We start from the raw sequence: 57,296 nt of genomic DNA on the forward strand, positions 1-57,296 counted from the left end.
CTGCCGGTTGAGATGTCCTTGGGCGACCTCAGCCGCCGCCAATGATCGTGTGAGACCACGGACCTGCGGCGAATTCAAGGGATTTGGGCGTCACCCCCAGATCGTCATGGCCGGGCTTGACCCGGCCATCCAGGTCTTGCGGCACACGAAGGCGTGGATGCCCGGGTCAAGCCCGGGCATGACGACCGTTAGCTTTCACACCGCGGCGGTCGGGAAGGTGTAGTCCTTGAACTGGTCGCGCAGCGCGGTCTTCAGGATCTTGCCGGTCGCGGTGTGGGGAATGCCGTCGACGAAGGCGACGTCGTCGGGCATCCACCATTTGGCGATCTTGCCGTCCATGAACTTGAGGATGTCCTCGCGCGTGGCGCTCTCGCCCTGCTTGAGCTGCACGATCAACAGCGGCCGCTCATCCCATTTGGGATGATGGACGCCGATCACGGCGGCTTCCGCGACGGCCGGATGGCCGACCGCGAGGTTTTCCAGATCGATCGAGGAAATCCATTCGCCGCCGGACTTGATCACGTCCTTGGAGCGGTCGGTGATCCGCATATAGCCGTGCTCGTCCATCGTCGAGACGTCGCCGGTGTCGAAAAAGCCCGCATCGTCGAGGATGTTGGCGTCGACCCGGAAATAGGCCTTGGCGATCGCGGGGCCTGAGACCTTGAGACGGCCGAAGGTCTTGCCGTCCCACGGCAGCTCCTTGCCGGCATCGTCGGTGATCTTCATCTCGACGCCGAACGGCGGGTAGCCCTGGGTCTGCAGGATGTCGAGCCGCTCCTCGCCGCTGCGATCGTTGAACGGCGGCTTCAGCGTGGCCAGCGTGCCGAGCGGGCTCATCTCGGTCATGCCCCAAGCGTGGCGCACCTGGCTGCCCATGTCGAGGAAGGCCTTGATCATCGAGCGCGGCATCGCCGAACCGCCGCAGATCACCATCTGCAGATCCGGCAGCTTGAAATTGTTGGCCGCCATGTATTGCAGCAGCATTAGCCACACCGTCGGCACGCCAGCGGTGTGGGTGACCTTCTCGGTCGACAGAAGCTCGTAGACCGAGGCGCCGTCGAGCTTCGGGCCGGGCATCACGAGCTTGGTGCCCATCGAGGGTGCGGAGAAGGCGATGCCCCAGCTGTTGGCATGGAACAAGGGGACCACCGGAAGCATTGTGTCCGAGGCGGAGGTGCCGAGCGCGTCCTTCGAGTTGGCCATCAGCGCGTGCAACACGTTGGACCGGTGCGAATAAAGCACACCTTTGGGATCGCCCGTCGTGCCGGAGGTGTAGCACATCGCCGCGGCGGTGTTCTCGTCGAAGGTCTTCCACTCGAACTTGCCGTCGGACGCCGCGATCCAGTCCTCATAGGCGACCGCGTTCTTCAGCGCGGTCTGCGGCATGTGCGCCTTGTCGGTCAGCACCACGTAGCGCTCGACGCTCGGCAGCTGGCCGGCGATCTTCTCCAGCACCGGAACGAAGGTGAGGTCGGTGATGACGATGCGGTCCTGGGCGTGGTTGACGATCCAGGCGATCTGTTCCGGAAACAGCCGCGGATTGACCGTGTGGCAGATCGCGCCGATCCCCATGACGCCGTACCAGACCTCGAGGTGACGCCAGGTGTTCCAGGCGATGGTGGCGACGCGGTCGCCGAGCTTGATGCCGTCGCGCTCCAGGCTCTGCGAAACTTTCAGCGAGCGGGCATGGATTTCGGCGTAAGTGGTGCGATGGATCGGGCCTTCGACCGACCGCGTCACGACTTCCTGTGTGCCGTGATATTTGGCGGCGTGCTCAATAATCTTGTGGCACAGCAACGGCCAATCCTGCATCAAGCCAAGCATACGCAAATCCCTCCTCGATCCTCACGCATGATCCACCGGCATCTTGGGCGGCCGGCAGTAAAATCATGGAATTGACATGAACTGTAGCGCGGAGAAAGCAAGCCGAAAATGGCCTGATGGTGCGTTTCGTCGCGCCCGCGCGGCAATGGTTACCGCCGCCGTCGCGTTGCATTGCCTTGGCATGCAAGCAGGATCCGCCGAAGCCGCCCGCCGCGCCCCAGGCTTTCCGTGGGACGATCTGTTCGGCATCAGGCCGCAGCGGCCGCACAAGACGGCCCGCCGCGCAGCAGTGCCGCTGCCGAAGCCGCGCCCGGCTGACGCGCCGGCGGCCGCCGAGCCGCCCGCAGCTGTGACGCAGCCTCCGGCGGCGCCTGCCGAGGCCGCCAGGCCTAGCGAGACGGCGAAGCCGGCCGAGGTTGCAAAACCGGCCGAGCCCGCCGCGCCGCAGCTGTCGGCCTGCCGGCAGGCCCTCACCGAGGAGATCGCGATCGCGCCGAGCATTCCCGACATCCACGGCGCCGGGGGCTGCGGCGGCGAGGATCTGGTGCGGCTGGAGGCGATCGTGCTGCCCGACAGGCGCAAGGTCGCGGTCAAGCCGGCGGCGATCCTTCGCTGCAAGATGGCCGCCGCGGTCGCCGACTGGGTCCGCACCGATATCGCGCCTCTGGCGCAGAGCCTTGGCGGCGGGATCAGCAATCTCGACAATTTCGACTCGTTCGAGTGCCGCGGCCGCAATCGCATCGCCGGTGCCCAGCTCTCGGAGCACGGCCGCGCCAATGCGCTCGACGTGCGCGCGTTCGGTCTAGCCAACGGCAAGTCGATCTCGCTGACCGACCGCAGCGTCGCGCGTGACCTGCGCGAGACCGTGCTGCATTCGGTCTGCGCCCGCTTCTCCACCGTGCTCGGTCCGGGCTCGGACTGGTACCATGAGGACCATGTCCATCTCGACCTGATTGAGCGTCGCAACAATTACCGGATCTGCCAGTGGAATGTGTACGACCCGCTGCCGCAGAGCGCGCCGCTGTTGCCGGCCAAGCGCCCCGACGAGGCGCCGCCGCGCGAGGTCGCCGCCAAATCCGACGCGTCCAAATCCGACGACGGAAAGGCCGATGCCGCGAAATCAGATGACGCGGCCGCCGACAGCGCTATCGAGACCAAGCCGCAGCCAACAAAAAAGCGCCGGCAAAGCCGGCGCCTTTGATCGCGATTGCGACGTGATTGGGATCAGTAGGGGACGTTGCCGCCGCCCTGCAGCGCCATCTGCGGCTTGTAGGGCGAGTCGCCGTGCTTCGGCTCCAGCACCACGACGATGGTGCCGAGCTTGACCCGGCCGTAGAGGTCGATGACGTCCTCATTGGTCATGCGGATGCAGCCCGAGGAGATCGACGAGCCGATGTATTCCGGCTGATTGGTGCCGTGGATGCGGAACAGCGTGTCCTTGCCGCCCGAATAGAGATACATCGCGCGCGAGCCCATCGGATTGTCCGGACCGGGTGCCACGAAGGTCGGAACGCCGAGGCGCGAGATTTCGCCGGGGGTCGGGTGCCAGGCCGGCCATTCGGTCATGCTGCCGACCTTGGCAATGCCGGACCAGGCCATGGCTTCTTCGCCGACGGTGATGCCGTAGCGGATCGCCTTGCCGTCGTTCATCACGTAGTAGAGGTAATGGTTGTCGGAATCGACCACGATGGAGCCGGGGGCTTCCTTGCGGTGATACTCGACGATTGCGCGGCGGAACGGCTCGGCCACCGGGGTCTTGACGTAGGTGGTCTTGGCCAGCAGTTCCTTGTCGTGCGGTTTGAAGTTCGCGGTATTGACCGCCTCATAGGTCGTGGCCTGCATGCAGCCCGACAACATCAGGCCCGCGGCCAGGATTCCAAAGGCAACTTTGAGAGACATGATTACATTCCAATCGAAAATCCGCGTCTCAAAGCGTCAAAATTGCGCCCAAAACGCCACGATTCCATGAAGGGCATTATTGCCGAAGCCTGCCATTATTCCCAGACTTTAGATGCCTTTCCCGCATCGCGGGACGTCGTCTGTGGCTTTTTTGCCGCAAGTGTTCTGGTGCGGGACTGGTTTTTGTGCAAACAGGCAACGGTCATCGAGTCGAAGCCGCGTCGCGTCACATTCACCGCCACTTGGCCGCCACAAAGATGGACGCCCGGTTAATGCCCCGGTCATGAAGCGCCAGCCAGAATCGCGCTAAGTCGGCGGGTCCTGCCAGCCCTGTTTGCCAGCCCTGTTTCTTGGAGTTCCTGATGCTGTCGGCGTTCGTTCCTTCCGATTTCTCCCTCAAGAAGGCCGCCATCACCGACCTGGGGTCGCTGCCCGAGGGCGCGGTCTGGGTCGATCTGGTGAATCCGACCGTTGAGGAGGACCGGGCCGTCGAGAAGCTGGCGGGGATCGCGGTTCCGACCCGGGAAGACATGCAGGAGATCGAGATCTCCAGCCGTCTCTATATCGAGAACAGCGCGCGCTACATGACCGCGACGCTGATGTGCCAATCCGACACCGACATGCCGCGCACCACGGCGGTCACCTTCATCCTGACCGGCCATCGCCTGGTCACCGTGCGCTACGACCTGCCGAAGCCGTTCGCGCTGGTCGAGAACAAGCTGGCGCGCGCCTGTGCCCCCAGCATCACCGGCGAGCAGGTGCTGATGGAACTCTTGGACGCGGTGATCGACCGTTGCGCCGACATTTTGGAGCGCTGCGGGGCCGACATCGACCAGGTCTCCCACGACATCTTCGAGCCGGAGAGCGAGCGCCACGGCCACGCCAAGCAATATTCGCAGATTCTGATCACGATCGGCCGCAAGGGCGACCTGACCTCGAAGGTCCGCGAAAGCCTGGTCTCGATCGGCCGCCTCGTCACCTTCCTCTCCGCGATCGTGGAAGGGGTGAAATGGTCCAAGGACATGCGCGAGCAACTCAAGACCATGCAGCGTGACGTCGCCTCACTGACCGACCACGCGTCCTATCTTTCCAACAAGATCACCTTCGTGCTCGACGCCATGCTCGGCGTGGTCAATCTGGAACAGAACAACATCATCAAGCTGTTCTCGGTGATGGCGGTTGTCCTGATGCCGCCGACGCTGATTGCCTCGATCTACGGCATGAATTTCAAGCTGATGCCGGAACTCGAGTGGACGCACGGCTATCCGTTCGCGCTGGTGCTGATGCTGATTGCGGCGATCGTGCCGTACTGGATCTTCAAGTGGAAGAAGTGGCTGTAGGGCCTGTTTTTCAGGGCACGCGTCGCATTTTGGGATTCGGGCAACTGCCTTATTTCCTCTGCTAAAATTTGAGTGTTGCGCTGAACGTTTGGGCGAAACTTGTCTGCGATAACGCCCGCCTCAAAGCCGGAGGACAGCAATGGTTGAGAAGATCATAACGCCACGGCGTAACGTCATCGACTTTGCGCGCTATCAACAGGACCGCGCAGCAGGCAAGGTGCAGGCGATCTCGCCGAGACTTTGCCGTTACTGTGGCGCGGCGCTGCTTGATGGCGAGGACGAAGACGATTGCTCCAGCGCGTTGAACGACATCGCGCTGCAGCCTGAGAAGAAGTCGCGTCGGTTTTACGCCGACTAGAGGCCGAAGCCTCGGAGGCAGAAGCCTCGTTTGCCTTGTTACGCCTGCAAGTGAAGCAATCCCAAAGTGACGGCCGCGGCGGCGGCCGGGATCGCCTCGAAACTTCCTTCGCCGAAATAACGGCTCATCCCAGGCTCAGACGTGCTGACCACCGTTAATGTGGATCTCCGCACCGTTCACGTAAGAGCTGGTCTCCGTACAGAGAACGTAAATGATCTTGGCGACCTCGTCCGGCGTGCCGAGGCGATGCATCGGGATTTGCTGATCGACGATCTTCTCGGTGCCCGGCGACAGGATCGAGGTGTCGATCTCGCCTGGTGCGATCGAATTGACGCGGACGCCGACGCGGCCGAAGTCGGATGCCATTTCCCGCGTCAATGATGCCAGCGCGGCTTTCGAGGTCGCATAGGCAACGCCGGCGAACGGATGCACGCGGGAGCCTGCGATCGAGGTGACATTCACCACCGCGCCCCTGGCGTGCTTGAGCTCGTCGATCAGTCCGCGGGCCAACATGATCGGCGCGAAGAAGTTGACGCGAAACACGTGCAGCCATGTCTCGATATCGGTGTCCATGGTCCCGAGCCGCGCGCCGCCCGCCCCCTTCGGCGAGATCGCGGCGTTGTTGACCAGCGCGTGCAACTCGTCGTTCACCAACCGTTTGCGGATCTCGGAGATGGCGCGAACCGTGTCGTCATGATCGCCGAAATCGACCTCGATGTGATCTTCCGGTCCCGCGCCCCAGGGGCAGACTTCCGGAAATGCATGCCGTGAGCAGGTGATCACGCGCCAGCCGGCGGAAGCAAACCGGATCGCGGTGGCGTGGCCGATGCCGCGGCTGGCACCGGTAAGGAGCAGGGTACGGCGCGGCGCGTTGGAAGGAGGGGACATGGTGTCTTTCAGGCTGTCGTATCAAGGATAGAGCCGCACCTTCGACCAGGCGCTGCCGGCGCCGTCGCGGCGGAATTCGATGCGGTCGTGCAGGCGGAACGGGCGGTCGTGCCAGAACTCGAAACGCTGCGGCGTGATCCGCCAGCCGCTCCAGCCCGGCGGACGCGGCACCTCGCCGATCATGTATCTCGCGCCGGTCTTTGCGATCGCCTGCTCGAAGGCGAAGCGGCTCTCCAGGGGCTGCGACTGCTTGCTGGCCCAGGCGCCGATCTGCGCCTGTTTCGGCCGTGTGGCGAAATAGGCGTCGGCCTCGGCATCGGTCACCGGCGTGACCGGCCCCCGGATGCGCACCTGACGGCGCAATGATTTCCAGTGGAATAGTAAAGCGGCCTTAGGATTTGCGGCCAATTCGCGGCCCTTGGCGCTCGCAATGTGGCTGTAGAACACGAAACCGTCGGCGTCGAAGCCCTTCATCAGCACCATCCGCACGTCGGGCAGGCGGTCGGCATCGACGGTCGCGAGCGCCATCGCGTTCGGATCGTTCGGCTCGGACTTGACCGCTTCCGCAAACCATTCGCCGAACAGGGCAAACGGCTCCTCCGCCGCGGTGAAATCACCCGATGTTAACGGTGTCGGGTGTTTGATGGAGGTCGTGTCGGTCATGTCAGGAGTCCCGATTTGCATCCGCCCGTGTCCGAGAGCGCGCTACTGGCCCTATATAGGGCATGGGGGCGCGTTGGCCTATCGGCGATCCATCCCGCGGGCGCGGTGGTGACATTGATTCTGATCGGCGTTGGCGCCAGCGGCTGCAGCCTGTCGCGCAGCGGTGCTTTCGCCAAGATGGACGACAAGGATGTGACGGGTACGATCAACCCAACCCAGGTCAGCGCGACGATGCCGACCGAGGGCGATCTTGCCTTCGCCCGCAATGCCGCTTCCGACGTGCTGACCAAGGGCGACAAGGATTCCAGCCAGTCCTGGGAAAACCCTGAGACGGGTGCGCGCGGCTCGGTGACGCCGCTGGCCCAGGCCTATTCGGGCGAGGACGGCAAGCAGTGCCGGGACTTCCTCGCGAGCTATGTCAATGGAGTCACTGAGAGCTGGCTACAGGGCGCCGCCTGCAAGGGTGGACAAGGACGGTGGGAAATCCATAACCTGAAGCCGTGGAGAAAGTCCTGAGAGTTTCGGCAGAAGCCGGCCGATCATGGACGGGCGCTAGTTGCAAAAATGCCACTGAGCCCCCAAATGAAGGTAAAGTGGGCCCCGATGGGTTCCATCCAGGACTGATTTTTCCCGTGAAGGAGACGTGACGGATGCGCGACCCCTATGAGGTCTTGGGGGTGCAGCGGAGCGCCAGCGCTGCGACGATCAAGAGCGCCTATCGCAAGCTCGCCAAGAAGCATCACCCTGACAACAACAAGAACGACCCGAAGGCGGCCGCCCGCTTTGCGGAGATCAACACGGCCAATGAGATCGTCGGTGACGAGGACAAGCGCAAGCAGTTCGACCGCGGCGAGATCGATGCCGAAGGCAAGCCGCGCTTCCAGGGTTTCCCAGGCGGCGGCGCCGGTGGCCGTACCGGTCCGGGTGGCTTCGAATACAGCTTCCGCGGCGGACCCGGCGGCGGCGTGGGCGGCGGCAGCTTCGAGGACATCCTCAACAGCATGTTCGGCAATGCCGCGCGCGGCGGCGGTGGCGGCGGCCGTGCGGGGCGGTCCAGTCCGTTCGAGTTTGACGGCGGCGGGGTCGGGGTTGACCTCGATCTTTCGGTCGCCATGACGGTGTCGCTGGAGGAGTCGGTCAGGGGCGGCGACAAGCGCGTCCGCCTGCCGACCGGCCGCGAGCTCAACGTCAAGATTCCGCCGGGCGTGACCGCCGGCCAGCAGATCCGGCTGAAGGGGCAGGGCGAGACCGCTCAGGGCCACCCGCCCGGCGATCTGCTGATCACGATCTCGATCGCGCCGCATCCGTTCTTCAGGATCGACGGCAACGATCTCAGGATCGATCTGCCGGTGACGCTCTACGAGGCGGTGCTGGGCGGCAAGGTCCGGGTGCCGACGCTCGGCAGCGCGGTCGAACTGTCGATCCCGAAAAACACCTCCAGCGGCCGCACCTTCCGTCTCAAGGGCAAGGGGCTGTCGAAGGCGGGTGTATCAGGCGACCTCTACGTCACGACCCGGATCATCCTTCCCGACGGGAACGATGCCGAGCTTGAGGCATTGATGCAGACGTGGCGGGATCGAAACCCCTATAATCCGCGCAGCGATCTTGGCTGACCGCCGATAACGCGCCCCAAAGACGGACGAAGACGCGAAACTGCACCTACCCCGGACTCTATCGGGGTAGACGCGGGCGTTGCGAGCGGGTCAAACAATGACCGGCCGCCGGAGGTCCGGGTTCTGTGGCGTGCAGACCGGATGGCGGAAAAGAGGAGTGCGGCCTCGAGAGGGGGACCAGCGCGGTACCAAACCCCAATCGAGGCCGCGTGCGCCGATCGGCGGATCGGGCGCAGATCATCTTCGCGTGAATATCCGGTGCGATAATGAGACGCCGCAATGACGCGAATCGAAATTTTCAATGTCGGAATTGGGACGCCGAGTGAGGCCGGATTCACTTTCCCGCCATGACGCAGTTTGCGCGGAAATTTCTTCCGTAGAATTACGGAAGATCAGCCGCCGCTCTTCTCCATCTGATCGTAGACGGCCTGCGCGACCTGGGTCAGGCGGCTGCGGTCGGTGCCGCCGCTGACGACATAGGCGACGCCGCGATCGGCCCAGAACAGCGCGCCGTCGCTGCCCTGGACGGCATAGCGCATCTGGGTCGCATCGGTCTTCGCCTTGGCGGTGTAGACCGTGAAGCGCTCGCCGGACGTGCTCTCATACATCAGGAACGACGCCGGCCCGCTCGGCCCCGGCAGCAGGCGGCCGCCGACCAGCTTCAGCCCGGTGAGCTCCGGCGCGCGGACGTCCCAGCCGCAGCGCTTGGTCAGCCATTGCTGCAGGTGGTCGCGTTCGCTGCCGGGCACCTCGACCGGGTGACGGACCTCGACCACGTAGAGGCGGTGCGCATCGAGCGCATCGACCGTGAAGCTCTGGAAGGCCGACGGCGTCGCCGCAGCGCCGTGCGCGATCCAGCCGACGCCGCCGCCGGCGATGAAGGCGGCCAGCGTCGCCGCCACCGCGCCATAGACCCAGCGGCGCGGCTGGCGCACCAGCCGCTCGAGCTCGAGCCGCTTCGGCACCGCCTCGTCCAGCACGGTGTCGTAGCGCGCATGCAGCCTCTCGGCCATCGCGCGCCATGACTGTACCCGCGCCGCGTCGTCAGGATGCGTGGCGAGCCACGCCTCGACATCGCCGCGGCGTTCGGCCGGCAGCTCATTGTCGACGTAAGCGTGCAGCTCGTCTTCGGTGACGGGGATGTTCGGGTCGGTCATATCATTCGTCTCTGCCAAATCTTGTGCGAAAATCGTTCATCGTAACGCCTGCTGTTGCGCAGCCTATCATTTCACCCGCCTGAGCGTCGGGCGCTGGCCTTCGATTGATGCCCGGACATGGGCGCGGGCGCGGGCGAGGCGGGACATCACCGTGCCGATCGGCACGCCCTGGATGTCGGCGACCTCCCGGTAGCTCATGCCCTCCAGCATCACGAGAAGCAGCACCGAGCGCTGCTCCTCGACCAGCGTCGACAGCGCGCGCTCGATGTCGCGTCCCTCGGCCTCGGTGCCGCTGGCGTCGGCATTGTTGTCGAGTAGCGGCAGGAAGGCCGGCCGCCGCGCCAGCGAGCGCCGGCGGTTCTTGTTCAAATTGGTCAGGATCGTGTAGAGCCAGCTCCTGACGTCGCCGCCGAGAAACAGCCGCTCCGAGCGCAGCGCCCGCACCAGTGTGTCCTGCACCAGATCGTCGGCGATATCCGAGTCACGCACCAGCGCGCGCGCATAGCGGCGGAGCGCCGGGATCATGGCTTCGACACTTTGACGAAACGCGGTCATGCATCCAGTCTTCGATGGTCGCGGCGCTAGCCGCCTCATCAAACATAACACCCTAACGTCACGGCTATTCCGGTTGCGCCGATCTGCATGCATGGCGCCTCAGCTGCGGCCGATTTGGGCTTGTCGCCAGCCGAAGTGCTGGTGTACCTCCGGACCGGAAATATTCGAAGCGAATGCCGGTGCCAACGATCTACTACATCCGCCACGGCGAGACCGCATGGAATGCCGAAGGCCGGCTTCAGGGCGTGCAGGACATCGGCCTCAACGAGCGCGGCCGTGCCCAGGCGGCGCATGCCGGGCGGATCCTCGCCGATCTGCTGGCACGCGACGGCCGTGACAAGACGACGCTGCCGTTCGTCGCAAGCCCGCTGATCCGGGCGCGCGCGACCATGGAGCTGGTCCGCGCCGAGCTCGGCCTGCCGCCCGGCGACTACGCCCTCGACGCGCGGCTGCGCGAGATCGGCTACGGGACATGGGAAGGCTCGACGCTGGCGCAGGCGCAGGCCGCCGACCCCGCCGTGTATGCCCGCCGCCTGGTCGAGAAGTGGACGGTGTCGCCATCCGGCGGCGAGAGCTATGTCGACGTGCAGGTGCGGATGACCGAGTGGTACCGCTCGGTGACCTCAGACACCGTCGCAGTCGCCCATGGCGGCACGGCGCGGGCGCTGATGGTGGCGCTCGGCTTCGAGACCCCGGCTTCGGCCGCGGACCTCTACATCGAGCAGGGCGCGGTCTACGTGTTCGGCGCAGCGGGCCTGCAGAAGTATAGTTAACCTGGGCGGTCACGCGAGGTTTGACCCCGCTGCCTGCGCGCGTTACGACACGCCATGTCCTTCAATACGTTCGGCCATATGTTCCGCGTCACGACCTTCGGCGAGAGCCATGGGGTTGCGATCGGCTGCGTGGTGGATGGCTGCCCGCCGCAGATCCCTCTCACGGTGGAGGAGATCCAGCACGACCTCGACCGCCGCCGGCCCGGCCAGTCGCGCTTCACCACCCAGCGCCAGGAGCCGGATGCGGTGAAGATCCTGTCCGGCGTGATGGCGCATCCGGAGAGCGGGGTGCAGGTCACGACCGGCACGCCGATCGCGCTGTTGATCGAGAACACCGACCAGCGCTCCAAGGACTATTCCGAGATCAAGGACAAATTCCGCCCCGGCCACGCCGACTTCACCTATGAAGCGAAATACGGCCTGCGCGACTATCGCGGCGGCGGCCGCTCCTCCGCGCGCGAGACCGCGACCCGCGTCGCCGCCGGCGCGATCGCGCGAAAAATCCTGCCCGAGGTCAAGGTGCGCGGCGCGCTGGTGCAGATGGGCCCGCACAAGATCGACCGCGAGAAGTGGGACTGGGACGAGATCGCCAACAACCCGTTCTTCTGTCCCGACAAGGACAAGGCGGCGTTCTTCGAAAGCTATCTCGACGGCATCAGGAAAAGCGGGTCCTCGATCGGCGCCGTCATCGAGGTCGTCGCCGAGGGCGTGCCGGCAGGCCTCGGCGCGCCGATCTATGCCAAGCTCGACAGCGACCTGGCATCCGCGATGATGAGCATCAACGCGGTCAAGGGCGTCGAGATCGGTGCCGGCTTCGGCGCCGCCGAACTCACCGGCGAAGAGAACGCCGACGAGATGCGGACCGGCAACAACGGCACGCGTTTCCTGTCCAACCATGCCGGCGGCGTTCTCGGCGGCATCTCGACCGGCCAGCCGGTGGTGTTGCGCTTTGCGGTCAAGCCGACCTCCTCGATCCTGACCACGCGCCGCACTGTGGACCGCAAGGGCGCCGATACCGACATCCTGACCAAGGGCCGCCACGATCCCTGCGTCGGCATCCGCGCGGTGCCGGTCGGCGAGGCCATGATGGCCTGCGTGCTGGCCGATCATTTTCTGCGCGACCGCGGGCAGACCGGGCGCTGATCCCCTATATAGTGGCGGTCGCCAGATCGCCCGGGGAATTGCCAATGAATGCGTCGGAGCTACGGGACATCATCGAATGGATGATCGGTGGCGCGCGGTCGGCGCCGACCCCGCCGCAGATGATGGCGGAATGCTGCGAGCGCCTGGTGCGGGCCGGCTTGCCGCTGTGGCGGGTCGGCGTCTTCGTGCGCACGCTGCATCCCGAGATCTACGGCCGCCATTTCTTCTGGACGCCTGGCGCGGAGGTCGAAACCGGCACCGTCGATCACAACATTCTGGACTCCCCGGAATTTGCCGTCAGCCCGCTGTCGATCGTCTTCAGGCAGGGACTTGAAGTGCGCGCGCGGCTCGACGACCCCGCGAGCGCACGCTTTCCGATCGTCGTGGACCTGCAGGCGGAGGGCGTCACCGACTATGTCGCGATGCCGCTGGTTTACACCGATGGCTTCGTCAATGCGTCGAGCTGGACCACCAGGCAGCCGGGCGGCTTCACCGAGGAGCAGCTCGATGCGATCCGCTCGATCACCGTGCCGCTGGCGCGCTACATCGAGATTGTGACCCTGCGCCGCACCGCCACGCTGCTGCTCGACACCTATGTCGGCAACCGGGCCGGCGAGCGCATCATGGGCGGCCAGATCCGGCGCGGCCATGCCGATACGATGGATGCGGCGATCTGGCTGTCCGACCTGCGCGGCTTCACCGCGCTGTCGGACCGCTTGCCGTCCGAGACGGTGGTGGAGATCCTCAACCTCTATTTCGATTGCCAGGTCACCGCGATCCGCGACCATGGCGGCGAAGTGCTCAAATTCATGGGCGACGGCCTGCTCGCGGTGTTCCCGGTCGATGAATATCTCGGCGACGAGGTGCAGGTCTGCTCGCGCGTACTGGACGCCGCGCGCGCATCCCGCGCCGGCGTCGAGGCGCTGCAATTCGCCAACGGCGATGTGGTCGAGCGCTTCCGCTTCGGCGTCGCGCTGCATCTCGGCCGCGTGCTCTATGGCAATATCGGCGGCGGCAACCGGCTCGACTTCACCTGCATCGGTCCGGCGGTCAATCTTGCCGCGCGGCTGGAGAAGATCGCCGGCCGCCTCGGCCGCACCGTCGTCGCCTCCGAGCGCTTCGCCGGCATCTGCGACGGCGGTTGGAGCGATCTCGGCGAGTTTCCGATCGCCGGATTTTCCAAGGCCGAGCGGGTCTACGGCCTGTTCGACGAGGCGCCGCGCGCGGCCGCTGGCTAGCGGCGGCGCGGCGTGACTGACACGGACGCGCAGCGCCGCACCGGGATTGCGCTGGTCGTCGCGGCCGCGGCGGCGTGGAGTACCGCGCCGTTCTTCACCCGGCTGCTGCACTTCGATTCCTGGACCATCCTGTTCTGGCGCGGGTTGTTCGGCGGTGGCGCGATCGCGCTGTTCCTGCTCGCCACGCAGGGCTGGCGCGGCGCGCGCGATCTCGTCGTGATGCCCATGAGCGGATGGCTGGTGGCCAGCCTCTCGACCCTGGGCATGGTGACGTTCATTCCGGCGCTGCAACTGACCAGCGTCGCCAATGTCGCGATCATTGTCGCGATGCAGCCGTTTGCGGCGGCCGCGATCGCCTGGCTCTGGCTCGGCGAGCGGGCGCGCCCCGGCACATTGCTGGCAAGCCTCGTCGCGCTCGCGGGCGTGGCCATCACCGTCAGCGGCGCTGAAGGCATCACGGACTACCGGGGGATCGGCCTTGCATGCATCATGGCGCTGGCGATCGCGCTGATGACGGTGATGATCCGCCGGCACAAGGGCACCCCGATGATCGCCGCCGCGGCGCTCTCGAATGTTCTCGGCAGCGTCGTCAGCCTTCCATTCGCGCAGGGCATCGGCGCGGTCACCGGCGCCGATCTCGGCGTGCTTGCGATGTTCGGGGCATGCCAGGTCGGTCTCGGTCTCACTCTGTTTACGATCGGCTCCAGATTCCTGCCGTCCGGCCAGGCCTCGCTGATCGCCACCCTCGAAACCCCGCTGATGCCGTTCTGGGTATGGCTGGCGTTTGCCGAGGTGCCGTCGCCCCGCGCGTTGCTGGGAGGCGCGCTGGTGATGGGAGCCGTCGTCGCCGATATTGTGGCCAGCCAGCGGACGCAGCTCGCGCGGCCGGCGGAACGGTGATTACAGCTACTCTTCCGGCTCGGTGGTGAACAGCAGTGGATAGCCCTTGGCGCGGCCGGCGTCGGTGGCGCGCGTTGCCTTGGTCTCGGCGACGTCCCTCGTGAACACCGCGACCAGGCAGACGCCGCGCTGGTGTGCGGTCAGCATCACCTTGTAGGCCTGGTCGTCGGTCATGCGGAATTCGCCCTTCAGGATGGTGACGACGAATTCGCGCGGCGTGTAGTCGTCGTTGACCAGGATCACCTTGTGCAGGCGTGGCCGCTCGACCTTGGTCTTGGTCCTGGTTTTTGGTTTGACGACGCTATCGGGCATCGCCCGGCACTCCCTCGCGATTGCCCCGTAAGAATACCGTCTTCCGGCGCGCCTTGGAACCGGTCGAATTGCACGGCGTCATTGCGGCAACGGCACGGCGCGCTTTGTCTCATTCGAGACAGGTGATGTCTAACCTGCAAGCGCGTCCAACCTGCAAGTGACCAACCTGCAAGTGACTAACCTGAATGTGAAGGACAAATGATATCAGCGCTTTTCGCCGCCGGATTTGCGTGTCACCATGACGCTCATACGACGGGAGGGCCGCAATGCGCTGGTATGTCTCGATCGGAGCGGTGCTTGTCGCGGGCATGCTGGCCAGCGGCGATGTGGCCGGTGTTGCCGCGCCGGGCCCGGGACCACAGACCGGCCGGCTGGCGGAAAAGGAATCCACACCGAGCGTCGACATCGAACTGATCATCGCGGTCGACGTCTCCTATTCGATGGACATGGACGAGCTCGCGATCCAGCGCGAGGGCTATGCGCAGGCAATCGTCTCCAAGGATTTCCTGCAGGCGCTGAAGGCCGGGCCGAACGGCAAGATTTCGATAACCTATTTCGAATGGGCCGCTTCCAATGATCAGAAGGTCATCATTCCCTGGCGGGTGATCGATGGCCCGGAATCCGCCGATGCGGTCGCCGCCGAGATCATGAAGACGCCGGTGCGCCGCGCCTCGCGCACCTCGATCTCCGGCGCGATCTATTTCGCAATCCCGATGTTCGACGAGAATCCGCATCGCGGCCTGCGCCGCGTGATCGATATTTCCGGCGACGGGCCCAACAACAACGGCGCGCCGATCACGCCTGCGCGCGATGCGGCGCTCGACAAGGGCATCGTCATCAACGGGTTGCCGATCATGGTGAAGGAGCCCTCCTACTCGACGATGGATATCGAGAATCTCGACCTGTACTACGAGGATTGCGTGATCGGCGGGCCGGGCTCTTTCGTGGTGACGATCAAGGACCGCGAGAAGTTCAAGGAGGCGATCCGCACCAAGCTGCTGCTCGAAGTCGCCGGCCGCACCCCCGAGCGCCCGATCGTGCGGACCGCCGAGAAGGAGCCGCGGGTCAGTTGCACGATCGGCGAGAAGATCTGGCAGGACCGCTGGGGGCGGTAGTGATCGCGTAGGATGGGTAGAGCGGAGCGAAACCCATCATTCTCGTTCCGCTGCGATGGGTTTCGCTCCGCTCTATCCATCCTACGGTTTTATCCTGATCAGCGCGCAAACCGCGCCACCAGTTCGACATGCGGCGTATGGCGGAACTGATCGACCGGGGTGACGCCCGCGATCCTGTAGCCGCCATCGATCAGGATTTTCGCGTCGCGCGCAAACGTCGCTGCATTGCAGGACACCGCGACGATCACCGGCACCTTGCTCGCCGCCAGCTGGGTGACCTGCGCCTGCGCGCCCTGTCTCGGCGGATCGAACACCACGGCATCGAAGTCGCGCAACTCCTGCGGCATCAAGGGGCGGCGGAACAGGTCGCGTGCTTCGGCCTTGAGCGGCTTCAGCCCCGGCGTCGATTGCGCGGCCTTCTGCAGCGCTGTGATCGCGCCGGCATCGCTGTCGAAGGCTGTGACCCGAGCCTTCTCCGCGAGGCGCAGCGCGAACGGGCCGACGCCGCAGAACAGATCGGCGATGTGCTTGGCGCGTCCGCAATGCTCGCGAACCAGCGCCGCAAGCGTCTCCTCGCCCTTGACGGTCGCCTGCAGGAACGAGCCCGGCGGCAGCACCACCTTCACCTTGCCGATCGCAACCTCCGGCGAGCCGCGCTGCAGCACCAGCTCGCTATGCCGCGTCAGCCGCGCCAGCCGATGTTTCTCCGCGACGCGCGACAGCGTGGTGATCAGGCTCGTCGGCAGCGCGCCGGAGCCGCGCACGTCGATGTCGAGGCCGTTGAGGGTCGCGGTGACCTGGATGTCGAGCGGTTTGCCGATCGAGATCAGCGGCTCGGCGACCGCCCAGGCGGCCTCAAGCGCGCCGTCGAGCGCCGGATCGAGGATCGGACAGCGGTCGACCGGGATGATGTCATGTGACCCTGCAGCGGCGAAGCCGACCTTCAGCACCTCATGGGTGCCCATGCGCCCGTGCAGCGTGATGCGGCGGCGGCCCGCGCCGTGGGCATCGAGCAGCGGGGCAACCTCGGCCGCAATCTTCGTCTGCGCCAGGGTCTCGACCACGATGTTGCGCTTCCAGGCATGGTATCCCGCGTCGTTCCAGTGCTGGATCGCGCAGCCGCCGCAGACGCCGAAATGCGGACAGAACGGCGCGATGCGCTCCGGGCTTGCCTGCGCCACCCGCAGCAGCCGACGCCGGTCGGGATGCTGACCGGGGACGTCTTCGACCTCGACCGTTTCGCCGCCGAGCGTGTAGGGCACGAAGGTCGACTGCGCCCCGTCGATCGCGACGCCGTCGCCGCGGTGGCCGACATGGTCGATGGTGAGGAGCTCAGCCACGGCGCGCGCCGAGGAAGAATTCGATATTGCCGTCGCCACCGGTGATGGAGGACGGGAACACATGGATGTCGGTGCAGCCGAGCGAGGCGGCGAAGGCTGCGATATCGTCGCAGATTTCCTGGTGCACCATCGCGTTGCGGATGACGCCGCGCTTGGCGTGTTTGCGCGCCGCCTCGAATTGCGGCTTGATCAGCGCCAACAGATGCATCGGCGCGGCCGCCAGTGACAGCGCCACCGGCAGCACCAGCTTCAGCGAGATGAAACTGACATCGATCACGACGATGTCGGGTCGCGCCGGCAGGCGCTTGCCCTCGAAATTCCGGATGTCGGTCGCCTCCATGGAGACGATCTTCGGATGGCCCTGCAGCGAGGGATGCAGCTGGCCGTGGCCGACATCGATGGCGAACACCAGGCTCGCGCCATTGGCGAGCAGCACCTCGGTGAAGCCGCCGGTCGAGGCGCCGACATCGAGGCAGACGTGGCCCTCGATATCGATCGGATAATGCTCGAGCGCGCCGGCGAGCTTGACGCCGCCGCGCGAGACATAGGGATGCGCCGGCTCGGCCGTGAGTGTGGCACCGGGCGCGACGATCTCGGACGCTTTTGCAATCGGCTTGCCGTCGGCGGTCACGAGGCCGGCGTCGATCGCGGCGCGCGCCCGCGCCCGGCTTTCGAACAGGCCGCGTTCGACCAGCAGCACGTCGATGCGCTTGCCGGCGGATGCGTCGTTGTCGTTGTCGCCCGGCTTGGTCACTTGTTTGGTCACTTGGCGCCCTGACGGCGCTGCGTGGCGGCGAGCCGCACGCAGGCCTCGAAGGAGGTGAGGTCGTGCCACAGATCAGCCGACGGCTCGCGCGGCGTCACCAGCGGACTGCCGTGCAGATCGAGCGCGTGCATCATCATCAGATTGTCCGGCAATCCAAACTCTTCCACCGTCAGCCCCTCCGCGTCGATCAGGCGTCCGTCGGATGCCGGCACGACCTGGCTCAGCCGCGCCACGCGATTGGCGTAGGACGTCGGATCGTTCGAATAGGCGAGGCACAGCTTGCCGCGTCCTGCCATGTAGCCGAGTTCGTAGACGGTGCCTGCGTCGGCACTGGGGCCACGAAACGGCGTCAAATTGGCGATGATGGCGTCGGCAGACTCCATCATCGCCTCGTTGCTCTTGAAGATGGTGAGAGAGGCGCCGGCGGCAGCGGGATCGATGCCGTTGTCGAGCGGATACAGCCCGGTCAGCCCGTGATAGGCGCAAACCTCCGCCTTGCGGCGACCGATCTCCACGGCATCCGGCAGGAACACGTCAGGACCTGCCAGATAGATTTTCATGGACTTGCCTAGGATGAGATCGACTTGGAACCCCTCCCATTGGGAGAGGTCGCGCCCACCGGGTCGCGCCAAAGGCGCGCCCGATGACAGGCTCCGGCGCGGGTGAGGGGTTATGTTCTTCCATGGGGCCTCACCCCCTCACCCGGATCGCTTGCGCGATCCGACCTCTCCCCGGTGGGGAGAGGTGGAACGATTACGCGAGCTTGACGGTCTCGGTCTTGTAGTCCTTGCCGAGGGTTTCGAACACCTTGGCAACGATGCTCTTGGCGTCGAGACCCGCGCGGGCATACATCGCCGCCGGCGAGTCGTGGTCGAGGAACACGTCGGGCAAAATCATCGAGCGGAACTTCAGCATGCCGCTGTCGAGCATGGCGTTGTCAGACAGGAACTGCATGACATGCGAGCCGAAGCCGCCGATCGAGCCTTCCTCGATGGTGATCAGGATCTCGTGCTCGCGCGCGAGCTTCATGATCATCTCTTCATCGAGCGGCTTCATGAAGCGCGCGTCCGCGATCGTGGCGGAGAGGCCGTGGGCGGCGAGTTCGTCGGCGGCCTTCTCGCACTCGGCGAGGCGGGTGCCGAACGACAGCAGCGCGACCTTCTTGCCTTCGCGGACGATGCGGCCCTTGCCGATCGGCAGGGGAACGCCGACTTCCGGCATCTCGACGCCGCGGCCTTCGCCGCGCGGATAGCGCAGCGCGCTCGGGCGATCGTTGATCGCAACCTGCGTCGCCACCATGTGAACCATTTCCGCCTCGTCGGCGGCGGCCATGATCACGAAGTTCGGAAGGCAGCCGAGATAGGCGTTGTCGAACGAACCGGCATGGGTCGCGCCGTCGGCGCCGACCAGGCCGGCGCGGTCGATCGCGAAGCGGACCGGCAGGCTTTGGATCGCGACGTCGTGGACCACCTGGTCATAGCCGCGCTGCAGGAAGGTCGAGTAGATCGCGCAGAACGGCTTGTAGCCTTCGGTGGCGAGGCCGGCGGCGAAGGTCACCGCGTGCTGCTCGGCGATGCCGACGTCGAAGGTGCGGTCCGGGAACGCCTTGTTGAAGATGTCGACGCCGGTGCCCGACGGCATCGCCGCGGTGATGGCGACGATCTTGTCGTCCCTCTCGGCTTCCTTGACGAGGCTCTGGCCGAACACGTTCTGGTAGGCAGGCGCATTCGGCTTGGCCTTGGCCTGGGTGCCGGTCGCGACGTCGAACTTGACCACCGCGTGGTACTTGTCGGCGGAGGCCTCGGCCGGGCCGTAGCCCTTGCCCTTCTGGGTCACGACGTGAACCAGGATCGGCCCGGTCTCCATGTCGCGGACGTTCTTCAGCACCGGCAGCAGATGGTCGAGATTGTGGCCGTCGATCGGGCCGACATAGTAGAAGCCGAGCTCCTCGAACAGCGTGCCGCCGTCCATCATGAAGCCGCGGGAATATTCCTCGACGCGATTGGCGCGGTTGGCCAGCACCTTCGGCAGATGCTTGTTGATCTGCTTGGCCGCCTCGCGCAGCGAGCGGTAGGTCTTGCCGGAGTAAAGGCGCGACAGATAGGCGCTCATCGCGCCGACCGGCGGGGCGATCGACATGTCGTTGTCGTTGAGGATCACGATCAGGCGCGAGTTCATCGCGCCAGCGTTGTTCATGGCCTCATAGGCCATGCCCGCCGACATCGCGCCGTCGCCGATCACGGCGATGACGTTGTTCTTGCCGCCGGAGAGATCGCGCGCCACGGCCATGCCGAGGCCGGCCGAAATCGAGGTCGAGGAGTGCGCGGCGCCGAACGGATCGTAGTCGCTCTCGGTGCGCTTGGTGAAGCCGGAGAGGCCGCCGCCGGTGCGCAGCGTGCGGATGCGGTCGCGGCGTCCGGTCAGGATCTTGTGCGGGTAGGCCTGGTGGCCGACGTCCCAGATCAGTCGGTCGCGCGGGGTGTCGAAGGTGTAGTGGATGGCGGTGGTCAGTTCGACCACGCCGAGGCCAGCGCCGAAATGGCCGCCGGTCACCGACACCGCGTCGATGGTTTCCTGGCGGAGCTCGTCGGCGACTTGCCGCACCTGCTCGACCTTCAGCTTGCGCAGGTCATCCGGCGTGTGAATCGTGTCAAGAAGCGGCGTTTTACTAAATGTGGTCACAGCGAATTTCCAATTTTTTGCCTGTCGGAACGAACGGCCCGACGCGAGATGGGTTGGCGCGCTCACCGCGCAGCGAATGCCAGACACTGGGTGCCGCCCCGGCAGGCCGTGCCTGGTTGTCAGCCTAGATTCACTCCGGATTGGACCACGTGATATGCATCACCTTGGTCGCTCTTCACCCGTCCCGGTTCAGTTTTATCGAACCATTTGAGTTGCTTGCCGCCCGAATAATTCGGGCCGCCCGCCACCCTCAAATGCCCATAGAACTGGAAGCATTACACCAAAGCCGCCGCCAAAGCCAACCCGCTAGGGGCGCTGGGTTCCTATGCCTTCTACTGAAAAATCCAGACTTTTCAATGCTAGAGGCTGCAGGCGGGTTCCAATCCGCCCATTTTTGCGGCAGCCGGCCGGCCCGGATCGGACAGATTCGTGACAGCACCGGACCGCCGCAGTCGTCCCGCGGCGGGGTCAATTGCCGGAAATACGGAGCAACAATTGTCCGCTCTCGCGGACATCCTGTCGCAGGATCGCGATGGTCAGGCGCCTTGCGGGCGCTACTGCACGTCGAGCGGCTCGGTGCCGGTCGGCTGGCCCGAGGCGTCGGTGGTAATCTTGTCGACGCGGGCTTCGGCCTGGCGCAGCAACTCCTCGCAGCGCCGCTTCAGCGCCTCGCCGCGCTCATAGATCGCGACCGATTCCTCAAGCGGGACCTTGCCGTCTTCGAGCCGCTTGACGATCGATTCGAGTTCCTCGATCGCGCGCTCAAAGGAGAGTTTCTTGACGTCCGCCTCGGTGTTTTCGGCCATTCTTTGCGTTCCTGATTGCGCCGATCAGATCGCAACCTGATCTTGTTCGTCCGAGCATGACCTGTCGCAGGCCATGCTCGCCCCGGCGCAGAATCAAACGAATTTTTGCGGGCGTATTGTGGCGGGTATTTAGACGCCCATCAATGCGGTGACGTGAGATGCCACCGACTCTTTCAGGCCCTCGAGGTCGTAGCCGCCCTCCAGCACGGAGACCACGCGGCCGCCGGCGCTCTTGTCGGCCACATCCATCAGCTTGCGCGTGACCCAGCCGAAATCCTCGCCGGTCAGGTTGATCGAGGCCAAGGGATCGCGGTGATGTGCGTCGAAGCCCGCCGAGATGACGACGAGTTCGGGGGAAAACTTCTCGAGCTGCGGCAGGATCAGATTCTCGAAGGCCGCGCGGAACTTGGCACCGCCGTCGCCGGGCGCCAGCGGCGCGTTGACGACGGTGTCGTGCTCGCCGCGCTCGCCGGCGGCGCCGGTGCCGGGGAACAGCGGCATCTGGTGCGTCGAGCAATACATCACGGTGGGATCGGCCCAGAAGATGTCCTGCGTGCCGTTGCCGTGATGGACGTCAAAATCGATGATCGCGGCGCGCTTGATGCCGTATTTGCGCTGCGCGTGGCGCGCGGCGATCGCGACATTGTCGAAGAAGCAGAAGCCCATCGGCGTCGATTTCTCGGCGTGATGGCCCGGCGGCCGCACCGCGACGAAGGCGTTCTGGTGGGCGCCGGTCATCACCGCATCGGTGGCGGCCACCGCGCCGCCGACGCCGCGCATCACGGCTTCCCAGGTGCCCGGCGACATCGAGGTGTCGCCGTCGATATAGATCATGCCCGAGGTCGGCGCGATGTGGCGCAGCTCGCCGACATAATGCTCGCCATGACAGAGCAGCACGGTGTCGAGGTCGCCTTCGGGCGCCAGATCGCGCACCAGCGCCTTGAAGCGGTCCTCGCCAAGCACCTCGGCCACCGCGCGCAGCCGGTCGGGGCGTTCGGGATGTCCTGGAGGGGTCAAATGGTCGAGGCAGGCGGTGTGCGTCAGAAGCAGTGTCATGCAAATTCCCGGCGCAATGGTGGCGCGTGCGAGGACGCATGATCCGGAAAAGTGTGCAGCGGTTTTCCGGACAAGATCATGCGCGAACGATCCCTAATTTAGGCGGTTACCGGCTCGCCGGAAAGGGCCTAGCTTCGATCCTGCCGCATCGTTCCACTCACTAGTCTGATGGCGAAGTGTGTCGGTTGCGCCTCAATTGATCCGCTCGATCCGCTTTCCGGCGGTCGGGCCGATCGGGCTGTTGGCCTTGAAATAGGCATAGAGCGCATCGACGTCGTAGATGCCGAATTGCTGCGCCGTTCCTTCCTTGAACACCGTGAAGCCGTCGCCGCCTTCGGCGAGATAATTGTTCACGGTGACGCGATAGCTCGCGGCGGGGTCGATCGGCCTGCCGTCGAGCGACATCCGCGCGGCGATGATGCGCGCGCCGTCGGGCTTGCTCGCATCCCATGCATACGCAAAGCCCTTCGAGACCTGCAGGGCGCGCGGCCGTTTCGGGTCGGCCCATTGCTGCTCCAGCACGTCCTTGAGCTGCTTGCCGGTCAGCGTCATCGTCACGAGCTGGTTGCGGAACGGTTGGCTGGCGAAGATGTCGGCATAGGTGACCGCGCCGTCCTCGCGCCTGGTGATATCGGTGCGCACGCCGCCCGGATTGGTGAAGGCGATCACCGCGCCGCCATTGGGCTCCGAACTGGTCGCGAGCAGTTGCGCGTCGGCGACGATATCGCCGAGCGGGCTCTCGCCGGAATCATTGGGCACGCGCGACAGCGTTTCGGTGACCGAGCCGGCCGCGCGGTTGGCGATCGGCGCGGCCAGCCGGTCGTAGGATTCCAGCAGCGCGCTCTGCTCCGGATCCTTGGCCGTGCCGGCGATCTTCACGATGGTGTTGTCGGCCTTCGCACTGATCACGTCATGGGTCCGCGGATCGAGCTGCAGATCGATCGCGCTGACCAGCGTGCCGTATTTGTCGCCGGAGGTGACGAGACGTCCGTCGATTTCGCAGACATAGGCCTGGTGGGTGTGGCCGGAGATCACGACGTCGACCGCCTTGTCGAATTTCTTCACGATGTCGACGATCGGCCCGGAGATGCCGGGGCATTCATTATAGTCGCCGGTCGGAAAGCCGCCTTCATGGATCAGAACCACGATCGCCTCGACGCCCTTCGCCTTCAGCTCGGGGATCAGCGCATTGACGGTCTCGGCCTCGTCGCGGAAGTCGAGGCTCGCGACGCCGGCCGGCGACACCAGATTCGGGGTGTTCTTCAGCGTCAGCCCGATGAAGCCGACCGGGATGCCGTCCAATTCCTTGATCTCGTAGGGCGGAAACACCGGCTTGCCGGTGGCCTTGTCGATCGTGGAGGCGGCGAGATAGCGGAATTTGGCCCCCAGGAACGGGTGCGGCCCCTGGCACTTGTCGACCGGGTGGCAACCGCCATTCTGCATCCGCAGCAGCTCGTCCTTGCCCTCGTCGAATTCGTGATTGCCGACCGAGGAGATCGCAAGTCCCATCATCGAAAGCGACTCGATGGTCGGCTCGTCATGAAACATCGCCGACAGGAACGGGCTCGCGCCGATCAGGTCGCCGGCCGCAACGAAGATGTTGTTCTTGTGGCCTTCGCGCAGCTGCTTGACGATGGTTGCCATCCGCTCGGAACCGCCGGCGGGCACCATGATCTTCTTGCTGGCATCGGCGGGATCGGTGATGCGGATGCCGCCCGGCGGCGGCCGCAGATAGCCGTGGAAGTCGTTGATCGCGAGGATGCGCAAGTTCACCGGCGCCGCGGTCTGTGCCCGAGTGGGGCTTGCCGCGACCAGACCGAGTGCGCAAAGCGCGACGAGAGGCGCAAGAGGCTTAAGGCGGGGGCGGGGTTGTCTCATGACCTGTCCATGGAGCGCATAATCATGGCGTGCACGATCATGGAACACACGATCATGGCCCGGCGCCACTACAATTTTGCGACGCTTCGTTTCAATCCTTCGTGCGCGCCATGAAGGCCCTGAAGGCGTCGACCGCTTCGCTGGAGCGCATGCGTTCGCTGAACAGATGGTTCTCCTGTTCGATGCGGCGGGTGACGTCCTCCGGCGGCAGCCGGATCAGACGCCGCGAGATCGCCACCGCCTCGGCCGGCAGCGCGCAGATCTCGCGCGCCACCTTGTGCGCCTCGACCTCGGCATGGCCCGGCGCCACCACGGTGTTGACGAAGCCGGCGACGCGGGCGTCGTCGGCCGACATGGTGCGGCCCATCACCAGCATCGCAAACGCGCGCTGGTGGCCCATCGTGCGCGGCATCAGCAGGCTGGAGGCGCCTTCCGGCACCAGGCCGAAATTGGAGAACGGCGTCGAGAACGACGCGGCCTTGCTGGCCAGCACGTAGTCGCAGTGGAACAGCATGGTGGTGCCGATGCCCATCGCGACGCCGTCGACCGCGGCGATGATCGGCTTCACATTGTGAGCCAATGAATACAGGAGCTTGACCAGGTCGGAGGCGGGCGGCGTCTCGCCGGTCGAGGTGCCCTGCGCGAGCAGGTCCTCGATGTCGTTGCCCGCGGTGAACACGCCGGAGCCGCCGGTGATGATCAGGCAGCGGATCTTCGGATTATTCTGCGCCTTGTCGATCGCGTCGCTGATCGCGCGAAACATCTCCTGGGTGATCGCGTTCTTCTTCTCGGGCCTGCGCAGCCGGATCACGCGTGTAGCGGCTTCATCGGTCACTATGACATGCGCGGTCATCAAGCGGTCCCAGGGTCGGCCGGCATCGTCGCCGGCGAGGTCGTGCCGCTATCCTACATGATCCCGTGCAAGCCCCAAGTGTTCGCGGAGGCTTTTCCTCTTCTGCGAGCATGAGGACGGCGCAATGCAGTTAACCGGAATTCACCTTTCCTGAGCAGGGGACGTTGGTCGTAGGGAAGGACCGCGCGATGATGGCACGCAGCGATCGCGCCCGGTTCGGGGATGCGGTCGATCGTCACGGCGCATTGCGCTTTCGTTCGGCGCTCGATGCGATGGAGATACGCGCGCTCGAGATCGTACTAGCCGCGCCCGACGAACGAGCGGATGCCGCGGCCGATCGCGGCGCCATGCTCTAGCAGGGCACCAAGGTGATCGCCGGGGACCGACATTGCGTACAAGCCGTTCTCCGCGGCGAAGCGCTGCATCGGCGCATGCGGGCCGTCGTCCTGCCCGTTCCACAGCAGCACCGGCACGCGCGAGGAGAGCACCGCGTCCTTTGCGCCGTCGACCTGGCCAAGCGCGTCGAAGCAGGCGCGCACGCCGCCTTCCAGATCGGGCGTCACCCATTCGGCGAGCTGCGGGGCGGTGCGGCGGGCAAAGGTGATGAAGGCGCCATAGGTCAGCGGGCCGGCATTGCCGCGCGGCAATCCGGTGAGAAAGTCCCAGCCGCCGATCGCAAGCGACGCCAGCCGCGTCGGGAAGAATCTGGCGACGCCGACCGCGACCCAGCCGCCCATCGAATGTCCCACCACATGGGCGCGCTCGCCGCCGAGATCGTCGATCACGGCAACGATGTCGCCGGCGCGCTGGGCCTGGTTATAGAGCGCCGGATCGGCCGGCTTGTCGCTCAACCCATGCCCGAGCGAATCGACGCAGACGACGCGAAAGCGGTCGGCGAGCGCGTCGACCACGCCGCATTGCTTCCAGCTCGCAGCGTCGAGCAGCAGGCCGTGCTGCAGCACGATCAGCGGCCCCGTTCCCTCGACAGTGTAATGGATGCGCTGGCCCCGATGATTGGCGAATGGCATTGATAGAATTCCCCACGTTTTCACCCACAGGTGAGTGCGGAGATACCGGGATTCAAGACCCTTGTTCCGGATCGGGAACCGACCCGTGCGGCCGGACAGCGGGCGAAACTTCGGCTCAGCCGCCCCACACGGTGGCTTCGCTCCAGCCGAGCTCCTTGAACTCGGCTTCCCGGAGCGGGGCTTCGCCGGCGGCGAAGAATTCGTCGAGCTGCGGCGGCTTGACCGTGGTCTCAGAGAGCATCGCATGGGCCTGGCCGCGATGATGGATCTGGTGCTGGAACAGATGCATCAACAAGCGGTCGCGCCGCTCGGTCTGCACGGAGGTGTCGCGATTGACCTTGACCGCATCGTCAAGCCGCTCGGGCGTCAGCGCATCGCAGTGAGCGATCAGGCGCTGGTCGATCGCGCGCTGCGCAGCTTTCAGCGCGGCGACCGCCGGGTAGGGCACCTCATCGGCCCATGCTTTCGGCCCGAGCCAGCCGCCCTCGAGCGCGTCGACATAGAAGAGATCGATGACATGGATGTGGTTCAGCGTCGCCTGCAGGCTCGGAAAGAACCCGGTGCGCGCGGCGGCAAATTCCGCCTGGCTGAGACCGGCGCAGGCCGTGAGCAGGCGATGATTGGCCCAGGCGTTGTTGTAGGCAAAAGCGCGAAGAGTCTGAACGAGGCTCGCCGGCATATCGGTCCTCACTGGATTGAAGGGATCAGGCGGGCGCTGCGGCCAGCCGGCCGACCCGCGACAGCAGCAGCTTCAGGATCGTGGATTTGTTGGCCTTGTGATAGGCGATCACGAGGTCGAGCGTCGGCGCCTCTCCCTGCACCGGGCGGGTGGTGATGGTGTCGGGCAGATAGCGCGCCGTGTAGGCCGGCAGCAGCATCACCGCATGCGTCGAGGTGATCATCGATATCGCGTGCACGACATTATGCACCTCGTGCTCGGGCCTGAGATCGATGCCGGCGCGGCTGAAATACTCCAGCACGACGCGGCGCACCGCCGGCGCCGATCTGGACGGCAGATAGAAGGTTTCATTGACGATGTCTTCGGGCGCGACGGCGGCCTGCGCGGCCAGGCGATGGTTGCTCGGAAACACGAACACCAGCGGGTCGGTGCGCACCCGCTTGCAGGCGAGATCCTCCGTGTTGTCGTCGGCGCGCATGAAGGCGGCATCGAGCTTGCGCCGCATCAGTGCTTTGGCGAGCACCGGCGAGTAGTCGCTCGACAGGCGGATATCGATGCCGGGAAATTCGTCGCGCAAGACGCGGGTCACCTCGGGCAGCAGATCGATCTCGGCGCCGGACAGGAAACCGAGCGAGAAGCTCGGCTTCGGTGGCTGCGCCGCGCGCAGCGCCGCCTCCTTGGCGGCCTCCGCCTGCAGCAGCGCCATTCTGGCGTGATCCAGAAAGGCCTTGCCGGCCGCGGTCAGCTCGATGCCCTGCGCGCCGCGGTTCAACAGTTGAACGCCGACCTCCTGTTCGAGATCGCGGATCTGCCGGCTCAGCGAAGGTTGCGAGGTGTGGAGTTTTTGCTCGGCGGCGACCGTCAGGCTGCCGGCATCGGCCACGGCAACGAAGTAGCGCAGATGCCGGAGCTCCATCACCGTCTCCCGATCACGGCCTGTCATATCCGGCAGGCATGGGGCCAGCCTACAAAGTCTTTTTCGCGCCGGCCAGCGCTCTCTATAGCAGTACGCATTCTACGCGGGGTCTGCCTGGCAGGCAGAGGATGTTCCTTCTGCCCGGCACGAAGGCCTGCGCGTCGCCCGCCGGAGCCTGCGCATGTGGAGAAGCATCAGAGCGTCGCTGTTGTTGCTGGCGGCGGTGACGGGATGCGGCGGCGCCGCGGCCCAGTCATCAGGCAATCAACCGAAGGCAAGCGCCATGGAACAGGACGTCGCGACAATCAGGCAGGCCCTCGCCGGAAACTGGGAGAGCATCGCGCCCGAGATCCGGCCGAGCAAGAATCCGGACGGCTCGATCAAGCCGTTCTACCTCAAGCGCGCCTTCATTTATCAGTCCTCCGACCGGTTCGAGCTCGTGGTGATCAATTCGGCCGATCCGTATGGCAAGGTGCCGCTGGCGCGGATCAGGATCGTCGGGCACCTGCAATGGCAGGGCGCGCATCCGATCGCGCCGGGCGCGCAGAAGGTCGATTTCGTCGCCGACGAGGTCTATGAGGTGACGCCGCTGGCGCAGGGCTTCGCCGATGTGCTCAACAAGGTCGCTTCTGCCGGCTACGCGCCGTGGGCGGTCGATGCACCGCAGAGCATCTTCGGCAGGTCGTTCCTCCCCTTCGGCCTCAAGGAAGGGACCAACTTCATGGAGTACGACCTGGTCTATCTCAGGGGCGACCTGTTGTTCTGGGGCGCCCGCAATGTCGACGGCCGCGGCTTCGACACCGAGCAGAACCGGCCGACCAATCTGCAGATCCCGCTGCTGCGGAAGTAACCTCCCGGCAAGGAGTGTGGCCATGAGCACATCGACCGAAGACCGCCGCGTCCAGATCGTGCTGGACGCGTTCGATACCCTGTTCAACAAGCGCGACTATCCCGCCGCCGAGCGGTTCTGGTCATAGCACTACATCCAGCACAGCGCGCATATTGCGCCCGGCCGGGACGGGCTATTCGAGCTGGTGAAGGGCTTGCCCGCGACGCTGCGCTATGAGAACCATGTCGGCGCGGCGAGCGGCGATTTCGTCATTCTGCACGGCCGGTTCAGTGGTCATGGCCTGCCGGCGGCATGGGTCGTCGCCGATATCGTGCGCATGGAGGGTGACGTGCTCGCCGAGCATTGGGACGTCATCCAGGACGAGGCGACGCGCGAACAGTCGCGCAGCGGACTGCCGATGTTTGGCGATCGCTTTCCCGGCTGAGCGGGCCCAGCGAGCGCGCAGGGCGGCCGAGGAGACCGGGCATGCAGCTTGCGAAGAACGTGATCGACGTCGGCCTCTCCACGAACAATCTCGAACCGATGCTGCGGTTCTGGCAGCAGGATGCCGGGCTTCGCTTCGATCATGTGCAGCCGATCCGCCGCGGGCAGAAGCAGTACCGGCACGACGCGCATGGTTCGGTGATCAAGCTCAACCATCATTTCGAGCCGCTGGGCGACGCCGCGCCGAGCGGCTATCGCGAGCTGATCATCGCGCGCGAGGGCATCGAGACGCCGCAGCGCATGGTCGATCCCGACGGCAACAGCGTTTGCCTGGTAGTGCCGGGACATGACGGCATCACCCAGATCGCCGTCGCGATGGCCGTGCGCGACCTCGCCGCGCATTGCAGGTTCTACGGCGACATTCTCGGCTTCCCCGAGCAGTCATGGTCGGGCGGTCCGGCCTTTCGCCTTGGCGACAGCCTGATCCTGCTCGCGGAAGATCTTGCCGCGACCGTCGATCCCACCAGGCAGGCGCGCGGCTGGCGCTACATCACGCTGCAGGTTGCCGATATCGACGCCGTGCATGACGAGCTGCGCGCCAAAGGCGTGCGCGAGGGCCTGGCGCCGGTGACGCTTGGCGAGGTCGCGCGGATTGCCATGATCCTCGATCCCGACGGCAACTGGATCGAACTGTCCCGCCGGGCATCGATCGTCGGCAGCCTGTCCGATCACAAGGCGTGATCGGCCGGCGCGGGGTGCCGTGCCGAGCGTGTCACAAACCTGCGACATATCTCGTGGCAATGTACAGCTTGCCGGGGGATTTCAGGGGCCCGGTGCCGAACCAACGCCGCCAAGCGATCCATATTCCGCTTGGGCGGCGTTGTGCTTTCGATGGTCCGAAGGGTGCCGTGAAATGCCGGGCGCCGATGATATAATCCGGCGGACCACGTCTGCCACGATATGACAGCGCGCCGATCTCACGGGAACATTCGCCCGCCAAGTGTGGCGTTCCGTGCTCTGTCAGAGCGGACATTTCGCATCGTCGGGGCCGGTCGCTGCTCTGTCCCCTCGCCAGGAACGATCGACAGTTCGGCCTCTTATCAGTGATGACACGCTACTATTTCGATCTTCGTGACGGCGGTGGCTTGGCGATCGACGAAGAGGGCCTGGTGATGTCCGACCTCGCGGCGGTTAAAGAAGAGGCCGCGCGCTCTTTGGCCGACATGGTTCGCAATTCCGCTTGCGGTCACAATCTCGGTCAGATTGCAATCGAAGTCCGGGACGACAACGGGCCTGTGCTTGAAGCGGGCATCGCGTGGCGCACGCGCCGGCCGGATTTCTAAGGTTTGGTTTTGCGCCGACGCGCCTAGCGCCTCGTGATGCCCAGATCGAGACTGACGTCAAACAATGGCCCGTCGTCGGTGCGGACCTCAAACGCCAGCAGCCTGTGCTTGTCCAGAGGCGGATTGTCTTTCGCCATGCCGAGCAATGACTGCATCGCTTCGTGCGCGGCAGTCTCCTCGTCGCGCAGCTCGATGCCCTGCCTGTCGGCATAGAGTTCCTCGCCGTTCCGGATATCGAAATAATAGCGGGTTGCCATTTGCGGCTCCCTTTTGTAGCGGGAGCTGCCCAGGCTCTCGAGTGCCGGCGCCCTGAAATCACCCGGCAGCGCCGTAGTCTGCGTCAGACGGTCCGAATTTGCCACTCTACAATGACATTGATGCAGGGAACCGCTCGGGCCAGGCGCTATCGTCTTCGCCGACGATCTCCAACGTGCTTGATCCGTCAGAGATAATTCCCGGGATTTGCAATTGCGCCTTGCATAGCTGGGATAAGTGTATACTTATGGTGTATCGACTGGCCTTGAGCCTTGTAGATCGGTCCTACTGGACCCTTTTCCAAAGACATCGTCGGATGAAAGTGAGGACGCGTGCTTGCAGCACTGCGGCTAAGGCTTTCGTCATGTTGTTGATCGGCTGCCGTTTCACGGATGTACTGGAATGGCAGTGCGGCCCGCTCTGTCACCGATAGAGCGGGCTTTCGTATTTGCGCGCTCAACGTACCTAGAGTGTTTTCGAGCGAAGCCTGTCCCGCACTTGATGCGGGATGGATACCGGTTCGCGAAGAAAACGCGTCAAAACAAGAAGCTAGAGCTTCGGTTCTGATTCCTGTCAGAACCGAAAATGCTCTAGCGCCGCGAGAGGTGATCCATTGCAGGTTCTTGTCAGGGACAACAACATCGACCAGGCGCTGCGCGTTCTGAAGAAGAGGTTGCAGCGCGAGGGCGTCTTCAGAGAGATGAAGCGCCGCCGATCGTTCGAAAAGCCTTCGGAAAAAAGGATTCGAGAGAAGGCCGAGGCCGTGCGGCGCGCGCGCAAGCTTGCCCGCAAGCAGGCGATCCGCGAGGGATTGATTGCGGCTCCGCCGAAGAAGCCCAGATTGGCGGCGCCAAAATTCCCGGCATCAGGGCAATTGCTGCCGCGAACAAACGGCTCGCCGGAGCGTTAGTCTGTACCGCAATCCTGTTGGAGGGAGCGTGCACGATGAAGCAGCGACCTTATCGAGGCAACGGATGCCTCCAGGAACGTCTCTCCGATGAGATCTGTCGTCGGCGAGACCAAGATCGGGATGTTCGATCGAGGGACGAGAAGCGGCGGCAACGTGCGCAGAACCTGGCCGGCACGGCCATCAACGCAATGGCAGATGATACGGCCAGCCGGATCGAACAGTCTGCCCGCAAGCATGATCTGCTGGATGGCCCCAGAGAGTTTCGTTCGTTGCGCCGGGATCGCTGACAAGCGGTAGTGTGACGGCCGGTCGGCTTTGCCGTGATCGCGAACTCTATCTGATCTGCTTCAGGCACAAAAGCGACAGCGCGGTGGCAGCCAAGGTAATCCAGAAAATGTGGATCGTTGAGCTAGGCGACACGAGGCTATTTGAGCCGAAAGGTAGGTTCAGCGGCTTATCGGCATTATTTGTGCGATAACCGGACGCCTGGAGTCATCGTATCTGCGCCCAATCACTGAGTTGCCCGACGGCGCAAGCCCCACAGCAAAAATATTTCGCTTTATCAGAAGTGCAACTCAGTGTATGAATTCCCCGTCTCACCCGATCGAGGGGCGCTGCGCATCGTCACGGGTGTTGCGGTGAGATGCGGTGGACGCCGATTCCGCAACTGACGAGTGCGCATGACGCGGACGGCGAAGTCTTGTGGTCCCGACGCCCTAGCGGCCGGTGTCCCCCGCGAGATGCGAAGCATCTTCGCGGAGGCGATGACAAAAAAGCCCAGTCTCGCCGGGGAGAGCACGAAGTAAGCCGTAACCCATCGCGCAGGGAAAGCCGGGATGTTTCCGGTTACACCTGTGGTCCTACCTCCGGTGCTTTTTGTTGCACCGGACCCATGGGTGCAATCGGCACCCGGCTTTCCCTGCGCCCTCTGTTCAAGGAGAGGGCGGACGAGATGCAAAGCTCGGACAAAGCATGTCGCGAGAATGCGGATGTATGACTCACAGGCCGTGCAACACACTCAGTGTCGTCCCTGCGAAGGCAGGGACCCATAACCACAAGTGCCGATCATTTTGCGTCGCTGGAGCGACAAGTCCCTTCAACAACACAAGCCGCGGCGTATGGGTCCCTGCTTTCGCAGGGACGACAGGGGAGCAAGCGGTAGTCTCCCCGCCATCCGGGTATCATCTGTGAAGGCGCGATGCGCAGAGCGCCTTCTACCCCGCCAACACCGCGTCCGCGCCGGTCACGGCCTCGGCGCTTTCGGTCACGGTCTTCTCCAGCGACGGTGCCTGCACGGAGATGTTTTCGGCGAAGAAGCGCGCCAGCGCGACGTAGCGCTGCGGCTCGGCCTCGCCGTTGGCCTTCGCGGCCAGCGCCTCGCCGGCGAGCATGCAGCCGCCGAGCGTCGCGGCGAACAGCCGCAGATAGGGCGTAGCACCAGCCAACGCATCGTTCGGCGCGGAGGCGAGCCGCTCCAGCAACCATTTGCTTGTGCGCTCCAACGCGGCGTGCGCGTCGCGCAGCTTGGTGCCGGTGGTGCCGAACGCCGGATCGTTGGAGGTTTCGACCTGCTTGATGGTTGCCGCGAGCTCGTCGAGCAGCGCCCACACCGAGGCGCCGCCATTGGCACCGAGCTTGCGGGTGACGAGGTCGATCGACTGGATGCCGTTGGTGCCTTCATAGATCGATGTGATGCGGGCGTCGCGATAGTGCTGCGCGGCGCCGGTCTCCTCGATGAAGCCCATGCCGCCATGGACCTGGACGCCGAGATAGGCGACCTCGTTGCCGACGTCGGTGGAGAAGGCCTTGGCGATCGGGGTCAGCAGCGCGCCGCGCGCGGCGGCGTCCGCGCGGACCTTGGCGTCCTTGGCGCGTGTCGCGACGTCGAGCGCGACCGCGGTGGCGTAGCAGATCGTGCGCGCCGCCGCCGTCATGCTGCGCATCTGCATCAGCATGCGCTTGACGTCGGGATGCACGATGATCGGATCCATCCCGTCGCCCTTGTGGCCAATAGCCTTTCCCTGCCGGCGCTCCTGTGCATAGGCCAGTGCCTGCTGATAGGCGCGGTCGGCGATGCCGACGCCTTCGAGGCCGACGCCGAGCCGCGCCTGGTTCATCATCGTGAACATACAGCGCATGCCTTGGTTTTCCTCGCCGATCAGGTAGCCGATCGCGCCGCCTTGATCGCCCATCGTCATGGTGCAGGTCGGCGAGGCGTGCATGCCGAGCTTGTGCTCGACGCCGCTCGCATGGATGTCGTTGCGCGCGCCGAGCGAGCCGTCGGCATTGACCAGGAATTTCGGCACCAGGAACAGCGAGATTCCCTTGGTGCCGCCGGGCGCATCGGGCAATCGTGCGAGCACGAAGTGCACGATGTTGTCGGTCATGTCGTGCTCGCCATAGGTAATGAAGATCTTGGTGCCCTTGATGCGGTAGGTGCCGTCGGGCGCGCGCTCTGCACGGGTGCGCAGCGCGCCGACGTCGGAGCCGGCATTCGGCTCGGTGAGCTGCATCGTGCCGGTCCATTCGCCGGTGACCATCTTCTCGAGATAGATCGTCTTCAATTCCTCGCTGCCATGGGCGTCGAGCGCCTCGATCGCCGACAGCGTCAGCAGCGGGCAGAGGCCGAAGGCGACGTTCGATGCGCTCCAGATCTCGGTGCAGGCGGCGTTGACCGCGAGCGGCAGGCCCTGGCCGCCGAACGCTTCCGGCCCCGATACCGCGTTCCAGCCTGCGGCGGCCCAGCGCTGATAGGCGTCGGGCCAGCCGGGCGCGGTCGTCACCTTGCCGTTGTCGAGCTTGATGCCGTGCTCGTCACCGACCTTGTTCAGGGGCGCCAGCACATCGGAGGCGAACTTGCCGGCTTCTTCCAGCACCGCAGCGGTAATATCGCCGTCGAAATCGCCGTAGTGGCCGGCCTGCACGGCGGCGGCGAGCCCCGCGCCGTGATTGAGGGACAGCAGGATATCGTTGATCGGTGCGCGGTAGGTCATGGCGTTACTCCCGACGAGGCGTTTGGAAATTGTCTTCCCATGAAACCAGCGGCCTCTCAACTGTCCGAGTGGACATCGCGCGGTCCGTTCCGGCCAGCGCAGCGTCGCTCTATAATAAGGGCGAGGGCGCCATCCCGCGGCTTTCCTGCCTTTTCGATCGCCGCCCTGTTGAAATACCCGCCCTCACTCTATAGACCGGCGAGGCCTTCGATCGGCGCGTTGGGGCGTAGCCAAGCGGTAAGGCAGCGGATTTTGATTCCGCCATTCGGAGGTTCGATCCCTCCCGCCCCAGCCATCCATAGCCGATTTTGGAGAATTTCCTTCTCTTTGAGGAAGATTCCCGCAAAATGCGGCATTTTCAACTCATGAATAGTCTCTGGAGACCCATGATCGAACTTTTTGGTCCGGAAATTCCCAAAAGTCTCTAAGCAAATCCACGAAAATTCCCATTTTCTGGAGACTGGCGCCCGAGACCGGAGAATAAAACCACTGCGTGGTGGGGCGGCATGTAGCCGCGATCACCGGCCCCAGGGGGCTCCGCTTCCAGTATGGTGCCAGCTATTCAATTACGTAACCCAGCGCTCGATACCCGGCACGTCGTTTCGTGGCCATCCGCGCAAGAACGGGAACCGTCTGATCGACGTAGTCCACGACAAGGACGTCCTTCTTTCCATCATGCAGGCGATGGAGGCGGCCGACATACTGCGCCAATGTCCCCTTCCAGGCGATCGGCATCGTCAAAAACAGCGTGTCGAGCCGTGCGTCATCAAATCCTTCACCGATGTACCGCCCTGTCGCGAGGATCAGGCGTTCATCGCGATCTGAGACATCCAACGCCGTGTTGGCGATTTTGCGTTCCTTCGCCGACATGCCGCCGCGCAGGACCACAAGGTTTCTCACGAATGGCGAGAGCCTCCTCTGAAGATAATCGAGGTGGTCCTTTCGCTCCGTCAGAACGATGGGCGAACGCTTCGCCTCAAGCGATTTCAGTACGTCATCGAAGATAAGATCATTGCGTCCGCTGTCCTGGGCCAAGGCTGCATAGATGGCAGACATCGAGGGGCGTTCGACTGACGCTAAGTATGATGGCAATTCAAATTTCGTCGAACAATCGCGTACGCGATGGCGGATTCCACGCTCAGCAGCTTGGGTCCGTGCATCAACTCGATGGCGAACGGGGCCGCATTGCATGAATATAATGGGATGGTGACCGTCTTTGCGGGCAACGGTCGCTGATAGGCCGACGACGTATCGCGCCTTCGAGCGCCGCGCAACAAGCTCGAAGCTTGCTGCGGACAGGTGGTGGCATTCATCGACAATCAGGTGGCCGTAGTTGGCGACGATATCGGCGACCTCTCCATTGCGAACCAGGCTTTGGATGAGCGCGACATCGATGACGCCTGTCGGCCTTCGTTTCCCGCCGCCAATAACGCCAATCTGCTCCGGGTCGATACCCAAGAAAGATCGCAGGCGTTCTACCCATTGATTGAGCAGCTCTCGTCGATGAACGAGGACGAGCGTGTTTCTAGCTCGGTAGGCAATTAGTGCTGCTGCAATGACGGTCTTGCCGAAAGCTGTCGTCGCGGCAAGCACGCCGTTCTCGTAGGAAATGAGAGCATCGAAAGCTCCCAATTGCGGCCGCTGCAGTTCGCCACGGAAGGAACAATCCGCGGGAAGTGCCGTTCCGACTTCACGTTGATCTTCCAATTCGGCAACGCCGCCGTGGCTTTTGATGAGGTCGAGCGTCTCTTCTAAGCAGCCTCGAGGTAAAGCGACATGCTGCGCGAAGAGCTCGGCGCATGAAACAACCCGAGGTTTGCCGAATGTTGGCAACCGCATGGCCTGGGCGCGATAGAATTCCGGGTTCTGGAAAGCTGCTATGCGAATTAGTTGCGCGATCAGGGCAGTCGGAAGCTCCGTCCTGTCGATATAAACCTGATCAGCGACCACGATCCTGATGCTTTTCGGTATCGTGGCCTTGATAGTCCCCGGCGTGCTGCGGCGCGACGGCGCCATTTTCCACGGCTCATCAGCATGTTCGTCGTCGACCGGCATGCGAACACCCAACACACGGCCTGATCGTTCCGCTTCTTCCGCGATCTTGAAGGCCATGTCCGCCGACAACCGGGGCAGGGACGACAGGTAAGCCCATTGATCGTCGTAAGGCCGGAGGTCCGTGTCGACAAAGACGCTATTGCCGATCTCCCGAGCCGTTTTTTGCAGCGGCAGGGCAATCAGATTGCCAAAGCCTCCGAGAGGCATTGTATCCTGATTTGGAAAGAAACGATCATAGGATGTAAAGCCGATCTCGGGGCGTTTCTCCATCGTCTCCGTGATAAGGGCTGAGCCCATCTGCCTGGCGATTCTTGCCGGAACGGGCTCGGAGAATAATATCCAGACATGCCCGCCGTTTCCTGATCGCGACCGTTCGAGGGCGGCGGCAATCCCCTTCGCATGGCACGTGTCGAGGAGTGCCCTCGCGTCATCCGCCCAACTATCCTTGTCGAAGTCGGCGGCAAGGAACCAGCAGGTCTCATCTTGCAGCAGGGGATAGACCCCAGCGACAAAGTCACCGGAGCGGGTATCGCCACCGCGCAGATGCTTTTCGATGACGTCCCTGGAGGGCGGGATGAATGCCTGATGCGGGCATTCTCCACACTTCACCTTCGGCTTGCCACAAATCCCCTTCGCCCATTCGTTGGAACAGGCCGGTGAGTATCCCGAGCGCCCGGCCTTTCTGTTTTCCCATCGAACTGGAAAGACGTCAGGACGCCCGGCGAATAAGCGCCGGAACAGCGCGATCTTCTCGTTCGGCGGCGAACTGTTGGTAACGGGGGCATCAGCACAAGGCCGCTCGGCTGTGCTACCGCTATCGCAGATCAGCTCCTGTTCACGCGTTTTCAGTTCGCGCTCAAGCGCGGTCCTCTCCGCATCCAAAGCAGCCAACCGCATTTGAATGCGTGCAATTTCCCCCGAGGCGTCGCCGTTACCCGCCAAAATGGTAGCTCATGCTTAAAGCCCACTCCGCCGGCCAACATAAACCAAAGTCGGTTCGGGCTTAAGGTGCACAGTATGAGGGACGCCGCGCCGCGGTTCGACGATGGGGATCATACCGAGGTGCCCGACGAGACCGGTGGAGAGCTACAGGTATCCCAGACCAACTCTGCGCAGTGTCCAGCTCCGTTGCACAACGGGCCCTACACTGCACGCGGATATCAACTACTCCGCTTTGCCGAGACCTCACGTGGAGACTGGTTCGAGCAGGAATGCGTGAGTTCGATCCTCTCGTCTCCAGCCATCCAGTGTAGGCTAACAGGCAAGTGCCTGAAAAAGCACGAGAATAGGCCTAAAATGGCCCATTTCTGGGGCTGCGTCGGTCTCCGTCATCTCGGCATCTACGGTTTCCAGGACCGAGGGGCCAAAAGTCTCCGCCCTGTCCCCAGAAGTTCCCGTTTTGAGGAGCGACCCAGCGGAGACTAATTCGACCTAGACTGCCACCCGACCCCGGGCCGCAGTGGTTTCCCGCTCCACCGGGCCAGCCTCCCGGAACGATTGCTGATTGCATCGTTGTTTGACAAAAACCGATGCGCCACCCAACAGGGACGCCACATCGGCCAAGTCTTCGTCCAAGCCCCCACACACAGATGCTCCAAGAAATCGAGAAGCCCCAAGACACCTACGCGGACTTCGTGGTGCGCGTGGTTTCACCGCAGGTAAAGGCACGCATTGCCGACCTGACAGAGCGCGTTAGCATGTGGGAGAGCCAACAGAAGCGAGAGAGCGTTGGAGGGCTAGTTCTAACCCGTGGGTGCTACAAGCGCGGCTCGAAGATGACCGAAAGCCTCCGTGATGCGCTCGGACGCTTTGTCGGGCTTCTACGCATCGCGAAGGCATATCCTAATCGGACCGGTAAGGTATTTCGGTCATTGAAGAAGGAAAGGCTTCACTGGTCGGCACGTGACCTACACAGCCTTCGACGCCGCGTGGAGGGGCTTGGAGGGCCTTGGACTGCTTTCCCGCACTCCGGGTAAGGGACGGTATCATCCGATTGGCTTCGATAACGCGCCCATGCAAGTGCGGGGACAGGGCATCCGTCTTCGAGGCTATCCGTACCAATACGGAGGCGGCCCTGACCTGAGATGAGTAAGCCAGCCATGAGGCCTACCGTCTTTGGTTGTGCTTGTGCACAAGCTCGCCATGAGGCCTTGTGCGCCCCGAGAAGAAGCAAGGGGGGCTCATGAGGGCTTTGAGTATTGTGCTGGCGCTTATGCTGGCTGGCTACATCACGCAGGGAGATGCTGGTGCCGCAGTGCTGAAGTGCAGAGTTGATGGCTACGATGGAGACACGTTCATTACAACTGCTCCGGACACCAACTCTAACGACGGTCAATACGCCCGAATAGGCGTCTCGCCCGGCATTGGTGACCGAGCCATGGTTGTCTCCGACCGCACGGGAGCTACCGCATTCGTCAAGCTGAATAGCGAAGGCACTCCGATTGGACTGCTCACAGTACAACCAGATATGCGCATAATTAGCTCAAGCCACTCGGTAGACCCCTTCGGGAAGGTACTTTCGCCCTCTCAAGGCCACGGCGTGTGTGCTCAAGTCCGACGTCCCTAAAAGCTGGCAAAATTCTGGCAAAATGTTGCAGGCCGCCATGGACTCAATCTGTGATCGAAAATAACGTCCCTGCCGGGGGCTTGGCAAATGAAACTTGGAATTCTGTGCGTTGGTCGAATCGCTTCAGCCGTTGTCATCTCTTGTGCCATTCCATCGGCTGCTTCGGCGGCGACCTTTAAAAGCGTCGCGACAAAGGATGGCAAAACAATTATTCTTTTGAGCGGCGAAATCGTCGAAGGTGATTTCGAGACGCTCAAAGCATCGATCAAAACCGCAAACGATGCTGGAAAGCTGGTATCCGGAATTCGCTTAAATTCCCCGGGCGGAAACCTCGTTGAGGGGCTCAAGCTCGCGGACGCAGTGCGATTTGCAAAGGTGGCAACGAACGTTGCTGGAAGTGCAACTTGCGCTTCGGCATGTTTCCTTGTCTATGCGGCCGGCGCTACGAAGTTTGCCAATTACACCGCTCAAGTCGGCATCCATGGTGCGTCCGATAAACAGGGCGAAGAAACGGTTGAATCGGGCGCAGCTACGGTGTCCATGGCGCGGGCCGCGAAAGAACTCGGTGTGCCAGCAGCGATTATTGGCCGTATGGTGGTAACGCCACCGAATGAGATGGTCTGGCTTTCTCCTCAGGATTTGCAGTCGATGGGAACGACTATGGTCGGGAAACCATCTCAGACGTCCATTTCGCCAACTGCTACGGCCACAGCTGATCCTTCGATTGTGCCGAGGCAGACCCAACCGGGCGACCCAACGCAGTTGCAGCCGCAGACGAAAAGTGCAGCGCCGCCGTCATGGAGTGAATTCCTGGATAGGGTCATCAAGCGATCTGCTGGGCAGAACAATGGCAAACCGAATTATACCCGCGGCTGCCAGCCAGAATTCAAGACATGCTACGATGCCATTACCGTCGTCGGCGATGATGGCAAAATAGCTACGGTGAAAGTGACCAAGGATATGAACGACAAGATTCTTCGTCGAGAAATCTGCTCGTTCAATGATTCGGTCGATATTCGAAAGTGTTTCAACTGGGATGACGGGACCGCACATCGCGATTTGAAAGATTCGAATGGCAACTGGTACAAAGTTGCGGACGAATAGTATCGATGCGGAGAATCCGGAATCCCCGCAGAAGGTTGACGTTGTGTCGGAAGAAGCTTGTAGTATGTGGATTCTGGGCAGAGAATAGGCCCTATCGGTCTTCAGGGCCTGAAAGAAACGCTCGTTATGTTGCCGGGAGCGGAAAACGCGCTGGTGTGGTGCCAAGGATTACCTGACTGGAAAATAGCTGGGGAGGTCGAAGAATTGCGAGCGATGACGCTTCCGCCTATGCCAAAAACGCATTTGGCATCGCCTATGCCCACTTGGCGGGTTAGATGGTGGTGGTGGTATCCGGTCGCAGTAGTTTTCTTTGGATCGATTGGAAACAGATAGGGCTACAAAGCAATGGGTTGGGTAGCTGCTGAACGTCAAGCGGCCTGAATCATAAAACGAAAACGGCGTCAGCACGAACTAAACTCACCGGAGAGCGTCGGCATTGGCTGGTTGTGCTCAAACAGTCTTAATGAAGCGGGCCGTAAGCGGTGATGCTGCTTCCATGGCGCCCAATAACGGCGTAGGGGCGTTCTTCTGTGACAGACCTATGGTACTACGCCGAAGGCGAGATGACCCGCGGACCATTATCAATCGACGAGCTAATCCCGCTGCTCATACGAATTTCCGATCCTCGACGCATCATGATATGGCGTCACGGCTTCGATGATTGGAAGCCGGTTGAAGAGGTGCGCGAGGTCGCACAACAGGTGTGCCGGCCGCCGCCCCTGAGGCCAAGACCGCCCCCGATACCCCCCGCGTCGGCTCCGCTCGTGCGCGAGCCGGTGGTCGACGCTCAGGACGCAGCCCATTTCAATGACACAAAGCCGGAGCTCACAGGGCTCGGCGGGTGGCTGGCGCTCATCGGGTTCGGGCAGCTTGCCGGAATCCTGCGCTTCCTAGTCTCCATTGGCGAGTACTACAGCAAAATGGATGGACAGCTTTTCGCGAAATTCCCGACTACCATGTGGGGCGAAGCCGTGATGAACGGGGCGCTAATTTCGCTCTTTGTGTACACGACCGTGCTGTTTTTTCGGCGGTCCCGCAATTTCCCGCGGTTCTTTATTATTCAGTTCGTGGCGACGATTTGTACGCCGATCGCCGCATTGCTGTGGGCTGCATTCACGATTGCGCTCGCTACCGGCAGACCATTTGTCGACTTGCTGAGCATCGATCCGAAAGATAGCGGCCAGTTGATCGCGGCCTTGATCGGCGCGCTTATTTGGATACCGTACATCCGGAAATCCCGGCGGGTGGCCAACACCTTCACCCAATGACGATTAGAAAAGGCGTGCACTTCATTGACGATTGCTTGGCCTAATTCCGCGCTGCCCCAGTTATTTTAGGAGGCGCGACCGTCGTTTTTGTGGATCCGTCCGGCGACCGGAGACTGGCCATCAATAACACCCCCGCCGAGTCCGGGACCGACGGGGGTTGGGAAAGATGGTGCGAGGCGAGATATTTCCCGGTGTCGCTCCAAGGACCCGCCGCATGAGCGCGATAGAGCAAGCTTGCGCAAGGTGATTTGTTGAGCAATCGGGAAAGTTGCTCCTTCCGGAGCAGCCCGCTAGCGCAGTACCGATTGCCACTTTTTCCCGATACTGTGAATTGCGCTTCTCCGGAAAGGGGCGCCCCACGAAGCGGCCCCGGTGTGCTCCCCAAGCCCTGCCGGGGCCGTTTTGATTCAGCGCGGGTCATGGACAAACAACCGATCCCCATCGGTGAACAGATCATCACCATCGCGTTGCTGGTGATCTTCGCGCTCGTGATTTGGTACGGCGCCATGATCTGAGACTGGGCCGAGCAGGCGAAGTGAGGTTCGTTACGGTGAACACCGGACGAGCGTCACCCTTGCTGCTCTGGCGACTCTGGTAGTCATCCCTCGATAGTGAGGCGACCCAGGAACGCATTGCAGGCCCGCTGGGCTTCAGCGAACGTGCCGAAGGGCGATCCGGACACTTGAGCCGCGGGCATATTCAGAAAGTGTCTGGGCGATATGACGCAACAAAACCGGGCTCTCCATCAAGCCAGGTCCACTTCGGCTCTCGCTGCTGATAACGAATGAATAGTCGTCGCTGCTTGCGATCCAAATTTCCAGATCCTCAGCAGTATCCACGCGGCGAAAGTGCAGGGCCATTTTAACCCTCCACCAGGCGAGGTCCAAGCTTGTCCTCCGCATCCAGATGAACGCTTTAACCTGCTTTTGTGCAATTGGCCGCTTCAGCCTCCCGCGCGAGCCGTTCCGCCTTTAGGCGCTCCCGATTGTCGTGGAGTGCTTTTTGTCGCTTCGGCTTGTCTGAATACCTTGCGGGCTTCGCGTTCCGCTGCCGTAGGTGCCCGCCGTTCTCGGTCACTGATCATCGTTGACCTCCCATTTTGGGCTCAACAGTCAACGCGCAGAGCTCGGTTTCGATCCTAAGCTTGGGGCCTGACAGGGGACGGCGGCCGACATGCCAGAATGGCCCGCATGCTGGCACGAGCCATTCAAGGGCTTTCCGTTGTGTGGTTGAGCCTCGGTGGTGTCGTCCGGCAACGTCGTCGCCAAGGCTCTCACGCACTATATCCGGAGGCCGATTACATCGCCGGTGCACCAAACCCGGCTAGTCGTAAAAGAGCAGTGCGACAAGTCCGATTAGCTGCAACGCTTCAAACGGATCAGCCGGCTCCGCGCTAATAGCAAGTATATTCAAGCTAGCTGGCTGTTGCGACGCAATAGCCATAACTGGCTCGGTACGCGTAGCCGTAGCCATAGGCGTAATCATAGCCGTAGCCGTAGTCGTATCCGTACGGGAAGCCATATCCGTAAGGGTAACCGTAGGCGCCGGCCAAGCCGAGACCTATCCCAGTTCCAGAGCGGCCACTCCAAACCCGCTTCCGCGCCAACCGCCACCACGCCACCCGCCGCCACCAAATCCGCCGTGGAAACCGCCGCCATGAAAGCCACCGCCGCCGAAGCCTCTGCGCGCAGAAGCAGCAGTCGGTGTAAACGACATGGCCATAACCGCAATTAATGTGATCAGGGTTTTTCCTAAGCATTGGACTTCGTTCGCATCGTTCTTGCCGCGTTTGAGATAGGTCTTCAGGTTGTGTGGCCAAGCGCCTGTAGCTCCGCGGTCGGCTCCCCTCAACGTGGTTTGCCGCGCCAGCGGGTCCGCTTCGTGCCATCACCGGAAGTCAGTTGATTTCTCGATTCCTTCGTCGGTGCATTCTCCCCTTGCCAAGCGTCTCGGCTCTATAGGCCAGAGGCCCGCGAGGTTCTCGTTGAGCCACTATGTCGGCACGATCGTGCCTATTTTTGGGTTGACGAGCAAAAGCAAACGTAACCTAATCAATGCCTTAAGTAATCCTCCTACCAGGAGGCCTTCTTGAACGAGCTCTCGGGCTACATATTCTCGTCGCTGCGGGAGAGCGACTTCGCTCTATACCGGGGCACTGGCAACGGCTTGACGCCGATCCTGCTTGTTGCCGCGGAAGAAACCTCGCCCGGTTGCGTCGAGCGGCTCGAACACGAATATGCGCTCAGGTCCGAACTTGGCGCCGACTGGGCGGCGCGCCCCGTGGCACTGACGCACGATAACGGCCGAATGACGCTGGTGCTTGAGGATCCCGGCGGTACGCCGCTGGATCGACTGCTTGGACAGCCCCTGGACGTATCGCATTTCCTGCGCATCGCGATCCCGCTCGCGGGCGCGCTCCGCCATGTGCATGAGCGTGGCCTCATCCATAAGGACATCAAGCCTGCGAATATCCTCTTTAACGAGGCAAGCAGTGGCGTGTGGTTGGTGGGGTTCGGGATCGCATCACGCGTGCCGCGTGAGCGCCAGGCGCCAGAGCCGCCGGAGACTATCACCGGCACCCTCGCCTACATGGCGCCGGAGCAGACAGGCAGGATGAACCGCTCGGTCGATTCCCGAAGCGACCTGTACGCGCTGGGGGTCACCTTTTACGAGCTGTTGACCGGCGCGTTGCCCTTCACCGCCGCTGACCCAATCGAGTTGATCCACTGTCACATCGCGCGAGAGCCAGTCCCGCCGCACGAGCTTGCAAGCGCGCTGCCGGATCCGCTCTCGATGATCGTCATGAAGCTTCTCGCGAAGACAGCCGAGGAGCGTTACCAAACCGCAGCAGGAGTCGAGGCGGATTTGCGCAAGTGCCTCACCGCTTGGGAGTCGTTCGGGCGGATCGAGCCGTTCCCGCTTGGCCTGCAGGACGCGTCGGACCGGCTGATGATCCCGGAGAAGCTGTATGGACGCGAGGGCGAGATCGCCACCCTGCTCGCTGCCTTCGACCGTGTCGTGAAGCATGGCGGTTCGGAGCTCGTTCTGGTCTCTGGCTACTCGGGCATCGGTAAGTCGTCGGTCGTCAACGAGTTGCACAAGGTCATCGTGCTGCCTCGCGGTATCTTCATTTCGGGAAAATTCGATCTGCGCCTCAGGGACACCCCCCACTCGACATTGGCTCAAGCGTTTCAGGCGCTGATTCAACAGCTGCTGAACGGCCACGCGGACGACATCGCCCGCTGGCGAGACGCGATCAAGGAAGCTGTCGGCAATCAGGGCCGTCTGCTGACCGACCTCATTCCCGACCTCGCTCGACTGATCGGCCCACAGCCGACCATAGCGGTCCTCTCGCCCGTCGATGCCGAACTGCGGTTTCAGACCGTGTTCCAGCGGTTCGTGGGCGTATTCGCCAGGGCGGAACACCCGCTTGTCATTTTCGTCGACGACCTGCAATGGCTCGATCCGGCTACGCTGACGCTTATCGAATATCTTCTACTCCATCCCGACACGCGTCACCTGTTGCTCATCGGCGCATATCGCGACAATGAGGTCGACTCGGCCCATCCGCTGTTGCTCAAGCTGGAGGCCTTGCGCCGGGCCGGAGCAAGGTTGGATCAGATCGTTCTCGGGCCACTCTCGGTCGACAACGTCAACCACTTGCTGTGCGACACCTTACGGCGTGCGCCAGACGAGATGCGGCCCTTCGCTGAACTGGTGCACAGGAGAAGCAGCGGCAATCCGTTCTTCGCCGGGCAGTTCCTTACAAGTCTGGCAGAAGAAGCGCTGGTCGAGTTCGATCCGCGCTCGCGGTCGTGGACGTGGAATTTGGACGCTATCGTCGACAGGAAGTTCAGCGACAATCCGGTGGATCTGATGATCCGCAGGTTACGCCGTCTTTCTCCGGAGGCCCAGGAAGCGTTGAAACTGCTCGCCTGCCTGGGCAATCACGCTGACTTCGCGACCTTGGCAAAGCTGCGCAGCGAATCGGACGAAGCGGTGCATGCAAGCTTTCGCGACGCGGTCCGCGCCGGCGCCGCCGTCCCCCGGGAGGGGGGGTATCGGTTTTTCCATGATCGGGTCCAGGAAGCCGCCTATGCGCTGATTCCGTCGGAAGGTCGCGCCGAACTCCATCTGCGGATCGCACGTCTTCTTGTCGCAGAGACAGAGCAGGAGAGGATCGCGGAGAAGATCTACGATCTCGTCAACCAGCTTAACCTGGGCTCGGCGCTCATTTCCGAGTGGCCCGAGAAGCTGCGCGCGGCCGAACTCAATTTTGTTGCAGGGCGCAAAGCGAAAGCCTCGACCGCCTATGCCTCGGCCTCCAATTACCTCGCAGCAGGCATCGCCATTCTGTCAGACGAAGGGTGGCAAAGATCCTACGACTTGATGTTGGGCCTGTTCCTGGAACGGGCAGAATGCGAGATCCTCAACTCGAACGTCGAACAGGCCGCGGGACTCGTCGAGGTGTTGCTGATCAAGGCGCAATCGAAGATCGATCAGGCCGAGATCTGTCGCCTGCACATGCTTCTTCAATTGAGGCAAGGCAACTACGCCCCGGCGGTGCGCACGGCGCTCGAATGCCTGCGAACGTTCGGCGTCGACCTGCCGGACTCGCCGACGCCGGAACAGATGCGAGCAGAATACGAGGAGATGCGCCTCGCCCTCGGCGATCGCCCGATCGAGAGCCTTGTTGACCTGCCGATGATGGACGACCCGGAGATACGGGCTGTCATGAAGCTTTTCAGTGCATTGGGCGAATTGGCCTATCACGCCGACGGCGATCTGTTCCAAGTGATTTCCTGCTGGATGGTCAAGCTGACCTGTCGCCATGGCACAAGCGAGTACTCCACGATCGGCTACGGCGCGATCGCCGTCGTTCTTGGTCCGGCATTCCATCGCTTCGCGGACGGGGAGGCCTTTGCACGGTTGGCGGTCGCAGTCGCCGAACGATACGGTTTCACCGCACAAAAAGCGGGCGCTCATTTCCTCATGCAAATGGCGGTCCTGTGGACGCGTCCAATCGAAGATGCTCTGACCTGCCTCGAGGCTGCGATCCGATCTGTCGCGGAAACCGGCGAGATGGTCTACGCCTGCTTCAACCGTCAGCATCGCCTCACCGATCTGATGGCGCGCGGCGATCCTCTCGACCAGGTGTGGTTCGAGTCGGCAAGCGCCCTGGATTTCGTCCGCAAATACAAGTTCGGTCAGCTGGTCATTTTGAGCATCCAGGGTTTCGTCCAAAGCCTGCGCGGCGTAGTGGGGAGCGGTGCGCCCCTCGACGAGGCGGCGCTCGAAGCGCGGGTGCTCCGGGGCGGCGTTCCTCTCGTTGCCTGCTTTCTCTGGATTCTGCAATTGCAGCGGCACGTCTTGCTGGGCAACGCGGAGAGAGCCCTTGAGTTTGCAGCCAAAGCGAAGCCGATTTTCTGGTCGGCGCGTCTCAATCTTCAGTCGATGGACTACTGCTTCTATCATTCTCTTGCCATCGCCGCGGTCTTTCCAGCGTCGTCGCCGGTGAGACGAGCAGAGCTTCGCGAGGACCTCATTGGACACCTGGAGTCGTTTCAGCGATGGGCTGAGAGCTGCCCGGCGACGTTCGCGCATAAACACTCCCTGGTCTCGGCGGAATGGGCACGCCTGGAAGGGCGAGACATCGAGGCCATGCAGCTGTACGAACAGGCAATTCGCTCGGCCGCGGAGCGCGGCTTCCTCCAGGACCGGGCGCTCGCGGGCGAACTGGCAGCTCGATTCTATCGCGTTCGCGGTCTAGACAAGGTGGCAGATACCTATCTGGATGAGGCCCGCGACTGCTACGCCCGCTGGGGAGCCCTTGCTAAGGTCGCACAGCTCGACCAGAGCCACCCACGGATCCGAAAACAAGCACCATTGGCCCCGAGGCCGACCATCGAGGCGCCGGTCGAGCAGTTCGATCTCGCCATCTTCATCAAGATGTCGCAGGCCGTGGCCGGCGAGATCGTGCTCGAGAAGCTGATCGAGACGCTGATGGTGATTGCCGTCGAGCATGCCGGGGCCGACCGCGGCCTCCTGCTTCTTCCGCACGGCAGCCGATACCGGATCGAGGCGGGAGCGACGAGCGGTCGCGACGGCGTCAGGGTCCGTCTTGTCGAAACGCCGGTGACGCCTTCGGAATTGCCCCTGCTGATCCTTGAGCAAGTCATCCGCACTCAGAGCCCGGTGATTCTCGATGATGCCCGAGAACAGAGCATGTTTTCCGAAGATGAATACATGAGCTGCAAACGGGTACGGTCGCTGCTTTGCCTGCCGTTGCTGAAACAGGCCGAGCTGATCGGCGTCCTCTATCTCGAAAACAGCTTGGCGTCGCATGTGTTCACGCCGGGGCGGATCGCGGTGCTCAAGCTGCTCGCCTCACAGGCGGCGATCGCGCTAGAGAACGCCCGTTTGTACCGCGACGTCGCGGAACGCGAAGCGAAAATCCGGCGCCTGGTCGATTCCAACATCATCGGGATCTTCATCTCGAGCGGGACGGGTGAAATCATCGAAGCCAACGACGCGTTTCTCAGGATGGTGGGATACGACCGGGATGATGTCGCCGCCGGCAACATGCGCTGGAACGGTTTGACGCCGCTGGAATGGGGCACCAGCACCGCCAGCGCCCTGGAGGCAATGGATAAGACCGAGGCGGTCCAACCATATGAAAGCGAGTACGTGCGCAAGGATGGTAGCCGCGTGCCCGTGCTGATCGGTTCGGCCGGATTCGACGAACAGCGAGATCAAGGTGTGGCGTTCGTGCTCGATCTGACCGAGCGCAAGCGGGCAGAAGAGGCGCTGCGGCACATGCAGATGGAACTGGCGCACGCCAACCGCGTCGCCACCTTGGGTCAGCTCTCGGCCTCGATCACCCACGAAGTGAAACAGCCGATCACAGCGGCAATCACATACGCGTTAGCCGCTCGGCGTTTCCTGAGCGCGGAGCCACCGAATCTTCGCGAGGTGGATAACGCGCTCTCTCTTATTGTCCGGGAGGGGAATCGCGCAGGCGAGGTCGTCGCGCGAATCCGTGCGCTCATCAAGAAGGCGCCCGCCCGAAAAGACGCCGTAGAGATCAACGATGCCATCCTCGAGGTTATTGCTCTCACCCGTACGGAGGCCGCAAACAATAGCGTCTCGGTGCGGACGCAGTTGGCGGAGGGCTTGCCGCATGTACAGGGAGATCGGGTCCAGCTGCAACAGGTACTACTTAACTTGATCATCAATGCCATCGAAGCGATGCGCGCCGTCGGCGAAGAGGAGCGGGTATTGCTCATCATCACCCGTAACGAACCGGATGGCGTGTCAGTCGAGGTGCAAGATTCGGGTCCAGGCTTCTTCGCACCGGCGGCTCTCGAGCGCCTGTTCGAAGCTTTCTACACCTCGAAACCGGACGGATTGGGGCTTGGGCTGTCGATTTGCCGGTCAATTATCGAAACGCATAACGGACGATTGTGGGCGAGCCCTAACGTACCACGTGGCGCTATCTTTCGTTTCACTGCGCCGGCTCATCCGGCCGCGGCATCGTGAGTGGAATGCCGCTTCGGATCCACGACGCGGCAGACGTCGGGTTTACCAGGCATCCTGATCATCGGTGTTGAGTCGCGCTTTACGCCAGCGAGGAGAAGCACAACCATTCCAGCGCGTGCGGTTGAACCGCCCGACCAAGCGGAATGCGATGACGTCAGCCATGTACGTAGCTCTCGCACGTGTCTTCAACGAGGTAGCGCATAACGAGAACATGCAGGTCGTCCTTTGGCACGGCGCGGGAGATTCGTTCTGCGCGGGCAACAATATCGAGGAGTTTTTTCAAGAATCCTCGGGTGCCACGCGAGCCGCCACGGGCCGGCCTCATGCATGTATTGGTCAACTTCGAAAAGCCATTGGTCGCGGCGGTCCACGGCGCCGCAATCGGTGGCGTCACCACTATGCTACGCACTTCGACTTCATTTACCGCGGACGTGAGTACGAAATTACAGATGCCCTTCATCAATCTTGCTACTTGACGGCGGTCTCCACGGTGACCCATAGCCAAGTGCGATCGCCTTGCATCGCAAAAACGTTGCCACGTCGCAAAGGGCGGTCATAATAGCGCAGCGGACGCAACATGAGCTACCGATTACCTCGCGAGGCCCCGATTGCCCTTCTACTTGGGTCCTAATTTCCGCTTGGTTCTGTCACAGCTGGAACTTGTACTAGCCGATTCGCTCCGTGGAGTGCCGGGCCTTTCAGATCCCGGCAGAGTCAGATGGAACGCGTCTCGAGCATCAGCCGCGATGGTCGCTCCACGCGCTATCGAACAGCGATGACGCGACATCACGCGGCGCCTTCTTGTTCACCACTACAAACTTCATTGTGTGAACGGGTATCTCACCGGTCCCTGTCTTGCGGTGCGTTGCGAGCTCGGGCGTCATCGCTCGCACCGGGTAGTTGGGTCATTAGCGCGTCGAACGCCGTCCTGCATGCATCGCTTAGCTCGGCGTTCTTCTTTCTGAGACAGGACGTTATCTCATCAGCATTGGGAATAAACGCACTGCAAAGTCTGAGTGCACGGGTGTGCATGCGATGCGTTGTTCCAGTGTTCCTTGTGAAAACGAAGGGGCGGGCGACACCGTCGCGGACAATAGGGTTAATAAGATGCTCCACGACGCCGAGCGAGCCAACCGGAGTATCATCCATATCTTCTGGCATTTCACGCTCATCGAGGACCCGCCATCCGTCGTCCGGAGTTGATACCCGACATCTTCATGGCAGATGAAAATACACTCTTGCCGAAGCCTGTGCTTGTAGCGAAACGTTCTTTGGGAGCTTTCGACCCCGCTGCGTTCTTTTTGCTTTCCCTTCGGGCAAATATCTCATTGATCGGATGCGCAGTGGCACGCGGTACCCAGCTTCCTGCTTAGGATCGGATGTAGCATTTTTGGCGATCCGAACTGCAGTCTTTGACCCCTGCGTTGGTAGTCGGCCTTGAGGGTGAGCGCCCATAAACCTTCGTATCGTTCCGTGACCCCCTTTGGATGCCCGACGGTTTACCTACGTTCAATTGAGCCGTTGATCGCGATCGTCTTAAGTTACATCCCTTAGAAACGCGCAAGCTAATGAAATGCGACGGCAAAAGGATGATCGACGAACAGCGACGATAATTCCAAGAGGAGACCATAATGCCAAACTGCTCCGAAAGTCCTAGATCCGGCAGAGCCGCGCGATGCGCAGTTTGTGATGGCAAGTTTGGTCTCGTCCGGCACTACTCGTGGCGAACCCCGCTTTGTTCCAAGACGTGCCTCGGTCGCTTCAGAGCTCGCAGGGAGAGTGATCGCAATTGGTTGCTCTGGCTCCAAATTACCTTGACCCGGACGTCAGAGAACCGCGCGGGGTCTCTATGACCTTCCAGATCTCACAACGAGGCAAGAAATACCTAAGGACAGCACAGGCCATGCTCCACGCTGCTCAAGCTATGACCGACCGAGCGATTGCGGGTCAGCTTAAGGCCCTTGCCGACGAATGCAAGCGGGGAGCTGAGCAAGATTCTCATGCAGATGCGGTTAAAGCATTCGCGCGATCGGCTGTTAACGCTGAAGGTGTGCGGGGTCGTTTTTATCCCTTCGTTATCGCCCGCAGAGCGTCAAAACTGAGGCTGATGTCTTAAATTGATATGAGATGATTTCGTCATCCTATGTGTTGCCGACAGGCCCTTTAGCTTTGCCGCCTCCATATTGAATTTCTATGCGCGATCAGCTCTGCTCGGTATCTGCAGACTCTGAACGTTTGCGAGTAAGCGGTCAGCTCTGTTGCGGGAGCCGACGGGCAAGATCGTGGTTGATCCTCAGCATCTTGGACATTCGCCGTCGACATTGCTGACGTCGTCAGTCGCCGTCGCGGCCTTTCGCTCTTCGAATTGGCTCGTGTCCGGCTTGGTCGCACTGAAAATGTCGTTTGGAGGCTTGATGTACGAGTTCATCGCGGGTCAAACCCACGCGGCGCCAGACTGGAGCGGTGGAGTGCTTGCTGCATGGCGTTGATTCTCCTCCAATCAAAGCACCACGCATCCCCCAGACTGCATCAAAAGTGATGGTGTGGAACGGCCCTTCGAACCGGCATCAAAAGTGCCTAACGTGGTCGCTTCGAGAGGCGCCACAAGGGAAGGACCGTTCCAATGGAGAAGATTATCACAGTAGGTTTGGATTTGGCTAAGTCGATCTTCCAAGTGCACGGGATCGGCGACGACGGGAGAGTATTGGTTCGCCGCATGTTGCGACGATCGCAGGTGCTGCCATTCTTTCGAGCGCTCCCCTCTTGCAGCGAGGAAAGTCAGAAGATCCGCGCGATACTCGTCGCGAGATCCCGGCTCGTCGCCATCCGTCGTGATATCGAGAACCAGGTCCGCAGTCTGATCAAAGAATACGGCTTGCTGTTCCCACGCGCGATCGGACTGTAGTTCCGCAATCAGGTCCGTGAGCTATTGGGCGAAGATCATCAGCTCCTCGGTGTGATCGCGCCGCTTCTGTCGATCCATGAGCAGATCTGTAAGCAACAAAGCAAGTTCGACAACGAGGTCCGCGAGTTGGCGAAGTCGGATGAGACGACGCTTCGTCTGATGACGGTTCCTGGTGTCGGCGTGGTGACGGCTTTGACGTTCCGCCATACGATCGATGACCCGTCCCGCTTCCGATCGGCATCGACTGTTGGCGCCTATCTGGGTCTTACACCTCGGCGCAACCAGTCTGGCGAAACGGACATCAATGGCAAGATATCTCGATGGGGCGACCGGCTCCTCCGAACCTACTTGTTCGAGGCCGCTACCGTACTTCTTTATCGGACAAAGAAGTGGTCTTCCCTCAAGGCCTGGGGCATGAAGCTCGCCAAGCGGATCGGCATGAGGAAGGCAAAGGTCGCCATCGCCCGAAAGATCGCAGTCATCCTTCACTGCATCTGGGTCGATGGCACATCCTTCGACTGGGGGCAGCCGCAGCCGGTCTGATATTTGCTCGAAAGTTCCTGGTCCGGTCTGCCGGACTGGCGACGTCCCGCTGGGACGGTGTTGAGGCGACCTCGTTCATTCGGCTGGTGGCGGCTCGATCGTACTCCGCTGCAAACGTTGAGGCGTCCGACCCGGACATCATCATGAGGCGCTACGCGACCTCGGAAAGGACCATGACCCCAGCGAAGACATCAACCAGTCAGGGCGATCCAATGCCTGGCCGGCAAAGTACGTATCAGCCGCGCTCGCGCCGTCTCCGCAACCCTGAACCAGCTCCGACGGCGCGAGCACTACCACCGTGCGATGGGCGAATTCAGAAATGTAAAGCTTGACAACAAACCGCAATTAAAGGGCCGAATGACAAGCGACAAGTCCCTCAGCGATCTGGCCGCGACGTACAACCCGCGCATCCGGGGCTGGATCAACTACTACAGTCACTTCTATCCGACGCAGTTGCGTCCAACCCAGAAAAGGATCGATGCCTATGTCATCTGATGGGGTCGCCGCAAATACAAGCGGATGGTCCAGCGGACCAAGGGCGCGAGAGACTGGTTCGATCGGCTGCGCCGCGCGAACCCAACACTCTTGCCCATTGGACACTATGCAACGGCAACGGCCGAACAAAGCCGTATGAATCGAGAAGTTCACGTCCGGTTCTGGGAGGGCCCGAGGGTGAAAGTCCCTCGGGCGGGTCGTCAAAATGCGACTTGGCGGGACCGGCAGCTATTGGCGCAAAGCGTCGGTCGCTTAACGGATGTTCCATAACGATGGTTAGGCAAAGACACCCAGGTTATGCTCCTGCGGCAAATCCGATCTGCCCCGGCGAGCTTCGTCTGATGGCTCAAATCATATCGGTTGTAATTGTTGGCGCCGGCTTCCTTGACCACGATCCAGGTATGGACTGCGAATATGCCGCGCCACCGCACGGTCCGTGCAGCAAATACCCGGATCAATGCTTCGGGGTGGGAAGACGCCCGCGGGCAGAAGACCAGCGCCTGAACGATCCGCCGTTTGCCAGTTGCCTCGCGTGTCGGCGAACCAATAGTAACGCCCGGCAGATATTCCGATCGGCACAAATACCAACAGTAAGAAAGCGATCACGGATCTTCTCAAACTCGCATGCCCACCAGCGCTACCCACCGGAATATAGTCCCACTTTCTGACCGTGCCAGCTGAGTGCCTGTACCTTCCGCAGATCGCGTAAAGTTGCGGGGATCTCGCCGTAGAGGACGCCTTTCAGAATGCTTGGCGCGAGGAAGGCCAGCCGCAGTTCACCCCGGATGACCTTGGGATGGAGACCTGCCGCGACGGCCAGATCCTCGACCGACGCGAAACGCCCGCTTGCGAGGTCCCGCTGCCAAGCGTGCACCCGAGCCAAAGACTGGAGCACCTTCTGATCTGGCTCCTTTGCGGATGAGCCTGGAACAATGTGTGTGCTACCGGCCTGCCGCTTGGTCCAGGGTATCTTGATCGCCTCGATCGAGGACTCTTCTACGAAAGTAAGGTCTAGGGAGCCGTCCCTTATGACGGCGCGGTCGATCAACGACATAATTGCATTGACCGGCATATCCTTATTCGGCAGCCGTTCTCGAATTGCCTGCTCGACAAGTGCTTCGATCTCAGGCGCAGAAACCCGGGTCACCGATCCGGCCCTGTGCTTGCGCCCTCGAAGAGCGGTGCTGACATAGAACCAGTAGCGCACCCCCTTTTTGCTGGAGAAGCTCGGACCCATGCGGTTGCCCTTGTCATCGAAAAGCTTGCCTTGCAGCAGGGCCCCCCCTTGGGAGTATGCGACCTTTCGTTTGACCGTGTTCGATTTAAGCTGCTCCTGAACCCGATCGAAGGTTTCGCGGTCTAGAATAGCTTCGTGCTCTCCTTTGAACCATTTGCCGTTGTGATGGGTTTCCCCAATGTAGATCCGGCTCTTGAGCAGATAGGCGAGGGGACCGTAGGTGAAGGGAATGCCGCCTTGATACTTCGTCACTTTGGTGTTCCGACGCCTGGTGACGATCTTCCCCCGGTCAAGCTCGACCACTAGCTTGCTGAACGAACCCAGCTCCAGGTAGAGCCGAAAAATTTTGCGAACGGTCTCGGCGCCGGATTTGTTGATGACGAGCTTCTTATCCTTTGCATCGTAGCCGAGCGGCACGGTGCCCCCCGTCCATTTGCCCTTACGCCGACTGGCGGCCACCTTGTCCCTTACGCGCTCAGCGGACAGCTCCCGTTCGAACTGTGCGAAGGAGAGCAGGACGTTCAATGTCAATCGGCCCATGGAGGTGGTGGTATTGAATTGTTGGGTGACGGCGACAAACGAGACTGATTTCGCGTCGAAGGCCTCGACCAACTTTGCGAAATCCGCAAGCGAACGGGTGAGGCGGTCGATCTTGTAGACCACGACCACGTCGACTCTGCCGACTTCGATATCGGCCAGCAGCTTCTTGAGGGCGGGGCGGTCGAGGTTACCTCCGGAATAGGCCGGATCGTTGTACTGCTGAGGCAGAGCCTTCCAGCCCTGAAACGACTGGCTATTGATGTAGGCCTCGCAGGCCTCTCGTTGGGCGTCTAACGAGTTGAACTCCTGCTCAAGCCCATGCTCGGTCGATTTCCGGGTGTAAATCGCACAACGGAGTGGCTTTGCACTATTTGCCATCGGTGACCTCCTGACGAGTGTCGCGGCGAAGCCCGAAAAACCGTGGGCCGTTCCATCTTGTGCCGGTTATGGCACAAGCGATCTCGGAGAGGCTGGCGAACACCGTGCCCTGGTAGGCAAAGCCGTCGCCCGTCACGGTGACGCGGTAGGTCTTGCCCTTCCAGGTCCGGACCAACTCGGATCCCGGCTTGATCCTCTGAGGGAGTTCCAGACGACCACTGGGTTTCGCGGCGGCGGCCCGCACCATCTGATCGAGCAGTCGTTTCAGCGATGCAGGAATGCCACCATAAGCCTTTTCCTGAACCTTGTGAGCGATGCTTCGGCGGAGGAGGTCGGGACCGAAGGCTTTCGGTGGTTCATTCCGAAAAAGCTCGAGGTAGCGCTTCCGCAGTTTGGCTATGGGCATTGTCGACAGCCGATCCAGCTCTGCCTCAACCGCGGGATCGGCTGTCACCAGTTCGCTCTCGGATTTCACGACGCCGCGCCCGATTTACCGATCCGGTAGACGCGCGTGCCATCCACCTTCTCTGAAATGAGGTTCAGCTTCAGCTTCTTCTTGATCACACCTGCAAAGAAGCCGCGCACCGAGTGCTGCTGCCAAGCCGTCACCTTCACGATGGCGTCGATCGTGGCGCCCTTCGGTTGGCGGAGGAGGCCAAGCACGGTCTCCTGTTTGGAAGAGCGGGCTGATGCTTCCTTCGGCTTCGAGGTTTCCGTTTTAGTTGGGCTGGCTTCCTGGGCGACCTTCCGCTTCTCGGGGGCGGACCGGTTCGGCTGAGACTTCGGTGATTTTGATTTCGCCTTGGCGTTGCGGGTGACCACACGACTCTCCATCGTTTCAACGACAGCGTCAGGCGCTGCCACTGAGACGAGCCCAGCGAAAGCTGGGCAGGGAGGTCGGGATTGAGTCCGGCATTGGGGCCGGGAAGCAGGTGCAAAGGCTGTAATTAGTCTCCTGCGGCTCACTCATGTCACGCCGTCGCATGCACAGTGCCAGCACACTGACGCTCGGATCGTAGAAGAAGTCGAGCAGATTCTCGAGCAATCTCGTTATCGTCGCCGAATCCGACGGCGCGAACTACCACTTTCGAGGCGCGCGGCTAGACTCTCGCGGAGCCGGGCAAATCCGAGAGGTCCTAAGGCTTTTTTCGCTTGGCCTGTTTGGCTATCTTGCGGCTGGCTGGAAGTGGCGCGGGAGCGCTCGCTCCTCGCGGAACTCTGAGAAATAGCTCTGAAATTTCCGCGCCGAGAGTGGTGGTCAATCTCTCCAAAAGATCGATCGTGGGGATGCACCCGAGTAGGCCCGATCCACTTTTGCTTCATGAGCGAGCGCCTCCTGTGAGACCGCATTCTACGTGGAGTCGCCATAGATTCAACGACACGACACTTGGAAGCAGCGCAAGGTCTGCCACGCATTGTCGTGCGGGGCGTACGCCGAGATGCCGGCTGACGAACCGCCCTACGGCACCTAGAACCCCTCGCTGTTTCCAAGCGCGATTGAAATCCCGTAGCAAAATGTATCTAGCAGGTCATCTTCCCGATCGCTGTCTTTGTCGCCGATCCGAAAACTCTCCACTTGATCAAGCAAGTGGTTACGTGACTTACGTTTATAGGTCGTCACCTTGTTGAAAGCATAGCCTGAGTATTTGACCCGTCCCTGATGCACGTAACCTGACACCGAGATTGCGCGCTCGTCCTTGCCCATCGCAGTCAATTTTGTGTCGATAGCACGTGCACCCATATTCCGTCGGAGCGCTTGCTGAAGAAGAATTGTTCCGGAATTCTTGTCCTCAATCCAAGCGCCGATCGCGCCGTTCCTAGCGCCACACATTCTTGCGAGCTCTTCGAGCCGGTTGAAGACAGACGGCAACCAAGTTTCCAGGGTCGCTCCCTCAATTTGCGCGATATCCCAATCCAAGATAACGAGCGGAAAACCTCGCGCGTAATGATCGATTGCGAAGTAGGTCACGGCAGTTGCGTCGTGGTCCGTGCCAGTTTTTGACGCGGTGTCGATAACAGCAAATACCCCGTCGCAACGGGTCGGATAGGAAGCAGGCCGCCCTTGGTCCAGTAATTTTTCACGGCTGAAGAAGGCCACGCCGGACCAATC

48 protein-coding genes, 1 tRNA gene and 3 pseudogenes (1 of these 52 running past the window's edge) are annotated in these 57,296 nt (G+C 62.3%); 25 read left to right on the forward strand and 27 right to left on the reverse strand.

All coding sequences use genetic code 11. The annotated features are described in order from the left end of the window. Nucleotides 1–195: 195 nt before the first annotated feature. The gene (locus G6P99_RS12715; protein WP_029081403.1) at nt 196–1,824 is read right to left on the reverse strand and encodes a fatty-acid--CoA ligase; all 1,629 of its coding nucleotides are present in this window, start codon (nt 1,822–1,824) and stop codon (nt 196–198) included. Between the two features lie 76 nt (nt 1,825–1,900). Here G6P99_RS12715 and G6P99_RS12720 point away from each other — a divergent pair, with 76 nt between their 5' ends. Then, on the forward strand, nt 1,901–3,025 hold the full coding sequence (locus G6P99_RS12720) for an extensin family protein (protein ID WP_029081402.1): 1,125 nt from the start codon (nt 1,901–1,903) through the stop codon (nt 3,023–3,025). A 23-nt stretch (nt 3,026–3,048) separates the two neighbouring features. Here G6P99_RS12720 and G6P99_RS12725 read toward each other — a convergent pair whose 3' ends face one another. Then, nucleotides 3,049–3,723 carry a L,D-transpeptidase gene (locus G6P99_RS12725; protein WP_035976922.1) on the reverse strand — a complete coding sequence of 225 codons (675 nt, stop codon included), beginning with the start codon at nt 3,721–3,723 and terminating at the stop codon, nt 3,049–3,051. A 362-nt stretch (nt 3,724–4,085) separates the two neighbouring features. On the opposite strand from G6P99_RS12725, the gene G6P99_RS12730 reads away from it, so the two are divergent. Both G6P99_RS12730 and G6P99_RS12735 read left to right on the forward strand, forming a co-directional pair. Next, nucleotides 4,086–5,063 (forward strand): magnesium transporter CorA family protein, encoded by a 978-nt coding sequence (locus G6P99_RS12730; protein ID WP_029081400.1) that lies wholly within the window; start codon nt 4,086–4,088, stop codon nt 5,061–5,063. A gap of 139 nt (nt 5,064–5,202) precedes the next feature. Next, nucleotides 5,203–5,421: a hypothetical protein gene (locus tag G6P99_RS12735; RefSeq protein ID WP_029081399.1), complete on the forward strand. Its 219-nt coding sequence runs from the start codon at nt 5,203–5,205 to the stop codon at nt 5,419–5,421. A gap of 135 nt (nt 5,422–5,556) precedes the next feature. Here G6P99_RS12735 and G6P99_RS12740 read toward each other — a convergent pair whose 3' ends face one another. Together G6P99_RS12740 and pdxH are read right to left on the reverse strand one after the other, a co-directional pair. Continuing rightward, nucleotides 5,557–6,309: an SDR family NAD(P)-dependent oxidoreductase gene (locus G6P99_RS12740; protein ID WP_029081398.1), complete on the reverse strand. Its 753-nt coding sequence runs from the start codon at nt 6,307–6,309 to the stop codon at nt 5,557–5,559. 21 nt (nt 6,310–6,330) lie between these two features. After that, nucleotides 6,331–6,972: a pyridoxamine 5'-phosphate oxidase gene (gene pdxH, locus G6P99_RS12745; protein ID WP_029081397.1), complete on the reverse strand. Its 642-nt coding sequence runs from the start codon at nt 6,970–6,972 to the stop codon at nt 6,331–6,333. Nucleotides 6,973–7,080: 108 nt separating this feature from the next. Between pdxH and G6P99_RS12750 the strand changes: the two genes are divergently transcribed. Both G6P99_RS12750 and G6P99_RS12755 read left to right on the forward strand, forming a co-directional pair. Further along, nucleotides 7,081–7,488: an RT0821/Lpp0805 family surface protein gene (locus tag G6P99_RS12750; RefSeq protein ID WP_165128309.1), complete on the forward strand. Its 408-nt coding sequence runs from the start codon at nt 7,081–7,083 to the stop codon at nt 7,486–7,488. 134 nt (nt 7,489–7,622) lie between these two features. After that, nucleotides 7,623–8,585 (forward strand): DnaJ C-terminal domain-containing protein, encoded by a 963-nt coding sequence (locus tag G6P99_RS12755; protein WP_029081395.1) that lies wholly within the window; start codon nt 7,623–7,625, stop codon nt 8,583–8,585. Nucleotides 8,586–8,977: 392 nt separating this feature from the next. On the opposite strand, the gene G6P99_RS12760 is transcribed toward G6P99_RS12755, so the two are convergent. Both G6P99_RS12760 and G6P99_RS12765 read right to left on the reverse strand, forming a co-directional pair. Beyond that, complete coding sequence (locus G6P99_RS12760) at nt 8,978–9,742, reverse strand: anti-sigma factor family protein (RefSeq protein WP_029081394.1); 765 nt, start codon at nt 9,740–9,742, stop codon at nt 8,978–8,980. A 66-nt stretch (nt 9,743–9,808) separates the two neighbouring features. After that, a complete protein-coding gene (locus G6P99_RS12765; RefSeq protein ID WP_029081393.1) occupies nt 9,809–10,297 on the reverse strand; it encodes a sigma-70 family RNA polymerase sigma factor in 489 nt (162 codons plus the stop codon). Nucleotides 10,298–10,470: 173 nt separating this feature from the next. Here G6P99_RS12765 and G6P99_RS12770 point away from each other — a divergent pair, with 173 nt between their 5' ends. Genes G6P99_RS12770 through G6P99_RS12785 form a run of 4 tightly spaced genes read left to right on the forward strand, consistent with a single transcriptional unit; the run spans nt 10,471 to nt 14,351 of the window. Next, entirely contained in the window at nt 10,471–11,070 is a 600-nt protein-coding gene (locus tag G6P99_RS12770; RefSeq protein ID WP_029081392.1) for a histidine phosphatase family protein, read from the forward strand. Between the two features lie 54 nt (nt 11,071–11,124). Beyond that, the gene (aroC, locus tag G6P99_RS12775; RefSeq protein WP_165128311.1) at nt 11,125–12,213 is read left to right on the forward strand and encodes a chorismate synthase; all 1,089 of its coding nucleotides are present in this window, start codon (nt 11,125–11,127) and stop codon (nt 12,211–12,213) included. A 44-nt stretch (nt 12,214–12,257) separates the two neighbouring features. Then, the gene (locus G6P99_RS12780; protein ID WP_029081390.1) at nt 12,258–13,451 is read left to right on the forward strand and encodes an adenylate/guanylate cyclase domain-containing protein; all 1,194 of its coding nucleotides are present in this window, start codon (nt 12,258–12,260) and stop codon (nt 13,449–13,451) included. Between the two features lie 12 nt (nt 13,452–13,463). Then, the gene (locus G6P99_RS12785; protein ID WP_029081389.1) at nt 13,464–14,351 is read left to right on the forward strand and encodes a DMT family transporter; all 888 of its coding nucleotides are present in this window, start codon (nt 13,464–13,466) and stop codon (nt 14,349–14,351) included. Nucleotides 14,352–14,357: 6 nt separating this feature from the next. On the opposite strand, the gene clpS is transcribed toward G6P99_RS12785, so the two are convergent. Next, nucleotides 14,358–14,663, reverse strand: a complete 306-nt coding sequence (gene clpS, locus G6P99_RS12790) for an ATP-dependent Clp protease adapter ClpS (protein WP_029081388.1) — start codon at nt 14,661–14,663, stop codon at nt 14,358–14,360. Nucleotides 14,664–14,929: 266 nt separating this feature from the next. Here clpS and G6P99_RS12795 point away from each other — a divergent pair, with 266 nt between their 5' ends. Continuing rightward, the gene (locus tag G6P99_RS12795) at nt 14,930–15,778 is read left to right on the forward strand and encodes a DUF1194 domain-containing protein (protein WP_029081387.1); all 849 of its coding nucleotides are present in this window, start codon (nt 14,930–14,932) and stop codon (nt 15,776–15,778) included. Nucleotides 15,779–15,876: 98 nt separating this feature from the next. Here the strand turns inward: G6P99_RS12795 and G6P99_RS12800 are convergent, their stop codons facing one another. From G6P99_RS12800 to G6P99_RS12850, 11 genes are all read right to left on the reverse strand, one after another. After that, entirely contained in the window at nt 15,877–17,118 is a 1,242-nt protein-coding gene (locus G6P99_RS12800) for a class I SAM-dependent RNA methyltransferase (RefSeq protein ID WP_029081386.1), read from the reverse strand. Further along, the gene (locus G6P99_RS12805; protein WP_245284691.1) at nt 17,111–17,884 is read right to left on the reverse strand and encodes a TlyA family RNA methyltransferase; all 774 of its coding nucleotides are present in this window, start codon (nt 17,882–17,884) and stop codon (nt 17,111–17,113) included. Before G6P99_RS12805 ends, G6P99_RS12800 begins: the two co-directional genes overlap by 8 nt. Then, the gene (locus G6P99_RS12810) at nt 17,881–18,444 is read right to left on the reverse strand and encodes a nucleoside 2-deoxyribosyltransferase (protein ID WP_029081384.1); all 564 of its coding nucleotides are present in this window, start codon (nt 18,442–18,444) and stop codon (nt 17,881–17,883) included. Before G6P99_RS12810 ends, G6P99_RS12805 begins: the two co-directional genes overlap by 4 nt. Before the next feature lie 193 nt (nt 18,445–18,637). Further along, entirely contained in the window at nt 18,638–20,566 is a 1,929-nt protein-coding gene (dxs, locus tag G6P99_RS12815) for a 1-deoxy-D-xylulose-5-phosphate synthase (RefSeq protein WP_029081383.1), read from the reverse strand. A 554-nt stretch (nt 20,567–21,120) separates the two neighbouring features. Continuing rightward, the gene (locus tag G6P99_RS12820; protein ID WP_029081382.1) at nt 21,121–21,372 is read right to left on the reverse strand and encodes an exodeoxyribonuclease VII small subunit; all 252 of its coding nucleotides are present in this window, start codon (nt 21,370–21,372) and stop codon (nt 21,121–21,123) included. Between the two features lie 129 nt (nt 21,373–21,501). Beyond that, nucleotides 21,502–22,428 (reverse strand): histone deacetylase family protein, encoded by a 927-nt coding sequence (locus tag G6P99_RS12825; protein WP_029081381.1) that lies wholly within the window; start codon nt 22,426–22,428, stop codon nt 21,502–21,504. A gap of 192 nt (nt 22,429–22,620) precedes the next feature. Further along, nucleotides 22,621–24,306 (reverse strand): bifunctional metallophosphatase/5'-nucleotidase, encoded by a 1,686-nt coding sequence (locus G6P99_RS12830; protein WP_245284690.1) that lies wholly within the window; start codon nt 24,304–24,306, stop codon nt 22,621–22,623. 91 nt (nt 24,307–24,397) lie between these two features. Continuing rightward, the gene (locus G6P99_RS12835) at nt 24,398–25,159 is read right to left on the reverse strand and encodes a crotonase/enoyl-CoA hydratase family protein (RefSeq protein WP_029081379.1); all 762 of its coding nucleotides are present in this window, start codon (nt 25,157–25,159) and stop codon (nt 24,398–24,400) included. A 299-nt stretch (nt 25,160–25,458) separates the two neighbouring features. Next, nucleotides 25,459–26,187, reverse strand: coding sequence for an alpha/beta fold hydrolase (locus tag G6P99_RS12840; protein WP_029081378.1), 729 nt, complete (start codon nt 26,185–26,187; stop codon nt 25,459–25,461). A gap of 115 nt (nt 26,188–26,302) precedes the next feature. Continuing rightward, a complete protein-coding gene (locus tag G6P99_RS12845) occupies nt 26,303–26,866 on the reverse strand; it encodes a DinB family protein (RefSeq protein WP_029081377.1) in 564 nt (187 codons plus the stop codon). Between the two features lie 25 nt (nt 26,867–26,891). Next, entirely contained in the window at nt 26,892–27,782 is an 891-nt protein-coding gene (locus G6P99_RS12850) for a LysR substrate-binding domain-containing protein (RefSeq protein WP_029081376.1), read from the reverse strand. A gap of 181 nt (nt 27,783–27,963) precedes the next feature. On the opposite strand from G6P99_RS12850, the gene G6P99_RS12855 reads away from it, so the two are divergent. From G6P99_RS12855 to G6P99_RS12870, 4 genes are all read left to right on the forward strand, one after another. Continuing rightward, a complete protein-coding gene (locus G6P99_RS12855) occupies nt 27,964–28,632 on the forward strand; it encodes a hypothetical protein (RefSeq protein WP_029081375.1) in 669 nt (222 codons plus the stop codon). A gap of 184 nt (nt 28,633–28,816) precedes the next feature. Next, nucleotides 28,817–29,056, forward strand: coding sequence for a hypothetical protein (locus tag G6P99_RS12860; protein WP_205751486.1), 240 nt, complete (start codon nt 28,817–28,819; stop codon nt 29,054–29,056). 41 nt (nt 29,057–29,097) lie between these two features. After that, nucleotides 29,098–29,796, forward strand: a complete 699-nt coding sequence (locus tag G6P99_RS12865; RefSeq protein ID WP_029081374.1) for a VOC family protein — start codon at nt 29,098–29,100, stop codon at nt 29,794–29,796. 365 nt (nt 29,797–30,161) lie between these two features. After that, nucleotides 30,162–30,398, forward strand: a complete 237-nt coding sequence (locus G6P99_RS12870) for a DUF6894 family protein (protein ID WP_029081373.1) — start codon at nt 30,162–30,164, stop codon at nt 30,396–30,398. 23 nt (nt 30,399–30,421) lie between these two features. Here the strand turns inward: G6P99_RS12870 and G6P99_RS12875 are convergent, their stop codons facing one another. Continuing rightward, nucleotides 30,422–30,655 (reverse strand): DUF6894 family protein, encoded by a 234-nt coding sequence (locus G6P99_RS12875; protein ID WP_029081372.1) that lies wholly within the window; start codon nt 30,653–30,655, stop codon nt 30,422–30,424. Nucleotides 30,656–31,266: 611 nt separating this feature from the next. On the opposite strand from G6P99_RS12875, the gene rpsU reads away from it, so the two are divergent. Together rpsU and G6P99_RS12885 are read left to right on the forward strand one after the other, a co-directional pair. Further along, nucleotides 31,267–31,563: a 30S ribosomal protein S21 gene (gene rpsU, locus G6P99_RS12880; RefSeq protein ID WP_029081371.1), complete on the forward strand. Its 297-nt coding sequence runs from the start codon at nt 31,267–31,269 to the stop codon at nt 31,561–31,563. 35 nt (nt 31,564–31,598) lie between these two features. Further along, complete coding sequence (locus G6P99_RS12885; RefSeq protein WP_156928622.1) at nt 31,599–31,850, forward strand: hypothetical protein; 252 nt, start codon at nt 31,599–31,601, stop codon at nt 31,848–31,850. 927 nt (nt 31,851–32,777) lie between these two features. Here G6P99_RS12885 and G6P99_RS12890 read toward each other — a convergent pair. Beyond that, nucleotides 32,778–34,556, reverse strand: coding sequence for an acyl-CoA dehydrogenase (locus tag G6P99_RS12890; RefSeq protein WP_165128313.1), 1,779 nt, complete (start codon nt 34,554–34,556; stop codon nt 32,778–32,780). Nucleotides 34,557–34,776: 220 nt separating this feature from the next. Between G6P99_RS12890 and G6P99_RS12895 the strand changes: the two genes are divergently transcribed. Continuing rightward, nucleotides 34,777–34,851 (forward strand) — tRNA-Gln (locus tag G6P99_RS12895). A gap of 263 nt (nt 34,852–35,114) precedes the next feature. On the opposite strand, the gene G6P99_RS12900 is transcribed toward G6P99_RS12895, so the two are convergent. Next, nucleotides 35,115–37,553, reverse strand: a complete 2,439-nt coding sequence (locus tag G6P99_RS12900; RefSeq protein WP_246709524.1) for a TOTE conflict system archaeo-eukaryotic primase domain-containing protein — start codon at nt 37,551–37,553, stop codon at nt 35,115–35,117. Nucleotides 37,554–39,264: 1,711 nt separating this feature from the next. Between G6P99_RS12900 and G6P99_RS12905 the strand changes: the two genes are divergently transcribed. The 4 genes and pseudogenes from G6P99_RS12905 (at nt 39,265) to G6P99_RS12910 (ending at nt 41,549) form a co-directional block, all read left to right on the forward strand. Next, entirely contained in the window at nt 39,265–40,281 is a 1,017-nt protein-coding gene (locus G6P99_RS12905) for an ATP-dependent Clp protease proteolytic subunit (RefSeq protein WP_165128315.1), read from the forward strand. A 66-nt stretch (nt 40,282–40,347) separates the two neighbouring features. Continuing rightward, entirely contained in the window at nt 40,348–40,614 is a 267-nt protein-coding gene (locus G6P99_RS47610; RefSeq protein WP_165128317.1) for a DUF4339 domain-containing protein, read from the forward strand. Nucleotides 40,615–40,844: 230 nt separating this feature from the next. Beyond that, nucleotides 40,845–40,910, forward strand: a pseudogene (locus G6P99_RS47615) (hypothetical protein); the annotation flags it as partial. A 135-nt stretch (nt 40,911–41,045) separates the two neighbouring features. Next, the gene (locus tag G6P99_RS12910; RefSeq protein WP_246709525.1) at nt 41,046–41,549 is read left to right on the forward strand and encodes a DUF2569 domain-containing protein; all 504 of its coding nucleotides are present in this window, start codon (nt 41,046–41,048) and stop codon (nt 41,547–41,549) included. A gap of 650 nt (nt 41,550–42,199) precedes the next feature. On the opposite strand, the gene G6P99_RS12915 is transcribed toward G6P99_RS12910, so the two are convergent. Then, a complete protein-coding gene (locus tag G6P99_RS12915; protein WP_334262014.1) occupies nt 42,200–42,409 on the reverse strand; it encodes a hypothetical protein in 210 nt (69 codons plus the stop codon). 1,228 nt (nt 42,410–43,637) lie between these two features. Here G6P99_RS12915 and G6P99_RS12920 point away from each other — a divergent pair. From G6P99_RS12920 to G6P99_RS12935, 4 genes and pseudogenes are all read left to right on the forward strand, one after another. Continuing rightward, nucleotides 43,638–49,088, forward strand: coding sequence for a trifunctional serine/threonine-protein kinase/ATP-binding protein/sensor histidine kinase (locus G6P99_RS12920; protein WP_165128321.1), 5,451 nt, complete (start codon nt 43,638–43,640; stop codon nt 49,086–49,088). Nucleotides 49,089–49,248: 160 nt separating this feature from the next. After that, nucleotides 49,249–49,647: a hypothetical protein gene (locus tag G6P99_RS47620; RefSeq protein WP_414645573.1), complete on the forward strand. Its 399-nt coding sequence runs from the start codon at nt 49,249–49,251 to the stop codon at nt 49,645–49,647. A 2,205-nt stretch (nt 49,648–51,852) separates the two neighbouring features. After that, nucleotides 51,853–52,536 (forward strand): annotated as a pseudogene (locus tag G6P99_RS12930) (IS110 family transposase); the annotation flags it as partial. Between the two features lie 357 nt (nt 52,537–52,893). Beyond that, the gene (locus tag G6P99_RS12935) at nt 52,894–53,031 is read left to right on the forward strand and encodes a group II intron maturase-specific domain-containing protein (protein ID WP_165128325.1); all 138 of its coding nucleotides are present in this window, start codon (nt 52,894–52,896) and stop codon (nt 53,029–53,031) included. Nucleotides 53,032–53,381: 350 nt separating this feature from the next. On the opposite strand, the pseudogene G6P99_RS12940 reads toward G6P99_RS12935, so the two are convergent. From G6P99_RS12940 to G6P99_RS12960, 5 genes and pseudogenes are all read right to left on the reverse strand, one after another. After that, nucleotides 53,382–53,637: pseudogene (locus tag G6P99_RS12940) on the reverse strand (DUF3750 domain-containing protein); the annotation flags it as partial. Nucleotides 53,638–53,668: 31 nt separating this feature from the next. Then, nucleotides 53,669–55,186 carry a recombinase family protein gene (locus G6P99_RS12945; RefSeq protein WP_165128327.1) on the reverse strand — a complete coding sequence of 506 codons (1,518 nt, stop codon included), beginning with the start codon at nt 55,184–55,186 and terminating at the stop codon, nt 53,669–53,671. Beyond that, nucleotides 55,176–55,661, reverse strand: a complete 486-nt coding sequence (locus G6P99_RS12950; RefSeq protein WP_246709528.1) for a DUF2924 domain-containing protein — start codon at nt 55,659–55,661, stop codon at nt 55,176–55,178. The genes G6P99_RS12945 and G6P99_RS12950 overlap by 11 nt, the downstream gene beginning before the upstream one ends. Then, complete coding sequence (locus tag G6P99_RS12955) at nt 55,658–56,008, reverse strand: DUF3489 domain-containing protein (RefSeq protein WP_246709529.1); 351 nt, start codon at nt 56,006–56,008, stop codon at nt 55,658–55,660. Before G6P99_RS12955 ends, G6P99_RS12950 begins: the two co-directional genes overlap by 4 nt. A gap of 646 nt (nt 56,009–56,654) precedes the next feature. Continuing rightward, nucleotides 56,655–57,296: the end of a hypothetical protein gene (locus G6P99_RS12960; protein WP_165128329.1), read on the reverse strand. The gene runs 726 nt beyond the window's last position; 642 of the gene's 1,368 nt are visible here — the last part of the coding sequence; the start codon falls outside the window, past its right edge — the gene reads right to left on this strand; it ends in the stop codon at nt 56,655–56,657.

This window comes from Bradyrhizobium sp. 6(2017) (genome assembly GCF_011058295.2).
In the GTDB taxonomy this organism is placed as follows: Bacteria; Pseudomonadota; Alphaproteobacteria; order Rhizobiales; family Xanthobacteraceae; genus Bradyrhizobium; species Bradyrhizobium septentrionale.

What these genes read in the sequence shown, in the direction of transcription:
- G6P99_RS12715 (WP_029081403.1), bottom strand. Translation starts at nt 1,824, where the DNA reads ATGCTTGGCTTGATGCAGGATTGGCCGTTGCTGTGCCACAAGATTATT.
- G6P99_RS12720 (WP_029081402.1), top strand. Translation starts at nt 1,901, where the DNA reads ATGAACTGTAGCGCGGAGAAAGCAAGCCGAAAATGGCCTGATGGTGCG.
- G6P99_RS12725 (WP_035976922.1), bottom strand. Translation starts at nt 3,723, where the DNA reads ATGTCTCTCAAAGTTGCCTTTGGAATCCTGGCCGCGGGCCTGATGTTG.
- G6P99_RS12730 (WP_029081400.1), top strand. Translation starts at nt 4,086, where the DNA reads ATGCTGTCGGCGTTCGTTCCTTCCGATTTCTCCCTCAAGAAGGCCGCC.
- G6P99_RS12735 (WP_029081399.1), top strand. Translation starts at nt 5,203, where the DNA reads ATGGTTGAGAAGATCATAACGCCACGGCGTAACGTCATCGACTTTGCG.
- G6P99_RS12740 (WP_029081398.1), bottom strand. Translation starts at nt 6,309, where the DNA reads ATGTCCCCTCCTTCCAACGCGCCGCGCCGTACCCTGCTCCTTACCGGT.
- pdxH (WP_029081397.1), bottom strand. Translation starts at nt 6,972, where the DNA reads ATGACCGACACGACCTCCATCAAACACCCGACACCGTTAACATCGGGT.
- G6P99_RS12755 (WP_029081395.1), top strand. Translation starts at nt 7,623, where the DNA reads ATGCGCGACCCCTATGAGGTCTTGGGGGTGCAGCGGAGCGCCAGCGCT.
- G6P99_RS12760 (WP_029081394.1), bottom strand. Translation starts at nt 9,742, where the DNA reads ATGACCGACCCGAACATCCCCGTCACCGAAGACGAGCTGCACGCTTAC.
- G6P99_RS12765 (WP_029081393.1), bottom strand. Translation starts at nt 10,297, where the DNA reads ATGACCGCGTTTCGTCAAAGTGTCGAAGCCATGATCCCGGCGCTCCGC.
- G6P99_RS12770 (WP_029081392.1), top strand. Translation starts at nt 10,471, where the DNA reads ATGCCGGTGCCAACGATCTACTACATCCGCCACGGCGAGACCGCATGG.
- aroC (WP_165128311.1), top strand. Translation starts at nt 11,125, where the DNA reads ATGTCCTTCAATACGTTCGGCCATATGTTCCGCGTCACGACCTTCGGC.
- G6P99_RS12780 (WP_029081390.1), top strand. Translation starts at nt 12,258, where the DNA reads ATGAATGCGTCGGAGCTACGGGACATCATCGAATGGATGATCGGTGGC.
- clpS (WP_029081388.1), bottom strand. Translation starts at nt 14,663, where the DNA reads ATGCCCGATAGCGTCGTCAAACCAAAAACCAGGACCAAGACCAAGGTC.
- G6P99_RS12795 (WP_029081387.1), top strand. Translation starts at nt 14,930, where the DNA reads ATGCGCTGGTATGTCTCGATCGGAGCGGTGCTTGTCGCGGGCATGCTG.
- G6P99_RS12810 (WP_029081384.1), bottom strand. Translation starts at nt 18,444, where the DNA reads ATGAAAATCTATCTGGCAGGTCCTGACGTGTTCCTGCCGGATGCCGTG.
- G6P99_RS12820 (WP_029081382.1), bottom strand. Translation starts at nt 21,372, where the DNA reads ATGGCCGAAAACACCGAGGCGGACGTCAAGAAACTCTCCTTTGAGCGC.
- G6P99_RS12825 (WP_029081381.1), bottom strand. Translation starts at nt 22,428, where the DNA reads ATGACACTGCTTCTGACGCACACCGCCTGCCTCGACCATTTGACCCCT.
- G6P99_RS12830 (WP_245284690.1), bottom strand. Translation starts at nt 24,306, where the DNA reads ATGAGACAACCCCGCCCCCGCCTTAAGCCTCTTGCGCCTCTCGTCGCG.
- G6P99_RS12835 (WP_029081379.1), bottom strand. Translation starts at nt 25,159, where the DNA reads ATGACCGCGCATGTCATAGTGACCGATGAAGCCGCTACACGCGTGATC.
- G6P99_RS12840 (WP_029081378.1), bottom strand. Translation starts at nt 26,187, where the DNA reads ATGCCATTCGCCAATCATCGGGGCCAGCGCATCCATTACACTGTCGAG.
- G6P99_RS12845 (WP_029081377.1), bottom strand. Translation starts at nt 26,866, where the DNA reads ATGCCGGCGAGCCTCGTTCAGACTCTTCGCGCTTTTGCCTACAACAAC.
- G6P99_RS12850 (WP_029081376.1), bottom strand. Translation starts at nt 27,782, where the DNA reads ATGGAGCTCCGGCATCTGCGCTACTTCGTTGCCGTGGCCGATGCCGGC.
- G6P99_RS12855 (WP_029081375.1), top strand. Translation starts at nt 27,964, where the DNA reads ATGTGGAGAAGCATCAGAGCGTCGCTGTTGTTGCTGGCGGCGGTGACG.
- G6P99_RS12865 (WP_029081374.1), top strand. Translation starts at nt 29,098, where the DNA reads ATGCAGCTTGCGAAGAACGTGATCGACGTCGGCCTCTCCACGAACAAT.
- G6P99_RS12870 (WP_029081373.1), top strand. Translation starts at nt 30,162, where the DNA reads ATGACACGCTACTATTTCGATCTTCGTGACGGCGGTGGCTTGGCGATC.
- G6P99_RS12875 (WP_029081372.1), bottom strand. Translation starts at nt 30,655, where the DNA reads ATGGCAACCCGCTATTATTTCGATATCCGGAACGGCGAGGAACTCTAT.
- G6P99_RS12885 (WP_156928622.1), top strand. Translation starts at nt 31,599, where the DNA reads ATGAAGCAGCGACCTTATCGAGGCAACGGATGCCTCCAGGAACGTCTC.
- G6P99_RS12890 (WP_165128313.1), bottom strand. Translation starts at nt 34,556, where the DNA reads ATGACCTACCGCGCACCGATCAACGATATCCTGCTGTCCCTCAATCAC.
- G6P99_RS12905 (WP_165128315.1), top strand. Translation starts at nt 39,265, where the DNA reads ATGAAACTTGGAATTCTGTGCGTTGGTCGAATCGCTTCAGCCGTTGTC.
- G6P99_RS12915 (WP_334262014.1), bottom strand. Translation starts at nt 42,409, where the DNA reads ATGGCCCTGCACTTTCGCCGCGTGGATACTGCTGAGGATCTGGAAATT.
- G6P99_RS47620 (WP_414645573.1), top strand. Translation starts at nt 49,249, where the DNA reads ATGTACGTAGCTCTCGCACGTGTCTTCAACGAGGTAGCGCATAACGAG.
- G6P99_RS12935 (WP_165128325.1), top strand. Translation starts at nt 52,894, where the DNA reads ATGACAAGCGACAAGTCCCTCAGCGATCTGGCCGCGACGTACAACCCG.
- G6P99_RS12945 (WP_165128327.1), bottom strand. Translation starts at nt 55,186, where the DNA reads ATGGCAAATAGTGCAAAGCCACTCCGTTGTGCGATTTACACCCGGAAA.